Genomic DNA, 54,613 nt, shown 5'->3' on the forward strand with positions numbered 1-54,613 from the left:
TGCAGCCCGCCCGCCGGACGGGTGTTCACGTCCATCAGCACCGGCTCGTCGCCGTACATACGGAACTGGATGTTCGACAGATAGTGCAGCCCGAACGCCTCCGCGAGCAGCCGAGCGGGCTCGGTCCACGCCTCGTCGAGGGTGAATCCGCGGCGCCGCCCGTTCTTGGTGCGTCCGATCGCCATGCGGACCCGGCCGTCCGGGCCGGTGAGGCAGTCCACCGACACCTCCGGCTGTCCGAGGTGCGGCATCACCAGCCAGTCGACGGGCTCGTCGGCCGCGCGCAGTGCCTCCACGACCAGGTCCAGAGGCACATACGCGCTCGGGAACCCGTTGAGGTGCGTCAGGGAGAAGGGAGTGCGGGTGATCACCCGGAAGCCCACCCCGCCCGCTCCGGCCGCGGGCTTGAAGCAGGCCCGCTGACCCGCGGCCTCCAACTCCTCGACCGCGGCGACCAGTTCCTCCTCCGTGCGCACCCGCCACCACGGGGGTACCGGAATGCCCACGGCCTCGACGGCCTGGTACGCGGTGGCCTTGTCGTGGAAGACCGCGACCGCCTCCGCCGGGGGCGCCAGCAGCGCCGTACCGAGCGCCGCGAACTCGGCGCGCTGCGCGACGATGGCGTCCTGGTGCAGGACCGGCACGAACACGTCGATGGAACGGCGTGCGCACATGTCGAGGGCGTACTCGACGTAGGCGCGCGGCGACAGGCCCTCGGGCTCCGGCTCGGCGGTGTCGGCGGCGGCCAGTACGGGAGAGTCGGCGTCGCCGTGGGTGGCATGGATCTCGACCGCGCGGTGCTGCGGATTACTTCGCAGCTGATCCATGAAGAACACGTTCTCCGCGTACGTGCGGTTGAGCCAGACGCGTACGCGAGAGCCCATGCAAGCCACCTTTCACGGTTCGCGGGCACGGCGAAGCAGGCCGGGCCCGGCCAGGGGTAGGGGAGGTACACCGAGCCGTCGCACGCCAAGGCAGATTCGAGCGGTGGTGTTGGGGCGATCATAAGGGGCGCGGGACCCCGGTACTGCTACGGGGATGTTACGGATTCACCGACCTGCCCGCCGGGGCCTCCTTGTCCGGCGGCGGCCCGTGTGTTCTTGTGTTGACATTCGCTTTCCAGGGGGTGGCGCGTGCGGCGGACAGACGGCGGGGGCGGGAACCTGCTGGCCATCAGCGACCTGCACATCGGCTACCCCGAGAACCGCGCCCTGGTCGAGAACATGCGCCCCGAGTCGGACGACGACTGGCTTCTGGTGGCCGGTGACATCGGCGAGATCGTCGACGACATCCGGTGGACCCTGGAGACGCTCGCCGGCCGTTTCAGCAAGGTCGTCTGGGTGCCCGGCAACCACGAGCTGTGGACCCATCCCAAGGACCCCGTCCAGTTGCGCGGTGTGGCCCGCTACGAGCATCTGGTGGCCCTGTGCCGGGAGTTGGGCGTCACGACCCCCGAGGACCCCTACCCCGTCTGGGACGGCCCTGGCGGCCCCGCTGTCGTCGCGCCGCTCTTCCTGCTCTACGACTACTCGCTCCTGACCGAGGGCTGCGCCACCAAGGCCGAGGGGCTGGCGTACGCCCACGAGACCGGCATCGTCTGCACGGACGAGTACCTGCTCCACCCCGACCCCTATCCGAGCCGCGAGGCCTGGTGCCGGGCCCGGGTGGCCGAGACCGAGCGCAGACTCGCCGAACTCCCCGACGACCTGCCGATCATCCCGGTGAACCACTACCCGCTGGACCGTCACCCGATGGACGTCCTGTGGCACCCCGAGTTCGCCATGTGGTGCGGCACGCTGGCGACCGCCGACTGGCACCGCAGGTTCCGCGTCGAGACCATGGTCTACGGGCATCTGCACATCCCGCGGACCACGTGGCACGAGGGTGTCCGCTTCGAAGAGGTGTCGGTGGGCTATCCGCGAGAATGGCGTACGCGACCGGGACCGCCGGGCACGCTGCGCCGCATTCTGCCGATGGAGGTCAAAGCCGGTGATGGAGGAACTGCTTCCGGAGTCGGTCGTGGCCGTGGAGAGCCACGGTGACGACGCGGCCGAGGACGCGACCCTGTACCCCGAGGAGCTGGCGGTCCTGACGCGGGCCGTGGGGAAGCGGCGCCGCGAGTTCACCACCGTGCGTGTCTGCGCACGGCGTGCCATGGAGAAGCTGGGAGTGGCCCCGGGCCCCGTGGTGCCGGGCGAGCGTGGAGCCCCGCAGTGGCCGGCGGGGGTCATCGGCAGCATGACGCACTGCGAGGGCTACGGCGCCGCCGCACTCGCCCGCGCCACCGATCTTGCGTCCCTCGGCATCGACGCCGAACCCCACCTGGCGCTCCCCGACGACGTCCTGGACGCCGTCGCCCTCCCTGGCGAGTCGGACCGCATGGACCGCCTGGGCGCCCGAGCACCCGGTGTCCACTGGGACCGGCTGCTGTTCAGCGCGAAGGAGTCGGTCTACAAGGCGTGGTTCCCCCTCACCGGAATGTGGCTGGACTTCTTCGAAGCGGACATCGACATCTCCGTCGACCCGACGCCCGCCACCGACAGCCTCTCGGGAAGCCCCCGCCTCTCGGGCGGCTTCCGCGCCCAACTCCTGGTCCCGGGGCCGGTGGTGGACGGCGTTCGCGTCCAGGCCTTCGACGGCCGCTGGACCGTGCAGCGCGGGTTGGTCGCGACGGCGGTCACGGTGCCGAACACACGATCCGGTCCGGGGCCCGGTTCCGACGGCTGAACTGGCCGATGGGTAAGGGCCGTTGACGTTCGCGTAGCCACTTCGCGGCCGTCGTCGGCTCACCGCTCCCGTGTCGCGGGGACCGGGAGGAGAAACTGTGCCGGTTGCGTACCCTCGACACCGTGACGGACGACATCGCGGCAGACATCACGGCACCCATCACGAACGACATCGACACGCTGCTGGCCGCGTACGACGCACAGGTGCGAGGAGTGCTCCCGGTGCTGCCGGCCGGGGTCCGATGCGAACGGGACGGACCGCTCCTGCGCGTGGTCGGGTATTTCTGCGGTTTCGTCATCGCCCCGCGCGACCTCGGGCTGAGGGGTGCCGACCTGGACCGGCTGATCGTCCGGCAGCGCGACTACTTCGCCGGACGGGGTGAGGCGGTCGAGTGGAAGACCCGCAACCATGACATGCCGATGGACCTCACCGACCGCCTCCGAGCCGCCGGCTTCGTCCCCGGGAACCCGCAGACCGTGCTGATCGGACGTGCGGCCGACACGGCGACAGAGCCGGTGGTACCGGCCGGCGTCGTGCTGCGCCGTGTCGCGGAGGATGCCGACATCCGCCGGATCGCGATGATGGAGTCCACCGTGTGGGGCATGGACTGGCGCCAACTCCACGGCTTCCTGGGCGGACAGATCGCGGCGGCACCCGACGACCTCGCCGTCCTGGTCGCCGAGGCCGACGGCGAGGTCGTCTCCGCCGCGTGGCTGGTCATCAGCCCCGGAACGGCCTTCGCCGGGCTCCGGGGCGGTACGACAGTGCCGGCCTGGCGAGGCCGCGGAATCTACCGGGCGCTGATCGCGGCCCGAGCCGGACTCGCCGTGGCCCGGGGCGTCGAGTACCTGCATGTCGACGCGTCCGAGGACAGCGCCCCGACCCTCGAACGCCTCGGCTTCCAGGCCGCGACAACCGCGACGCCGTACGTCTGGACGCCCGGCGGCGCCTGATCGGGCCCGTGCCGTACGGCGGAGGCCGCAGGTGAACAAGAGGCCCATTATTGCTTCCGGAAATACTATCCGCGACCATTAATCCGGCGATCGCCGACGTCAATCCGCGGCCATTCATATATATTCTTCTTCACTAATTCGGCGCCGTCCGCAATAGCGTGTCAGGAAACGTCGGAACGGTCCTCTCCTGTTACTGTGCGGCTCTCGGAAATTGCCCAAAAGGGATCGAATACGCCAGTTGGCGGACAAGAATTTCTTTGCCGAATTCTGGCGTGGCTCGGTCGAGAGGATACGGACCATGCAGGACTTTTCTCGTCGTGGACTGCTCAAGGTGACGGCGGCTGCCGGTGCCGGGGCGGTCGTTGTCCCGGGCGTCACGGCCGCAGAGGCGCTGGGCGCGCATGCCGTCACCGACGTGGCCGAAGGCATGAAGTGCAGACCGGCGAAACTGACCGGCCGGATCGTCCGCCCGAACGACCCCGGGTACGCGGACGCGAGCCTCGGCTGGGACGAACTCTTCGTTCACTACCCGCTGGTCATCGTCTACGCCCAGGAGACCCAGGACGTGGTCAACGCCCTCACCTGGGCGCGGCAGCACGACGTCGCGCTGCGGGTGCGGAGCGGCGGCCACAGCCTCGAGGGCTGGTCGAACGTGGACAACGGCATCGTGATCGACGTCAGCGAGCTGAAGTCGGTCCACATCGACACGGCCACTCGTATCGCGACGGTGGGTGCCGGGCTCAGCCAGTCGGAAGCGGTGACCGCGCTCGCGGAAAAGGGCCTCGCGGTGACGACCGGAACGGAGGGCACCGTCGGCCTGTCCGGCGCGACGCTCGGCGGCGGCTTCGGCTTCCTCGTCCGCTACCTCGGCATGGCCTGCGACAGCCTTGTGGGTGCTGAGATCGTCATCGCAGCGGGTGCCGACTGCGCCAAGGTGATCAACGTGGATCTGAAGAACCACGAGGAACTGCTCTGGGCGCTCCGCGGAGCGGGCAACGGCAACTTCGGGATCGTCACGTCCCTCACCTACAAGGCGTCTCCACTCAAGAGTGTCGCCTATGTGACAGCGACTTGGACCGGCCTCAAGGACCTGCACAGGGTCTTCGAGGCGTGGCAGCACACGGCACTGGACGCCGATGACCGCCTCGGAACCCAGCTCGAGATCCACCGGGGCCAGATCCTGCTGTTCGGGGTTCTCGCGGAAGGGACGGAGGCGGAGGCGAAGGAGCTGCTGGACCCGATTCTGTCGGTGGGCAGTCCCGACGTCACGGCTCAAGTCGGCAACTGGGGCGATGTATTCGCCGGATTCCAGATTCCGACGGAGGACGAGCCGGCGAACTGGAAGTTCTTCTCGCAGTTCAGCTCCGAGCCGTTCCCGAGGAAGGCGATCAGCCTGATCGGCGAATTCATGCGAAAGGCTCCCACGGACGACAGCAACTTCTTCACCCAGGCCTTCGGCGGGGCGGTCAGAAGGAGCCCCCGCGGTGGCACGGCATTCCCGCACCGCGACGCACTCTTCTACTCCGAGCCCGGCGCCGGCTGGGGGACCCGTGGACAGGCGGGCAGCGGTGACGAGCTCACCGCACAGGCGCAGGCCTGGATCGCCGAGTTCAGCCAGGCACTGCGGCCCTATGTGAACGGCGCCTACGTCAACGTCCCGAACATCGGCATGCAGGACTGGGAAACCGCCTACTGGGGCGACAACTTCGACCGGCTGCGCAGGGTCAAGGCCAAGTACGACCACCGCAACGTCTTCCAGTACGAGCAGAGCATCCCGCCGGCGTCCCGCTGACGGACGGGGCGGTCCGACGAAGGAATTCCGGCGCAGACGAAGGAATTCCGACAGCGGAACGAAGAGATGTCACGTCGGCGGGTGCACCAACCGGGCACCCGCCGACGTGAGTTCTGCGCTTGGTCATTCGTACCAAGGCCCGGAGAGCGGCCCGCGCGTGGTCGTCGCCGGAACTCCGGGTATGACGCTGCCCTTTTCGAGGTCGCCCCGGATGTGCAAATAGAGAGAGGGAGTCGGCAACCCGACGGTCTGAATCCAGCCCTTGCCGCGCACGTGTCCCGCAGCCGTCAACTCCTCGGCTTGCCCGTCCGGGGCCACGCTCTTCGCGTAGCTTTGGCAGATCGTCTCGCCGCTGTCGGCGAAGGTGTAGCGGGCGGCGTAGGCATAGCCCTCGTGGAGCCAGACGTACAGCACGATCGGCTTCTCCACGACCGTGCGGAACCATTCGGCGGTGATTTCGGCGAGCAGCTCCGTGGGGCCCGTGGCATCGAGCGCCCAGGCGCTGGGACGATCCGGGAGCAGGAACAACTGGTTGTGCAGACGATCACCCCGGACGCGGTCACCGACCAGGTGCACGCCCGGATTGACGAGGTTCAGTCGAGGCCCCGCTCCGTCGGACAAGCTGACATACGCGAGCAGTTCTTCCCAGCTGTCCGGACGCCCGACCTCGCCGACGACATCCGCCGGCGCCCAGGCCCCGCAGTGCCCGCTCAGCGCGGATACGAAGGCTCTCTCGGCGTCGTCGAACTCGAAGTCGTCGTCCGGATCATCGATCTCGAACCAAGCACGCGTTGTCATGGAACGGACTTTATGGCGGCGTCCGCACCGACCGCACAAGCTTTTTCAGCGGGCGGCGAGGGGCGAGGTGCGCACTCCAAGGCACCCCGGCACGACGCGAAGCCGTGACGGTGCGCCGCGGTCATTCCGAAGCCTGTTCCGCAGAGTTCCAGGAGCCCTGGTGGAGGTCGGAGCGGCGCCCGTCGCGGGTGCGGAGCCGCTTGAACCGATGGAGCCGGCGAAGATCCGCTCCACCTCCCACCTCGTCGGGTGACGTCGAGCCGGTCGCCCCCAGCGACTCGGACAGTCGGCGGGGGCCCGGTCCTCGCTCCCTGTCTCACGTCCAGTCCGGTTCCGGGCACCAGGAATGCAGTAGATCGAAGAACGCCTCCTCGTTGCCCGCGAGGCCGGCCGCCTTCAGGGCCCGCTCCGCCTCCGCGAGTACGGCGGGCGGGACCATGGGTGGTCGGCCTCCGTCCGGCGGGCCGTCGAAAGCTGCTCGTACCGTCTGGAGGAGGCGGAGGTAGGCCTGCACGGCGGCGCGTTCGTGTTCGGTCAGTACGGCGGTCGGCATCGGACGGCTCTCCCGGGTCGGCTTGTCGTGGCACTGGTCCTGACCCCAGCTTGCCGTCCGCCACTGACAATCCGGTTTCGGTCCGCGGCGGTTCGCCCGCTTAGCGGAGGCGAAACCTCACGGAAATCCCTTGTGGAACAGGAGCCCTACGCTGGAGACGAGAGCTGGGGCCGCCTGCCGGACGGCCCCGAAGCCGCCATTCCGGCGGTTCGGGAGCCGCCTTCGCGGCGGCCTGGGAACGGGAGGTCGGCCCGTGGTCGACGTACAGTCTCGGAAGCCGCGGCCCACCCCGCGGCTGCGCTCGGTCGGTGACGGAGAACTGCGCCTGCACCACCGTGTCGTGCACGGCTACCGGCGCGCCTACCGGATGGCCGGTGAGGGCCCGGCGCTCGTCCTGATCCACGGCATTGGCGACTCCTCCGCGACATGGGCGGAGTTGATCCCCGACCTCGCCCGCACCCACACCGTGATCGCCCCCGACCTGCTCGGCCACGGCGCGTCCGACAAACCGCGCGCCGACTACTCGGTGGCCGCCTACGCCAACGGCGTGCGCGATCTGCTGGCCACGCTCGACATCGAGTCCGCCACACTGGTCGGCCACTCGCTGGGCGGGGGAGTGGCGATGCAGTTCGCCTACCAGTTCCCCGAGCGCACCGAGCGGCTGATCCTGGTCAGCGCGGGCGGCGTCGGGGGCGAGGTCAACCCCGTCCTGCGCGCCGTGTCGCTCCCGGGTGCCCATCTGATGCTCTCCATGCTGCAACTGCCCGGTATGCGCCTCCATGTGGGTCTCTTCTTACGTCTGATGCATCTGCTCGACACCGATCTTGCCCAGGACGCGCCGGAGTTGCTGAACCTCGTCGACGCGCTGCCCGACGCGACCTCCCGCAGCGCGTTCATCCGGACGCTGCGTGCCGTCGTCGACTGGCGCGGCCAGGCGGTCACGATGCTCGACCGCTGCTATCTCACCGAGGGCATGCCCACCATGCTGCTCTGGGGAGACCGGGACAGCGTGGTGCCGGTGCGGCATGCCCACGGGGCGCACGAGGCCATGCCCGGCAGCCGCCTGGAGATCTTCGAGGGGGCCGGTCACTTCCCCTTCCACAGCGATCCGGCGCGTTTCCTCGCCCTGGTCGAGGAGTTCACGACCACCACCAGTCCGGCCGACTGGAGCCGCGAGAACTGGCGGGAGCTGCTGCGCGCCGGGCGCCCGGGCACGGCGGCGGGGCAACCGGACACCGTCCAGAACCGCGCGGTGGAGAGGGACTTGCGCGAGGCGAGCGAACGCAGCGCGACCTGAGGTCCGGACGGGGGGCGCCGATGATGCAGGACCCACCCCCGGGCTGCCCCCGGGGCCCGCTCGCGGCATGGCATCCGGTGCCGGCACACCGTACCGACGCACGGTGCCCGCTCACGGTGCGGCCCCCCGGCGTGGGCTCCCCTTGCCCTATGCGCTGTCAGCACCAGGCGGGGCGGCGGCGCACAGTGTCGGCCACGCGGCGCCCGCCATGGCTAACCCGCCGGCTCGCGGGTGTCGCTCCCCGATCTGGTCGTGGCGTGTCCTCGGGCGGCCGCGACCACGGGTGACCGGCGCAGTGCGCTGGACATCCGCACGAGGTCGCGGGGGCCGTCCGTGTGCGCGAACGGCGAGCCGGCCGCGGGCGGTTCGGCCGCCGCCTCCGCCGCGCTGATGACGCGGCCCTCCGGGTCGGCGGCCCTGGCCCGCACCGCGACCGTCACCATCGCGGCGTCCGCCTCGGCATGTGCCTCGGCGGGGGAGGAGCCCGCGGCGACCGCGGCGCGGTATGCCCGGGAGCGCACCTCGGCGTCGAAGTAGGGGTAGAGGCTCAGCATGCCGTCGTGGATGTCGGACTCCCGCTGGGTGACCTGGAGTTCGGCGGGCGACCACCAGGAGATCCGCACCGCGCGGTCCTCCGGTACGGAAACCGGCCTCAGTTCGCGCCACAACGGCCCGAGTCTGCGATAGGTCGACCACGTGTTCCAACTGTCCCCGATGCGCCGCCAGGCCAGCGGAAGGCAGAAGCCGACGGCGGTGATCTGGGCGCCGGCCGAGGCCAGCAGGGGCGCCACATTGGTGCTCAGGCCGTCGAGGTCCGCGTCGTTCCAACGGGCCACCACGGCCGTGAACTTGGCGGCGGAGTAAGGGATGTTGCACAGGGAGCCGAAGGCGATGATCACCAGTCCGGCGCGCAGCCGGCCGCGCACCTGGATCGCCCAGCGCCAGCACATGACGTTCATCGCGACACCGGCGACGGTGAGCGACGCGAGATAGAGCACGATCATCTCGCGGATGAAGGGAGTGTTGGCGTAGTAGGTGTCGAGGTCCCGCAGCCGTTCGACGGGAGCGTCTCCGAGGGTGAACAGGGCGATCAGTGCCACGGCGACGACGGTGTACCCAAGGATCCAGCGGCGTGACAGCCGGCGGGTCACCTCGGGCGGTCCGCCGCGCCAGTTGATGATCAGTACCAGACAGGAAGCGCTGTACGCACTCAACAGGCAGTAGACCAGGGGGGCCGAGACGTTGGGTATCCCGGTGATGTCGTTGACCGCGGCGATGGTCGGCGGGGCCGCGAAGAGGAACACCAGGCCCGCGAGGGCGAGCAGCACGCCCACGGAGCGCAGCAGCGGGTCGCGCCAGCCGCGCAGCAGCGCGGGCCCTTTGAAGGCGATCGCGGCGCCCATGGCGACGGCCGGGGTGTAGTAACTGGATCCGTCCATGGCGCCAGGACCTTCAGCCCCGCGGCCCGCGACAGCCCAGGGACGCTTCGATGCGGCCGGCCAGACCGTGCCGCTGCACCGGGCCGCGCAGCGAGGAACCGGCCAGCCAGGTGCGGCACTTGCTGGCGAGCAGCAGACCGAAGCTCTCGGCCTCCTGCTCGTCGGCGAGGTCGAAGCGGGTCCGCGCGGCCACTTTCAGGACGGTGGCCTGAAGGTCCGCGCTGTCGCTGAGTAAGCGTGCCGCGACGGCCGCGCCGTCGACGTGATGGCTGCAGTGCCCTGCCTTCATGTGCCACAACTCGTGGCCGAGAATGACCAACTGGTGGTCGGGCGCGGTGCGTTCCTCGATGACGACGAGGTCCTGTTCGGCCATGTCGAGCCACAGGCCGCTGGCGGTGCCGGGCGGGAAGGCGGCCGTCCGGAACTGGACGGGACGGCCACGGCGTCTGCTCATCGCGCAGCACAGCGCGGTGTAGAGGTCGGCGGGTGCCGCCGGCGCCGGGAGCGAGAGCTCCGAGACCAACTCGCCGCACAGGCGGCGCATTTCCCTTCCGATGCCCACTGATCTCCCCCGGCTCACGACTCTGGCCGTTTGACGCTCTCCAGGAGCATGTCCAGCCATTCCGCGACCTTGTCCCGGTGCTGGTCGGTGGGCAACTGTGCGGCCCGCCAGGCGATTCCGCGGACGCCGTGGTCGAGGAGCAGTCGCTCCAGCGGATCGCGGGCGACGGAGACCGCCGCGCGTTCGCGGTCGGCGAGTCGTTGCAGGAGTTCCTGTTCCGAGCGCTGGAGGGCGCCTATGAGCGCTTCGGAGTCCTCGGCCGTGAGGAATCCGGCGTGCACCCGGAAGAAGCGCTGGATGGCGTCGCAGTGCTCCATGGTGGGGCGCCGGTCGCCGTTGATGAGGGCGCCCGCCTGCTGGCGCGACATGCCGGCGCCGTCCGCGATCTCCTGCTGGGTGTAGCGGCGGCCGTTGGGCTTGAGCCGGGTGCGGCGCAGCAGGTCCAGGCGCTGCAGGAACCGTGCCTGCAGGTCGGGTTCCCCTGCGGGGCGGCCGTTGAGCAGGGCCCTCGCCACGGGTTCGGGGACGCCGGACTCGGCCGACAGCCGCCGGACGTCGAAGACTTCGGCGTGCAGCACACCGAGCCGGTCGGCGAGTGCGGTGACCCTGGCCACGACGGCCTGCAGCAGAACCGTCGCCGTGGCGCACGGAACCTCGAAGCCATCCGTCACCGACAGATCTCCTACGTCTCTCTCAGGTGGCTCTCACGAAGCTCGGGAACCATTGTGGACACGAAGGTCAGAAACCATCCCGGCGGGAAGACCGGGGACCTACCGGAGCGTAGCCCCTCGCTCGAACTCACATCCAGGTCTCGCCACAACTGTGGCGAGATTCAGCCGTCAACAGGCGCCAAATGCCACGATAGTTGACACGCCTGTCCCCTGGGCAGCAGGATCGGGGCGCCGCGTGAAGGCCGCAGAGGCAAGAGGGGTGACCTCCCGATGGCGTACCAGGCAGGAAGGCAGCGGTCCCAGCCGCGACCTGTCCCCGAGAGTCTCGAAGCGCAGGCGTACCTCCAGGACTACGCCACGCTGCTCGAGGCTGTCCCCTTCCCCTCCGTCGTCTTCGACCACCGCTGGGACGTCGTTCTGGCCAACGCCGCGTTCGAGACACTTTTTGACGGCGTCGGCCCCCATCCGACCGCCATGCCGGGCGACAATTTCCTGCGCTTCGTCCTGTTTCATCCGGACGCGGGGTCGATCCTCGGTGACCACGAGTCGAGTTGGTGCCTGCCGATGCTCGCGCATTTCGCGGCGGCGGTGGAGCGGAACGGCCAGGACCGCGGACTCCAGTCGATCCGCCGGGACATCGCCCAGGACCCGATCATGGACGCCGCCTACCGGCACGGCCTTCCGCACTGGATCGAGGCGGTCGGCCCGCGCGCGGTCGAGCACGACGGCGCGGTGCGCCCACTGGTCCACCCCGACCCGCGCTGGGGCAGCACGGACTGCCGGATCGTCGACGACACGCCCAAGTCCCTTCAGGGCATGGGCTATACGCGGATGACCCTGGTGCTGCGCGAGTCGGTCCGGCCGGTCGCGGGCGGACCGCGCAAGGCCCGCAAGACACGCAACGGCGCGGCGGAGCTGCGGGCGGTGTGACCTGGAGGGACTCGGGGCGGCCCGTGCCGGTCTCTTCGAGCAGGGTTCTTCGCCGGTCCCGTGCCCCGCGCGCGCCGGGTCCGTTCAGTCGGCCGGCATCACGAGGACGAGGGGCACCCCGTCGCAGGGGACGAGCCGCAGGTCCTCGTGGCGCGTGCTCCGGGCCGCCGCCAGCACGGCCGCGAAGTCCGGTCCCTTGGTGAGTGATCCGGCCAGATGGGCCGGGTCGGCGGACGCGGCCACGCGGCCCCGGGCGTTCACCAAGTAGGCGGCTCCGGGCAGCCGTTGGAGGAGCGGGACGACCGCGCCCTCGAAGTGCCGCAGATAGACGTCGGCCGCGGCGACCCCCACGAAACGGCCCTCCACGTGGACCGGTGCGGACAGGGTCAGGCTGTACTCGTCGGAGCAGAGGTAGTCGACATAGGGCCCGGCGACCGCGCGCTGCCCCGTGTCGCGGGGGAGGGCGAACCAGTCCCAGTGCGTGTAGTCCGAGTACGCGGAGTGCGCCGGATCCAGGTCGAGCAGCAGCGGTCGTACGCCTCCGTCGGAGCCCTGCTGCCACCATTCCAGCCACGCCGGTACGTCACTGAGCAGGCCCGGTGCCGCCACGAAGCCGACGCCCGACACCAGCTCCTGCCGGGTGAGCCGCAGATGCAGCCCCGGGCGCAGTGCCGCCAGATCCACCGTCGCGGGGCGGCGCCCCTGCGCGGCGACGCGGGTGAGCAGCGTGGTCGTATCGGCCCGGGTGTCGGCGACCGCGCCGAAGACGGCCTCCAGGGTGCCGCGGACCCGCGCGGCGACGGCCTCCTCGGCGGTGGCGTCAAGCGTTGCCGTCGCGCCGACCGGGCCGGGCCTCCTGCTCATGGGTGCCCTCCAGTGGACGCCTGCCTGAAGCGGCGCGCGGCATCGCGAGGCGGAGGGTGATGAGCCGCGCCGTCGAGTCCTGTACGCACCGCTCGGCCAGTGCTCTGGCCGAATCGTGGGCCCCATCTTGCACGGCCGAGATTACGGAGCGGTGACGGTCTGCGACTTCTTCACGATATTGGTCGTCCCCGAGCACGAGGCACATCAGGGCGCCCACCTCCGTCTGGAGCACGACCTGCTCACGGGTCAGCCGGGCGGACTGCGCCGCCGCGGCGAGCTCGACATGGAAGCGGCCGTAGACCCGGCTGCGGGCGGCGGCGTCCTCGGCGGCCCCCAGGTCGTCCAGAGTGCGCCGCAGCGCCTTGAGGTCGTCCGGTTCCGTCCGCTGCGCCGCGAGCCGGGCGGCCGCTCCGGACAGCGCGGCCCAGTGGTCGCCCAGGTCGCGCAGTTCCTCGGTGCTCCAGCCGGCCAGCCGGGCCAACAGCCGCTCCTCGCCCGGCACTTCGGGCAGTGACACGAAGCTGCCGCCGCCGCGCCCGCGCCGCGTGGTGACCAGTCCCTGCTGGCGCAGGGCCATGAGGGCCTCGCGCAGGGTGACCGTGGACACGCCGAGCTGCCCGGCCAGCTCCATCTCTCCGGGCAGCTGCTCGCCGTCGGCGAGCAGCCCGAGCTCGATGGCGTCGCCGATCCGGTGTACGACCGTCTCGACGCGCGCGCGGTTGTCCACGGGAGTGAAGACGGCTCTGCGGACGCCGTCGCCCCTGTGTTGCTTCACGGTCACCACCTTGTGCGTTGACTCAACCTTTACTCTAAGGGGGTCTTGAAGTTTGAACTATGGCTTCATATCTTTCCGGTCAGTGTTGCAAACGTACCTCTGCACCAGAAAGGTTCCCCGCCCATGGAGGCAAAGGCGATCCGGCTCCAGGGCCTGCGAAAGGCGTTCGGTGAGACGACCGCCGTGTCCGGAGTCGATCTGGAGATAGCCGACGGCGAGTTCTTCTCGATGCTCGGCCCGTCCGGCTCGGGCAAGACGACCGTGCTGCGGATGATCGCCGGATTCGAGAGCCCGACCACGGGCCGGATCGAACTGGCCGGCCAGGAGGTCACCGGTCTCGCCCCCTTCGAACGGGACGTCCACACCGTCTTCCAGGACTACGCCCTGTTCCCGCACATGACCGTCGAGGAGAACGTCGCCTACGGCCTCAAGGTCCGCAAGGTGCCCAAGGCGGAGCGCCTGGTCCGGGCCCGCAAGGCGCTCGCCGACGTACGCCTGGAAGGGTTCGGCCGACGCCGTCCGAGCCGGCTCTCCGGAGGCCAGCGCCAGCGCGTCGCCCTCGCCAGGGCCCTGGTCGGACGCCCCCGCGTCCTGCTGCTCGACGAGCCGCTCGGCGCCCTCGACCTCAAGCTGCGCGAACAGATGCAGGTCGAACTCAAGGCGATCCAGCGCGAGGTCGGCATCACCTTCGTGTTCGTCACCCACGACCAGGAGGAGGCCCTGACGATGAGCGACCGCATCGCCGTCTTCCACCAGGGCCGCATCGAGCAGGTCGGCACCCCCGCCGAGATCTACGAACGCCCCGCCACCCCGTTCGTCGCGGGCTTCGTCGGCACCTCCAATCTGCTGGACGGCCAGTCTGCGCAGCAGATCGTCGGCGCCCCGGGCACGTACAGCATCCGGCCCGAGAAGATCCGGGTCCTCAAGGAGTCCGCCGAGGCCGACACGGCCGACGAGCCGGCGTTCTCCACCGCCACCGGCACGGTCGCCGAGGTCGTCTATCTGGGCGACGCCACCCGCTTCCTGGTGGACCTCGACGCGGGCGGCCGTCTCACCGCGCTTCAGCAGAACCTGGAGACCTCCTCCGAGGACGTCGCCGCCCTCCGCGGCACCCGGGTCCGGCTCCAGTGGCACCGCCGCCACGCCTTCCAGGTCCCCGACCCCCGCTGACTTCCACGCTCAGTCCACCGTCACGTATGGAGTACGCCGTGCGCCTCACCCCAACCCTCAAGGCCGCCGCCGCCGTCGCGGTGCTCCTCGCGGCCACCGCCTGCGGATCGTCCGGCAGCGGATCCTCCGCCGCCACCGGCTTCAACCCGCCGGACCTCAAGGCGCAGTCGAAGCTCGGCAAGACCGAGGGGCAGGTCAACCTGATCGCCTGGGCCGGCTACGTCGAGGACGGATCCAACGACCCCAAGGTCGACTGGGTCAGCGACTTCGAGAAGCAGACCGGCTGCCAGGTCAACTCCAAGGTGGCCGCCAGCTCCGACGAGATGGTCAAGCTGATGAAGACCGGCCAGTACGACGCGGTCTCCGCCTCCGGAGACGCCTCGCTGCGCCTCATCGCCTCGGGCGACGCGGCCCCGGTCAACACCGGCCTCGTACCGAACTACAAGGACGTCTTCAGCGGCCTGAAGAAGGGCGCCTGGAACTCCGTCCACGGCCAGATGTACGGCATCCCGCACGGCCGGGGCGCCAACCTCCTGATGTACAACACCCAGAAGGTCACCCCCGCCCCCACGTCCTGGTCCGCGGTCTTCGACGACGCCTCGGCGAACAAGGGCCATGTCACCGCGTACGACTCGCCGATCTACATCGCCGACGCGGCGCTCTATCTGAAGTCGGCCAGGCCCGAGCTGAAGATCAAGGACCCCTACGCGCTCGACCAGAAGCAGTTCGACGCGGCCGTCGCGCTGCTGAAGAAGCAGAACACGAACGTGGGGGAGTACTGGAGCGACTACCTCAAGGAGATCTCCGCCTTCAAGAGCGGCGACTCCGTGGTCGGCACCACCTGGCAGGTCATCGCCAACCTGACGGCCGGCGAGGGCGCCAAGATCAAGGCCTTCGTGCCCAAGGAGGGTTCCACGGGCTGGTCCGACACCTGGATGATCTCCGCCAAGGCCAAGCACCCCAACTGCGCCTACAAGTGGATGGACTGGATCATCTCGCCGAAGGTGAACGCCCAAGTCGCCGAGTACTTCGGTGAGGCGCCCGCCAACGCCCAGGCGTGCCAGTACACCAGCGACAAGTCCTTCTGCGACACCTTCCACGCCACCGACGAGGCCTACTGGAAGAACATCGCGTTCTGGAACACGCCCATCGAGCAGTGCCTCGACGGCCGCACCGACGTCAAGTGCGTCCCGTACGCGAAGTGGGTCCAGGCCTGGACCGAGATCAAGGGCTGATCGAACGATGACCACCACCGCGCAGGCCGCCGGACGCTCCCCCGTCCGGCGGCTCGCCGGGACCCTGCACCGGCGTCCCCGGCTGCGGCTGTCCCTGCTGCTGACCGCCCCCCTGCTCTGGCTGGCGGTGCTCTATCTCGGCTCGCTGGCCGTGCTGTTCGTCTCGGCGTTCTGGACGACGAACTCCTTCACCTCCGAGGTCGTGAAGGTCTGGTCGACCGACAACTTCAACCAGCTGCTCACCCTGCCCGTGTACCGGCAGGTGATCCTGCGCAGCATCGGTGTCGCCCTCGCGGTGACCGTCCTGTGCGCGGTGATCGCCTTCCCGATCGCCTTCTACACGGCCCGGATCGCCCGGCCCGAGCGGCGCCCGCTGCTCGTCGTCGCCATCCTCACGCCGCTGTGGGCGAGTTACCTCGTCAAGGTGTACGCCTGGCGGCTGATCCTCTCCCAAGGCGGCCTAGCCGACTGGGTGTTGAAACCCCTCGGGCTGAGCGGACCCGGGTACGGGCTGGTCGCGGCGGTCATCGCGCTGACCTATCTCTGGCTGCCGTACATGATCCTGCCGATCCACGCGGCGCTGGAGCAACTGCCCGCCAACCTGCTCGACGCGTCGGCGGACTTGGGAGCCGGGGCGGCCCGCACCTTCCGATCGGTCGTGCTGCCGATGGTCCTGCCGTCCGTGGCCGCCGGTTCGGTCTTCACCTTCTCGCTCAGCCTCGGCGACTACATCACCGTGCAGATCGTCGGCGGCAAGACCCAGCTCATCGGCAACGTCGTCTACTCCAACATCGAACTGAACCTGCCCATGGCCGCCGCGCTCGGCACGGTCCCCGTCGTGGTCATCGTGGTGTACCTCCTCGCGATGCGCCGCACGGGCGCCCTGAGCAGTCTCTGAGGAGCCCGCAGTGCAACTCTCCCGTTCCGCGCGCATCGCGCTGCGCGCCGCCGCCGGGCTCGGCTTCGCGTTCATCTACGTGCCGCTCGCGCTCGTCCTGGTCAACTCCTTCAACCGGGACCGCAGCGCCAGTTGGCCGCCGTCCGGGCTCACCTTCCACTGGTGGTCGGTCGCCTGGGAGAACGAGGGTGCCCGTGCGGCGCTGTGGGTCTCGGTCAAGGCCGGTCTCGGCGCCACGGCGATCGCGCTGGTTCTGGGCACGCTGATCGCCTTCGCGGTCGCCCGCCACCGCTTCTTCGGCCGGGACGCCATCTCCTTCGTGGTCGTCGTGCCGATCGCGCTGCCCGGCATCGTCACGGGCATCGCGCTCAACTCGGCGTTCAGCACGGTGCTCGAACCGCTCGGCGTCGGACTCGGTATGTTCACCGTGATCGTGGGCCACGCGACCTTCTGCATCGTCGTCGTCTTCAACAACGTGGTCGCGCGACTGCGCCGTACGTCCGGCACGTACGAGGAAGCCGCGATGGATCTGGGCGCCGACACCTTCCGGGCCTTCGTCGACGTCACCTTCCCGCTGGTGCGCTCGGCGCTGCTGGCCGGCGGACTGCTCGCCTTCGCGCTGTCCTTCGACGAGATCGTCGTGACGACGTTCACGGCCGGGCCCGGCATCGAGACCCTGCCGATCTGGATCTTCAACAACATGACCCGACCCCAGCAGGCACCGGTCGTGAACGTGGTGGCCGCCGTGCTCGTCCTGCTCTCGGTGATCCCGATCTACGCGGCGCAGCGGCTGTCCGCGGACACGGCCACCGAGAGCCGGATCTGACGAGGCCGATGAACTGCAGTTGTCAGAAGACCGGTTGACGCCGGTGCGGGCGACCGGGGTCCGCCGCACACGGACCCCGGCCGCCCTTCGTCGGCAGGTTGAAGGGCCGACTGTCAGCGCTTCGTGGTGCTGTTGAACAGCGAGCGCGACCAGACATAGCCGACCAGACTGATACCGGCGCACCAGGCGAGCGAGATCCAGCCGTTGTCGCCGATCGCCGAGCCGGAGAGCAGGCCGCGCAGCGTCTCGGTCATGGGCGTGAAGGGCTGGTTCTCGGCGAACCAGCGCAGGCCCGGAGACATCGAGCCGGCCGGCACGAACGCGGAGCCGAGGAACGGCAGGAACTGGACCAGCAGCGGCTTGTTGCTCGCGGACTCGACGGTCTTGGAGATCAGGCCGAGCGCCGCCGACAGCCAGGTCACCGCGAACGCGATGGCCGCGAGGAGGCCCGCGGCGGCAAGCCACTCGAGCGGGCTCGCGTCCGAGCGGAAACCGACGGCGAGTGCGAACCCCGCGACCAGGACGATGCTCGCCATGGTCTGGATGACGCTGCCGACGACATGGCCCGTCATGAACGACGAACGGGTGATGTTCATGGTGCGGAAGCGGTTGATGATGCCCTCGGTCATGTCGGAGCAGACCGCGATCGAGGTCGACATCGCCCCGGCCGCCACCCCCATGATGATGATGCCGGGCGTCAGATACTCCAGGTAGGCGTCCCGGCCGCCGCCCATTCCGGCGCCGATCGAGTCCCCGAAGGCGTACACGAACAGCAGCAGCATCAGGATCGGCATCATGGCGGCGCCGAGCGACACGCTCGGATAGCGGAGCGCGTGCTTGAGATTGCGCCGCAGCATCGTCATCGAGTCGTGCACGGCGTAGGTGAGGGTGCTCATCGCAGGGTCTCCTTGACATGAAGCGGGGTGCCGGTGTCGGTCCTGGTGGCGCCGTCGCCGGTCAGGGCGAGGAAAACGTCGTCGAGGTCGGGGGTGTGCACGGAGAAGTCGGCTGCCCTGACGTCGGCGGCGTCGAGCCGGTCGAGCAGGGCGCGCAGCGCGTCGAGACCGCCGTCGCCCGCCACGCGCAGCGCGAGGTCCTCGTCGTCGCGGGCCGCGCCGGGGAAGGCGTCGGCCGCGCGCTCGTACTCGGCGGGCTCGGTGAACCGCAGCCGTACATGACTGCCGGGGATCTGCGCCTTGAGCTCGTCGGCGGTGCCCTCGGCCACGATCCGGCCGCCGTCGAGCACGGCGATCCGGTCGGCCAACTGGTCCGCCTCTTCCAGGTATTGCGTGGTGAGGAAGACGGTGGTGCCGCCCGCGACCAGCGAGCGCACCGTGTCCCACATGGTGCGGCGGCTGCGTGGGTCGAGCCCGGTGGTCGGCTCGTCGAGGAAGATCACCTGGGGGTCGCCGACCAGCGTCATGGCGAGGTCGAGGCGGCGCCGCATACCGCCGGAGAAGGTCGCGGCCCGCTTGTCGGCGACATCCGCGATGTCGAAGCGCTGAAGCAACTCCTTGGTACGGGAGCGTCCTTCGCGCTTGCCGAGGCGCAGCAGGTCGGCCATGAGGAGCAGGTTCTCCTCGGCGGTGAGCAGGTCGTCGAGTGCGGAGAACTGCCCGGTGACGCCGATCGCGGCGCGTACCCCGTCCGGTGAGGTGGCGACGTCGTGGCCCGCGACCTGGGCCTGCCCGCCGTCGGCGGCGATGAGCGTGGACAGGATCTGCACGGTGGTGGTCTTGCCGGCGCCGTTGGGCCCGAGCAGCGCGAACACGGAACCGGCCGGGATACGCAGATCGATGCCGTCGAGCACGGCCTTGTCGCCGTACGACTTGCGCAGACCGATGGCGGAGACGGCGGCGGGCGGGTGCGGATCGTCGCCCAACCTGGGCATGGGCATGACAGAAGAAGGCATGGAGCTCTCCCGTTCGGAGGCTGAGTGAATGAGGGGCCGGAAGAGAAAGGAAAGGGGGCCGGGAGGGAGAAGGCGGGAGCGGGCACGGTGACGGCGCGGGGAAGAGGGAAGGCGGGGGCGGGAACGGTGACGCCGTGGGGACGAGAGGGTTCAGGACTTGGCACGGAGGACGTCGATGTTCCCCCAATTGCTCCGTGCGCGGACCGTGACCGTCCCCTCGGCCCGCTCCGGGGCCTCGGACGCGGCGAGCATGTTGCGTACCTGCCCGCGGTTGGAACTGACGTCGAGCCAGGCGGCGGTGCCCGCACGGATGCCGATCTCGATGGAGCCGTTGGAGGTCTCCAACTGGATCTCGCCGCCGCTGACTTCGGCGACACGAAGATGCCCGTTGGTCGTGGTGCCGGTGACCGATGCCTCGGCGCGTGTGATGTCGATGCCACCGTTGGCGCCGCTGACCCGCAGCTCGCCGGTCACGGTGCCGACGGTCGTGGTGCCGTGCGAGTTCTTCAGGACGGCGGGCCCGTCGACCGTGCCGACGCGCACGTTGCCGGTGCTGCTGGTGATCTCGGCCATGCCCTCGATCCGGTCCACGGTGATCAGGCCGTGCGACGCGGTCAGCTTCAGCGGGCCGGTGGTGTCGAGGCGGACGTCGCCCGCCGAGGTCTTCAGCCGGACCTCGCCGAGCCGGCCCTCGGCGAGGACCTGGGTCCAGGAGCAGGCAATGTCGACCTGCGAGCCCGTGGGCAGGTCGACCGTCACATCGACGGCGCCGCTGGAACCGACCAGGTGGCGTTGCTTCGTCCTGACCGTCAGGACGCCGCTCGCGTACACGACCTCGGTCTGCTCGGCAGCTCGTACGTCCCTGTCCTTCTTCGGGTCGAGGGGCCGCACCTCGACGACCGTGTCGGGGCGGTCGCCCGCGGTGAACCGGATGGAACCCGCGGTCACGTTGCCGGTGACCGAGATCGGTTCGGGAGTGTCGAAAGAAGGCATGGCTGTACCGTCCTCGTGAGTCCTTGAGCCGTCCCCGCAGGTGGGGCTCGGTGTGGGTGAAGTGGTGCGGGTGCGGGCGCGGCTACCGCACCCAGCCCGTGAAGCTCTGTCCGATCGTGCGGGCCTTCTCCGTCGTGCGCGGCCGCGTGCCGCCGTCGACCGCCGCCGACACGGCCCGCACCAGCCACGCGTTGACCGACAGGCCTTCATGGTTCGCGGCCTCCTCGGCGCGCGCCTTGAGGTGGGCCGGCAGGCGCAGATTGACGCGAGCGGTGCCGCCCGCGTCGCCCTCTGCGGGCGCCTGCGTCCTGAAGGGTTCGACGGGCGCCTCGGCCGCATCCGCGGGGCTGCCGTAAGAGGGCGGCAGCGTCACCACGAAGTCGGGGTCCAGCCCGCGCAGCCGTACGTCGACCGAGCCGGGGGCGAGTTCGCGGGTGATCTCGTCCATCGCGGCGGAGAGCACATTGAGCATGGTCAGACGCGTCGCCGACTCCAGGGGAGCGGTGAGCCGCTCGGCCAGCTCACGGGCTTCTTCTCCGCCGGCTTCGGCGGCCACCGCGAGTTCGCGGCGCAAGGTGTCGACATACGGAGTGAGGTCCATGACGGCATGGTGGCACCACTGTGGCGCCATCCGCAAGCCCGCATGGCGCTTTGCGTGAGGCGGTTTCGAGGAAAGTGGCTCTGACCTGCTGGGATATCGGTGACTCGGCGTGAGTCACGATGGCGCCACGGGTGTCCGTACGCCATCTGGGGGCACGGAATGGCGCCGGGTGGCACCGGATGGCACCAGGGGGCGTCATTCGGTGCCACCCGGTGTCACGTGGCGCCACGTCCTGCCCTGTGTGTCGCAAGGGGGCGCTCAGTGCCCGCCTCGCGGGCCGCCGCAGCGCCTGCGTCGCCACTCCTTGGCAGTCTTCGTGGTCTTAGGGTCCCAGAAGGGTGATGTGTGACATAGTACTGACGTGAGCCAGCTCTTTACCTGCGATGTCGTGGTCGTCGGAGCCGGAATGGTGGGCGCCGCCTGCGCCTTGTACGCGGCTCGCGCGGGCCTCGACGTCGCCGTGGTGGACCGCGGCCCGGTGGCCGGCGGCACGACGGGCGCGGGCGAGGGCAATCTGCTCGTCTCCGACAAGGAACCCGGACCCGAACTCGACCTCGCCCTGCTCTCCGGGCGTCTGTGGGCCGACCTCGCCGAGGAACACGCGGGCGCGATCGAGTACGAGGCCAAGGGCGGTGTCGTCGTGGCCTCCACACCCGAGGGCCTGGCCGCGCTGGAGACCTTCGCGGCGGGCCAGCGGGCGGCCGGTGTCCTGGCCGAACCGGTCGCCGCCGATCAACTGCACGATCTGGAACCGTACTTGGCTCCGGGGCTGGCGGGGGCCGTCCGCTATCCGCAGGACACCCAAGTGATGCCCGCCCTGGCCGCCGCGCATCTTCTACGGGCCTCGGGGGCGCGGCTGCTGACCGGGCGCACCGTGACCGAGGTGCTGCGCGGGAGGGACGGCTCGGTCCGCGGTGTGCGCACCGACCAGGGCGATCTGCGCGCACCCGCCGTCGTCAACGCGGCCGGCACCTGGGGGGCCGAGGTGGCGTCTCTGGCGGGTGTCACCCTCCCCGTCCTGCCCCGTCGCGGATTCGTCCTCGTCACCGAGCCGCTGCCGCGCCGGGTGCGCCACAAGGTCTACGCCGCGGACTACGTCGCCGACGTCGCCAGTGATTCGGCCGCCCTCCAGACGTCACCGGTGGTCGAGGGGACCGCGGCCGGCCCGATCCTGATCGGTGCGAGCAGGGAACGGGTCGGCTTCGACCGGTCGTTCTCGCTGCCCGTCGTACGGGAACTGGCGTCTGGCGCCACGCGGCTCTTTCCCTTCCTGTCGCAGGTGCGCGCCCTGCGGACCTACCTCGGGTTCCGGCCCTACCTGCCCGACCATCTGCCAGCCATCGGCCCCGACCCCCGGGCGCCCGGTCTCTTCCACGCCTGCGGGCACGAGGGGGCGGGCATCGGACTGTCCACCGGGACCGGACAGCTCATCGCGCAGGTCCTGGCGGGCCGGACACCCGGCCTCGACCTCGCGCCGTTCCGGCCCGACCGTTTCTCCGAGGAGGCCGCGTGAATCCCCTGGACCTCGTACGGGCCGAGCCCGGCCCCGCGTTCACCGTCACCCTCGACGGCCGGGACATCGAAGTGCTGCCCGGGCGGACCGTCGCCGCCGCGCTGTGGGCCGAAGGTGTCACCTCCTGGCGCACGACCCGTGACGCGGGCCGGCCTCGCGGTGTCTTCTGCGGCATCGGCGTCTGCTTCGACTGTCTCGTCACCGTCAACGACCGTCCCAACCAGCGGGCCTGTCTGGTTCCGCTGGCGCCGGGCGACGCGATCCGCACCCAGGAAGGCACCGGCCACGATGACTGACGGACGCCACCTCGCGGTGATCGGCGCGGGCCCGGCCGGTCTCGCCGCCTCCCTCGCCGCGGCGGCCCGCGGCATCCACGTGACACTGATCGACTCGGCAGCGGCGGCGGGCGGGCAGTTCTACCGTCGGCCCGCGAGCGGTCTTGGTGCCCGGCGGCCCCGGGCACTGCACCACCAGTGGCACACCTGGGAACGGCTGGAGCAGGGGCTCGCCGGGCACCTGGAAGCGGGCACCGTCGAACACTTGACGGACCATCATGTGTGGCTGGTCGAACGGACCGAAGCGACGTTCGCCGGTGCCGGTGCCGGTGCCGGCACGGGTGCTGGTGCTGGTGCTGGCTGCGGTGCTGGGTCCGGGGCCGGGGCCGCCCGTCACGGCACGTCCGCCGAGCACGCGCACACCGTCCCCGTCGCACGGCCCGGATTCACCGTCCACGCCCTCCTCGGACCCCTCCAGGAGCGCTCCGTCGCCGTGCGCGCGGACGCCGTGCTCCTCGCCACCGGTGGGTACGAGAAGGTGCTGCCCTTCCCCGGCTGGACCCTGCCCGGAGTCGTGACCGCGGGCGGAGCCCAGGCCATGCTCAAGGGCGGACTCGTCGTGCCGGGTCGGACGGCCGTCGTCGCGGGAACCGGACCGCTCCTGCTGCCCGTGGCGACCGGACTGGCCGCCGCCGGGGTCGAGGTCGCCGCGCTGGTGGAGTCCGCCGATACGAAGGGGTTCATCCGCGGGGCGGGGGCGCTGGCGGCTCAGCCCGGCAAGCTTGTCGAGGGAGCCCGGTACGCGGCACAACTCCTGCGCCACCGCGTGCCGTTCATGACTCTGCACACCGTCGTCGAAGCCCATGGCGAAGAGCGGCTCGAAGCCGTCACCGTCGCGGCGCTCGACCCCGACGGTCGGGTACGGCCCGGATCCGGGCGCCGCATCCCCTGCGACACGCTCGCCGTCGGCCACGGGATGATCCCGCACACCGATCTCGCCGAAGCGCTCGGCTGCCGTATCGACGGGTCGAGGGTCGCCGTGGACGACGAGCAGCGAACCGACGTGCCCGGTATCTGGGCCGCGGGTGAGACCACCGGCATCGGCGGCGCCGCGCTCTCCCTGGCCGAGGGACACCTCGCGGGCCGGTCGGCCGCCGCCCGGCTCTCGGGCGCCGAACCCGACCAGCGCGCGGCCGCCCGAGCCGTCAGATCCCGTACGAGAATGCGGTCGTTCTCCGCCGCGCTGGACGCGGTGTACACGCCACCCGCGCACTGGACGGACCAGGTGACCGACGACACCGTCGTGTGCCGCTGCGAGGAGGTCACGGGCGGCCGCATCCGCGAGGCCGTCGCCGACCTCGGGGCGGGCGACGTGCGGACGGTCAAACTGCTCACCCGCGCCGGGATGGGGTGGTGCCAGGGCCGGATGTGCGAACCCGCGGTCGCCGGACTCGCCGGCTGCGAACAGGCGTCCGCGCGACGGTTGTTGGCGCGCCCGGTACCGCTCGGTGTGCTCGCCCGCGCCGGTACGGACGACGACCGGCCGCCTTGCCCGGGCCCTCCTCCCACCCGGAGGTGACCCGCGTCCACCCGCCCCGACGCGGGTGCCACAGTAAAATGTCACACCCTATTGAGAGGGGATGTACCTCATGACCGTCACCCCCGACAGCCGCCCCTGGCGCGGAGTCCTCGTCGCCACCGCGCTCCCGCTGAACGACGACCTCTCCGTGGACTACGACCGGTACGCCGAGCACTGTGCCTGGCTCGTCGAGAACGGCTGCGACGGCGTCGTACCGAACGGTTCACTCGGCGAGTACCAGGTGCTCACGCCCCAGGAGCGCGCCAAGGTCGTGGACACCGCCGTCGCCGCGATCGGCGGGTCCCGGGTGATGCCCGGCGTCGCCGCGTACGGCTCCGCCGAGGCCCGCCGCTGGGCCGAACAGGCGAGGGACGCGGGCTGCGGCGCCGTGATGCTGCTGCCGCCCAACGCCTACCGCGCGGACGAGCGTTCCGTCCTCGCCCACTACGAAGAGGTCTCCCGGGCGGGCGTCCCGGTCGTCGCGTACAACAACCCGATCGACACCAAGGTCGACCTGGTGCCCGAACTCCTGGCGAAGCTGCACGCCGCCGGATTCATCCAGGGTGTCAAGGAGTTCTCCGGCGATGTGCGCCGCGCCTACCGCATCGCCGAACTCGCCCCGGAACTCGACTTGTTGATCGGCGCCGACGACGTCCTGCTCGAACTCGCCGTCGCGGGGGCCAAGGGCTGGGTGGCCGGCTACCCGAACGCGCTGCCCCGTGCGAGCGTCGAGCTCTACCGCGCGGCAGTCGCCGGTGACCTCGACACCGCGGGCACGCTCTACCGCCGACTGCACCCGCTGCTGCGCTGGGACTCCCAGGTCGAGTTCGTCCAGGCCATCAAGCTGTCCATGGACATCGTCGGCCGCCACGGCGGTCCGGTCCGGCCGCCGCGCGTCCCGCTGCTGCCCGAGCAGGAGGCCGCCGTACGCCTGGCCACGGACCGGGCCGTGGCCGCCGGTCTCGCCTGAGCCGGCACCGGCCTCCACGCCGCCCGCCGACACCGCTCAGCCGCCCGCCGACAGCACCAAGGAGTCCCATGCGCAGCAAACTCGTCCTGCACGCCGTCGACTCGCACACCGAGGGCATGCCCACCCGGGTGATCACCGGCGGGATCGGCACGGTCCCGGGCGCGACCATGAACGAGCGGCGGCTGTACTTCCGCGAGCACCGCGACGACATCAAGCAGCTCCTGATGAACGAGCCGCGCGGCCACGCGGCCATGAGCGGTGCCATCCTCCAGCCGCCCACCCGCCCGGACTGCGACTACGGCGTGATCTACATCGAGGTGTCGGGCTATCTCCCGATGTGCGGCCACGGCACCATCGGCGTCGCGACGGTGCTGGTGGAGACCGGCATGGTCGAGGTCGTCGAGCCCGTGACCACGATCCGGCTCGACACCCCGGCGGGTCTCGTGGTCGCCGAGGTCGCCGTCGAGGACGGCGCGGCCAAGGCGGTCACGCTCAAGAACGTGCCGTCCTTCGCCGTCGGCCTCGACCGCTCGGCCACGCTCGCCGACGGGCGCACGGTGACGTACGACCTGGCCTACGGCGGGAACTTCTACGCGATCCTGCCGCTGGAGCAGTTCGGCCTGCCCTTCGACCGCTCCCGCAAGGACGAGATCCTCGCGGCGGGACTGGCGCTGATGGACGCGGTCAACGCCGAGGGCGAGCCCGTGCACCCCGAGGACCCGTCCATCCGCGGCTGCCACCACGTCCACCTGTACGCGCCCGGGGCGACGGCCCGCTTCTCGCGGCACGCGATGGCGATCCACCCCGGCTGGTTCGACCGCTCACCCTGCGGTACGGGCACCAGCGCGCGCATGGCCCAGCTGCACGCCCGTGGTGAACTCCCGCTGGACACCGAGTTCGTGAACGAGTCCTTCATCGGGACCCGGTTCACCGGACGGCTGCTCGGCACCACCGAGGTCGCCGGAATGCCCGCCGTGCTGCCCAGCTTCACGGGACGCGCCTGGATCACGGGGACGGCCCAGTACCTGCTCGACCCTTCGGACCCGTTCCCGGCCGGGTTCGTCCTGTGAGCGGCCCGGCTCCGCGACGTAGATACTGGTGGTCCGAGTAACACGTGATATGGCACAAGGCCGGTGCGGCAGGACGACGACGCACCGGTCCGTACGACCCGTACGAGGAGACCCCGATGGCCGACCGGCGCAGCAGCTCACCCTCCGCCGCTCCCGACCTGCCCACGCTGGGCGGCAGGCGGAGCAGCTATCGCGAGCGTGTGGCCGACGCACTGCGCGCCGCGCTGATCGCGGGCGAGCTGCGGCCCGGCGAGGTCTACTCGGCGCCCACGCTGGCGGCCCGTTTCGGTGTCTCGGCGACTCCGGTCCGCGAGGCCATGCTCGACCTGGCCAAGGAGGGGCTGGTCGACACGGTCCCCAACAAGGGGTTCCGCGTCACGGCGGTCTCCGAGAAGCAGCTCGACGAATACACCCACATCCGCTCGCTCATCGAGATCCCCACCGTCGTGCGGCTGGCCACCACGGCGGACCCCGTCTCGCTGGAGGCGCTGCGGCCCGCCGCCCGGGAGATCGTGACCGCGGCGGCCGCCGGTGACCTCATCGCCTACGTGGAGGCGGACATCCGCTTCCACCTCGGCCTGCTGGCCCTCGCCGGCAACGCCCATCTGGTCGAGGTCGTCGGCGACCTGCGCAAGCGCTCGCGCCTGTACGGGCTCGACGCCCTGGCCGAGGCGGGCCGTCTGGAGGCCTCGGCCAGGGAGCACCTGGAACTCCTCGACGCCCTTGTCGAGCGCGACGAGCGCGCCGTGCACGCGGTGATGACGCGTCATCTGGGCCATGTCCGCGGTCTGTGGGCGGCCCCCTGAGGCGTCGGCCGGGGTGAGCGTGAAGCGGCTGAATTTTTACGCAAGCGACTTGCATTTCTTGCGCTATTCTTGCGCTCATGACGCGACGACTTGCTCAGGTGGCGAAGAAGGTCGGGGTCAGCGAGGCCACGGTCAGCCGGGTACTCAACGGCAAGCCCGGAGTCTCCGACTCCACCAGGCAGGCGGTCCTCTCCGCCCTCGACGTCCTCGGCTACGAGCGGCCGACCCAGCTGCGCGGCGAACGCGCGCGGCTCGTCGGGCTCGTCCTGCCCGAGCTGCAGAACCCGATCTTCCCGGCCTTCGCCGAAGTGATCGGCGGGGCGCTCGCCCAGCTCGGCCTCACTCCCGTGCTGTGCACCCAGACCAAGGGCGGCGTCTCCGAGGCCGACTACGTCGAGCTGCTGCTCCAGCAGCAGGTCTCCGGCGTGGTGTTCGCCGGCGGTCTGTACGCACAGGCCGACGCGCCGCACGACCACTACCGCCAGCTCGCGGACCGCAAAATTCCGGTGGTGCTGGTCAACGCGGCCATCGAGCACCTCGGCTTCCCCTGCGTCTCCTGCGACGACGCCGTCGCCGTCGAACAGGCCTGGCGTCATCTCGACTCGCTCGGCCACGAGCGGATCGGGCTCGTCCTCGGCCCCGGCGACCACATGCCCTCGGGCCGCAAGCTCGCGGCGGCCCGCGCCCTCTCGCCGGGGCTCCCCGACGAGCACGTGGCGCGGGCGATGTTCTCGCTGGAGGGCGGTCAGGCCGCGGCCACCCGGCTGCTCGACCAGGGGGTCACCGGCATCATCTGCGCCAGCGACCCGCTCGCGCTCGGTGCCGTACGGGCCGCTCGCCGCAAGGGGCTCAGCGTCCCCGGCGAGATCTCCGTCGTCGGGTACGACGACTCGGCGTTCATGAACTGCACCGAACCCCCGCTGACCACGGTCCGCCAGCCGATCGAGGCCATGGGGCGTGCCGCGGTGGAACTGCTGAGCGCGCAGATCGGCGGCAGCAGTGTGACCGCCGAAGAGCTGTTGTTCGAACCGGAGTTGGTGGTGCGCGGGTCGACCGCGCAGGCGCCCCGCGGCTGAGTGGCTCGGCCGCGGTGTGCGGCCGAGTGCCCGGCTGAGGTGTGCGGCTGAGACGCGCGGCCGAGGTGCGCGGTTGAGACACCCGCGACCGAGGCCGGTGGTCGAGGCCGGTTGCCGAGGTCGGCGGTCGTGGTCTGCAACCACCTGCCACGCCACCCTCAATCGCTGTCAAATAATTACAGATTCTGCGCGACATCTTGCGGACAGATGTCGGCGGTGCTTGAGTGTGCGGCGCCAGAACACGGCGGCACGCCCGCCGTGGGCCTTCCCCGCTCCAGCCCGAAGGGGTCCACCAATGAGAAGTACCGGGTTCCGCCGTACCTTCGTCATGCTCATGGCGTCCTCCGTCGCGCTCACCGCCGCCGCCTGCGGTTCGAGCGGCGACGACGCGGCCAACGGAAAGACCCGCATCACGGTCAACTGTGAGCCGCCGAAGAGCGCCAAGGTCGACCGTTCGTTCTTCGACGCCGACATCAAGGCGTTCGAGAAGGCCAACCCGGGCATCGACGTCGTCGCACACGACGCGTTCCCGTGTCAGGACCCCAAGACCTTCGACGCCAAACTGGCCGGCGGTCAGATGGAGGACGTGTTCTACACGTACTTCACCGACGCCAAGCACGTCGTCGACGTCAACCAGGCCGCTGACATCACGAGTTACGTCAAGGACCTCAAGAGCTACAGCACCATCCAGCAGCAGCTGCGCGACATCTACACCGTGGACGGCAAGATCTACGGCGTCCCTCGCACCGGCTACTCGATGGGCCTCATCTACAACAAGAAGCTCTTCCAGCAGGCCGGCCTCGACCCGAACAGGCCCCCGGCCACCTGGGAGGAACTGCGCGCGGACGCAAAGAAGATAGCCGCGCTGGGCAAGGGCACGGTCGGTTACGCCGACTACAGCGCCCAGAACCAGGGCGGTTGGCACTTCACCGCCGAGCTCTACTCACAGGGCGGGAACGTCGTCGCCGAGGACGGCAAGACGGCGACCGTCGACACCCCCGAGGGCAAGGCGGTCCTGCAGAACCTGAAGGACATGCGCTGGGGCGACAACTCCATGGGCAGCAAGCAGCTGTTGGTCATCAACGACGTCCAGCAGATGATGGGCTCCGGCAAGCTCGGCATGTACCTCTCCGCGCCCGACAACATCCCGATCCTCGTCAAGGAGAAGGGCGGCAACTACAACGACCTCGCCCTCGCGCCCATGCCCGGCGGCAAGGGCACGCTCATCGGCGGCGACGGCTACATGTTCAACAAGAAGGACACCCCGGAGCAGATCAAGGCCGGCCTCAAGTGGCTCGACCACATGTTCCTGACGCCCGGATCCGGCTTCCTCGGCGACTACGCCCGCGCCAAGCAGAACAACGCCCCGGTCGGCCTGCCCGAGCCGCGTCTGTTCACCGGTGCCGCGGACGCCAAGGACCAGCAGGTCAAGAAGGCCAACGCCAATGTGCCCGTGGACAATTACCAGGCCTTCCTCGACGGCAACCAGAGCCTGCAGATGAAGATCGAGCCCCCGCAGGCCCAGCAGATCTACTCCGTCCTCGACGCCGCGGTGTCCGCCGTCCTCACCAAGAAGGACGCCGACATCGACCAGCTCCTCAAGGACGCCTCCGGCAAGATCGACTCCATCCTGGCCCGAGGCTGACACCGTTCTTGACTTCCTCCCCCGCCTAAAGGCGGGGGGTTCCAGCGGTCGCCCGCTGGGGTTCCTGCTTCATCGACGAATGCCCCGTCCGGGAGGACTCCCGTTGAGGTCTTACACCGTCTCCACAGGCAGACACGGCCAGCCCGGCCGCGAGAATGTTCTTCGCCGCGTTCACGTCGCGGTCGTGCACCGTGCCGCACTCGCACGTCCATGCTCGGACGTTCAGCGGCAGTGTCGCCCGGATCGTGCCGCAGGCCCCGCACAGCTTGCTGGACGGGGACCAGCGGTCGACCACGACGAGGTCGCGCCCGTACCAGGCGCACTTGTACTCCAGCATCGTTCGCAGCTCACGCCAGGCCGCGTCCGAGACGGCTCGGGAGAGCCCGCGGTTCTTGACCATGTTGCGGACGGCCAGGTCCTCGATCACGACCGTTTGATTCTCACGGACGAGACGAGTGGTCAGCTTGTGCAGGAAGTCGCGGCGCCGGTCGGCGATCCGGGCGTGGATTCTGGCGACCTTCCGCCGTGCCTTGGCCCGGTTCGCGCCGTCGCCCCCGGCCTTGCGGGACAGCTCCCGCTGGGCCTTCGCCAGACGGACGCGGTCACGGCGCTCGTGCCGGGGGTTGGTGACCTTCTCCCCGGTGGACAGGGTCACCAGCGAGGTGATCCCCGCGTCGATGCCGACAGCGGCCGTGGTGGCCGGTGCCGGGGTGATCGCGTCGTCGCACAGCAGCGACACGAACCAGCGTCCGGCCGCGTCCTGGGACACGGTCACCGTGGACGGCTGTACGCCTTCGGGGAGCGGCCTGGACCACACGATGTCCAGGGGCTCGCGCATCCTGGCGAGGGTGAGCTTGCCGTCGCGGTAGCGGAACGCCGAGCTGGTGTACTCGGCACAGCGGCGGGACTTCTTGCGCGACTTGAATCGCGGGTACTTCGCCCGTCCCTCGAAAAAGCTGGTGAACGCGCCTTGCAGGTGCCGCAGGCACTGCTGCAGCGGCACCGAGGACACCTCGGTGAGGTAGGCGAGGTCCTCGGTCTTCTTCCACGCGGTGAGCATCGCCGAGGTCGCGTTGTAGTTGACCCTCTCCCGCCGCTGGTACCACGCGGTGGTACGGGCCTGGAGGGCCAGGTTGTAGACCTTGCGCACGCATCCGAAGGTGCGCGACAGCTCCGCCGCCTGCGCATCCGTCGGATGGAAGCGGTACCTGAACGCCCGCTTCACGTGAGTGGCCATGACTCACAAACTATCACAACAGATTGTGACCATTTGCGGGCTGTCGGTGATGAGCGGCGATCCGCCCCGGCGGCGAATCGTCTTCCCCTGCCCTGCTCCGCAGGCAATCCGATTCCTCTCCGGCCTGAAGGCCGGGGTTTCCCCGAAGGTCTTCGATGAAGACCGCATCGAAGCCCCCCGCAGCGCTCCCTCCGGCCGCCCTCGGCGTGCCGGAGGTGCCGCGGTCGGCCGGGCGCCGGGCCGGGGGATCGTGGCGCCGGCGCCTGGCCGACCAATCACGTGCGTACGCCTTTCTGATCGGCGGTCTGCTCTGCTTCGCCTTGTTCTCCTGGTACCCGGCGATCCGCGCGATCGTGATCGCCTTCCAGAAGTACACGCCGGGCAGCGGCGGGGAGTGGGTCGGCACCGCCAACTTCACCCGGGTCTTCCACGACCCGGAGTTCACCGCCGCCTGGCGCAACACCCTCACCTTCACGCTGCTCGCCCTGCTCATCGGCTTCGCCGTTCCCTTCGTGATGGCGCTGGTGCTCAATGAACTGCGGCACGCGAAGGCCTTCTTCAGAGTCGTGGTCTATCTGCCGGTGATGATCCCGCCGGTGGTCAGCGCCCTGCTGTGGAAGTGGTTCTACGACCCCGGAGCGGGCCTCGCCAACGAGACGCTGCGCGCTCTGCACCTGCCGACCTCGAACTGGTCCAACGGCGCCGACACCGCCCTCGTCTCGCTGGTCATCGTCGCCACCTGGGCCAACCTCGGCGGCACCGTCCTCATCTACCTCGCCGCGCTCCAGAGCATTCCCGGCGAGCTGTACGAGGCGGCCGAGCTGGACGGTGCGAACATCCTGCAGCGGATCCGGCATGTGACGATCCCTCAGACCCGCTTCATCATCCTCATGCTGATGCTGCTTCAGATCATCGCCACCATGCAGGTCTTCACCGAGCCGTTCGTCATCACCGGCGGCGGCCCCGAGGACAAGACCGTCACGGTGCTCTACCTGATCTACAAGTACGCCTTCCTCTACAACGACTTCGGAGGGGCCTGCGCGTTGAGCGTCGTGCTGCTCGTCCTGCTCGGCGTCTTCTCCGCGCTGTACCTGCGGCTGACCCGCTCGGAAGGGGAGGACGCATGAGCACCCGCACCCTGGTCTCCCCGCTCGCCCTGGCCCGCCCGCGCGGCAGAGCCGTCTACTGGACCGTCTTCGGCGGTGTCGTCCTGCTCTTCGCGCTGGCCTTCCTCTTCCCCGTCTACTGGATGGTGACCGGCGCCATGAAGTCGCCGGACGAGGTGACGCGCACCCCGCCGACCCTCGTACCGGACCACTGGCACCTCGGCGGCTACACCGACGCGTGGGACCTGATGGACCTGCCCACCCACCTGTGGAACACCGTTGTCCAGGCGACGGGTGCCTGGCTGCTCCAGCTCGTCTTCTGCACGGCCGCCGCCTACGCCCTGTCCAAACTGAAGCCGGCCTTCGGCAAGGTGATCCTCGGCGGCATCCTCGCCACCCTGATGGTCCCCGCGCAGGCCCTGGTGGTCCCCAAGTACCTGACCGTCGCCGACCTGCCCGTCCTCCACACCAGCCTGCTCAACTCCCCGCTCGGGATCTGGCTGCCCGCCGTCGCCAACGCCTTCAACCTCTATCTCCTCAAGCGCTTCTTCGACCAGATCCCGCGCGATGTCCTGGAGGCCGCCGAGATCGACGGCGCCGGACGGCTGCGCACCCTGTGGTCGATCGTGCTGCCGATGTCCCGGCCCGTCCTCGGAGTCGTGTCGATCTTCGCCCTGGTCGCCGTCTGGCAGGACTTCCTCTGGCCGCTGATGGTCTTCTCGGACACCGACAAGCAGCCCATCAGCGTGGCCCTCGTCCAGCTGTCGCAGAACATCCAACTGACCGTGCTCATCGCCGCGATGGTGATCGCCAGCATCCCCATGGTCGTGATGTTCCTGGTGTTCCAGCGGCACATCATCGCCGGGATCAGCGCGGGCAGCACCAAGGGCTGACGCCTGTACGTGACCTCCTCGAACGAAAGGCTACGCACCGTGGGACAGCCCCGCCCTGCCCGAAATCAGTCCGAGTGGTGGCGCTCCGCCGTCATCTACCAGGTGTACGTCCGCAGCTTCGCGGACGGCGACGGCGACGGCACCGGCGACCTCGCGGGCGTCCGCGCCAGACTCCCGTACCTCGCCGAACTCGGCGTGGACGCCCTGTGGTTCAACCCCTGGTATCTCTCACCCCTGGCCGACGGCGGCTACGACGTCGCCGACTACCGCGCCATCGATCCGGCCTTCGGGACCCTCGCCGAGGCGGAGAAACTCATCGGCGAGGCCCGCGAACTGGGCATCCGCACCCTGGTCGACATCGTGCCGAACCACGTCTCCGACCAGCACCCCTGGTTCCGGGCGGCCCTGGCCGGCGGCCCGGAGCGCGACCTCTTCCACTTCCGCCCCGGACGCGGCGAATATGGTGAACTCCCGCCCAACGACTGGCCGTCCCAGTTCGCCGGCTCCGCCGAACCGGTGTGGACCCGGCTGCCCGACGGCGACTGGTACCTCCACCTCTTCACCCCCGAGCAGCCCGACCTCAACTGGGCGCACCCGGCCGTCCGCCAGGAGCACGAGGACATCCTGCGCTTCTGGTTCGAGCGCGGAGTGGCGGGCGTGCGCATCGACTCGGCGGCCCTGCTCGCCAAGGACCCCGACCTGCCCGACTTCGTCGAGGGCCGCGACCCGAACCCGTACGTCGACCGTGACGAGCTCCATGACATCTACCGCTCCTGGCGGGCGGTCGCCGACGCCTACGACGGCATCTTCGTCGGCGAGGTCTGGCTCCCCGACTCCGAGCGCTTCGCCCGCTATCTGCGCCCCGACGAACTGCACACCGCCTTCAACTTCTCCTTCCTGTCCTGCCCCTGGGACGCCGGACGGCTGCGCACCTCCATCGACGAGACCCTCGCCGAGCACGCCCCCGTCGGGGCCCCCGCCACCTGGGTGCTGTGCAACCACGACGTGACCCGCACGGTCACCCGCTACGGCCGCACGGACACCGGCTTCGACTTCACCGCCAAGGCCTTCGGCACCCCCACCGACCTGGCGCTCGGCACCCGCCGGGCCCGCGCCGCAGCCCTGCTCTCGCTCGCCCTGCCCGGCTCGGTGTACGTCTACCAGGGCGAAGAACTCGGTCTGCCCGAGGTGGAGTTGCCGCTCGACAGCATCCAGGACCCGATGCACTTCCGCTCCGGGGGCGCGGACCCGGGCCGCGACGGCTGCCGGGTCCCGCTGCCCTGGGCCGCCGAGGCCCCGTACGCCGGATTCGGCGGTGACCCCTGGCTGCCGCAGCCCGCCGGCTGGCCCGCGTACGCCGCCGACCGCCAGGTGGAGGACCCCACCTCGATGCTGAGCCTCTACCGTGCCGCGCTCCGCATCCGCCGGACCGAACCGGGCTTCGGTGACGGCCCGCTCAGCTGGCTGTCCGCACCGGAGGGCGTCCTCGCCTTCGCCCGCACGGACGGTCTGCTCTGTGTCGTCAATCTGGCCGACGGCTCGGTCGAGCTCCCGGAGCACTCCCGACTCCTGTGTGGCAGCGGCCCGTTGGACGCCGACGGGTTCCTTCCGCCGGACACGGCGGTCTGGCTGCGCGCCTGAGGCCGCCGGACCGCACAGCGCTGTCCCCAGACCCCCACCATGAAGGGATCAGCACATGCACAGCACCAGAACTGTCAGGCGCATGCCATTGGCGTGCGCCGCGGCCGTCGCCCTCGCCGCTGGCATGCTCAGCGCCTCCACCGCCCACGCCGCGGTGGCGGCCGCGGGGGCGACCCTGCCCTTCACCTCGGTCGAGGCCGAGTCCGCCACCACCACGGGCACCAGGATCGGCCCGGACTACACGCAGGGCACCCTCGCCTCGGAAGCCTCCGGACGACAGGCCGTACGCCTCTCGGCGGGCCGGCGTGTCGAGTTCACGGCGCCCCGCGCGGCCAACGCGGTGAATGTCTCCTACAGCGTCGCCGACGGCCAGTCGGGCACCCTCGACGTGTACGTCAACGGCACGAAGATCTCCAAGACGCTCGCCGTCACCTCCAAGTACTCCTACGTGGACACGTCCTGGATCGCCGGCGCCAAGCAGCACCACTTCTTCGACAACGCACGTCTGTTGCTCGGCCAGAACGTACAGGCGGGCGACAAGATCGCCTTGCAGGCCACCTCCACCCAGGCGACCCTCGACGTCGCCGACTTCGAGCAGGTCGGCGCTGCCGCGGCCCGCCCCGCCGGCTCGGTGTCCGTCACCGACAAGGGAGCGGACCCCAGCGGCCAGGGCGACTCCACCCAGGCCTTCCGGGACGCGATCTCCGCCGCCCAGGGCGGCGTGGTGTGGATTCCGCCGGGCGACTACCGCGTGACGTCCTCGCTGAACGGCGTCCAGAACGTGACGCTGCAGGGCGCCGGCAGCTGGTACTCCGTCGTCCACACCTCGCGTTTCATCGACCAGAGCAGCTCCTCGGGCGGTGTCCACCTCAAGGACTTCGCCGTCATCGGCGAGGTCACCGAACGCGTCGACTCCAACCCCGACAACTTCGTCAACGGCGCGCTGGGACCCGGCAGTTCGGTCTCCGGGATGTGGCTCCAGCACCTCAAGGTCGGCCTGTGGCTGACCGGCAACAACGACAACCTCGTGGTCGAGAACAACCGCATCCTCGACACCACCGCCGACGGCCTCAACCTCCACGGCAACGCGCACGGCGTCCGCGTGAGCAACAACTTCCTGCGCAACCAGGGCGACGACTCGCTCGCCATGTGGTCGCTGAACGCCCCTGACACCAACTCCAGCTTCGAGAACAACACCATCTCGCAGCCGAACCTCGCCAACGGCATCGCGGTCTACGGCGGCACGGACATCAGCGTCAGGAACAACCTGATCTCCGACACCAACGCCCTCGGCAGCGGCCTGGCCATCTCCAACCAGAAGTTCCTCGACCCCTTCTCCCCGCTGGCCGGCACGATCACCGTCGACGGCAACACCCTGGTCCGCACCGGAGCGATCAACCCGAACTGGAACCACCCGATGGGTGCCCTGCGGGTCGACTCCTACGACAGCTCGATCAACGCCACCGTCAACATCACCAACACCACGATCACCGACAGCCCGTACAGCGCCTTCGAGTTCGTCTCCGGCGGCGGCCACGGGTACCCCACGGGCAACATCAACGTGACCGGTGCGACCGTCAAGAACACCGGCACGGTCGTCGTCCAGGCCGAGACACAGGGCTCGGCGAGGTTCAGCAACGTCCAGGCCATCGGCGTGGGCTCGGCGGGTATTTACAACTGTCCCTACCCGGCCGGTTCGGGCACCTTCACCGTCAACGACGGCGGCGGCAACTCCGGCTGGAGCAGCACCTGGTCGGACTGCTCGGCCTGGCCGCAGCCCGGCCAGGGCAACCCGCCCCCGGACCCGAACGCCAACCTCGCGAAGGGCCGCCCGGCCACCGCCACCGGCTCCCAGGACGTCTACACCCCGGGCAAGGCCGTCGACGGCGACGCGAACAGCTACTGGGAGTCCACCAACAACGCCTTCCCGCAGGCCATCACGGTGGACCTCGGCTCCTCGCAGGCGGTCCGCCGGCTCGTCCTGAAGCTCCCGCCGTCGTCGGCCTGGGGCGCGCGCACCCAGACCCTGTCGGTGCTGGGCAGCACCGACGGCTCGTCCTATGCGACGGTGGTCGGCTCGCAGGGCTACCGATTCGACCCGGCGACCGGCAACACGGTGACGATCGCGCTGCTGGCCGGCACGGGCCTGCGCTACCTCCGGCTGAACGTCACCGCCAACACCGGCTGGCCGGCCGGTCAGTTCAGCGAGGTGGAGGCGTATCTGTCCTCGTGACCGACTCCCCGCGGTTCGCCGCCTGGATCTGCTCGTACACATGGGTCCGCAACTCGGCGAAGCGCGGGGCGACCCGGGTGTGCAACTGGTCCCGCTCCTCGGGAAGATCGACCTTCAGCTGCTCCTGTACGACAGTGGGGGAGGCCGAGAGGATCAGAACCCGCTCGCCCAGATAGACGGCCTCGTCGATGTCGTGGGTCACGAACAGGATGGTGATCCCGCGCTGCCGCCACAGCCGACGCACCAGATCCTCCAGATCGGCGCGGGTCTGCGCGTCGACCGCCGCGAACGGCTCGTCCATGAGCAGGACTTCGGGTTCGTACGCCAGGGCCCGCGCGATGGCGACCCGCTGCTGCATCCCGCCGGACAGCTGCCACGGATAGGCTCCCGCGGCATCGGCCAGGCCGACCGAATCGAGTGCGTCGACGACCAGCTCCCGCCGTCGGGCCCTGCTCAGATTCTTCTGCTTCAGAGGGAGTTCGACGTTCGCGCCGACCCGAATCCAGGGGAACAGACTGCGCCCGTACTCCTGGAACACGAAGGCCATGCCGGGCGGCGGGCCGCTCACCCGCCGGCCCCCGAGCAGCACCTCACCCGCCGTCGGGGTCAGCAGGCCACCCACGCATTTCAGCAGCGTGGCCTTGCCGCAGCCCGACGGGCCGACCAGACAGACGAGTTCACCCGCGTCCACCGTGAAGGTGAGATCGCGGACCGCCTCCACCCGGCGCCCTGACCCCTCGTAGACCTTCCGCAGGCCGGATACGACCAAAGACGCGTGCATGGACCGCCCTTTCGCGAGCGTCACGGGGACCGCCAGGTCCTTCGCCGACGTGATGGCGCTGCCCTTCTTGACCGTGATGGCGCCGAAGTCCTTGCCCGCCAGGCCCGTTGAGGCGACACCGTTCGCGATGGCCTTCACCGGAACACCGTTGGACTGGGCGATCATCAACGACGTCACGTTGGAGAACCCGAACTGGAACTGGCCCGAGACGACACCCGGCACGATCGCGGCGCCGCCCTGCGCGAGCGTCATCGACAGTTTCAGACCGTGCTTGCCGTAGAAGCCCTTCTTCTGGCCCAGATAGACCGGGGCGACATCGACGATGGGGATGACCCCCAGCTTGACCGTGGTGGTACCGCCGGACGAGGAGTTCTTGTCCGAGGCGCCACCGCCGTCGGACGAACCGCAGGCCGACGCGGCGACCAGGAAGGCTCCGACCGCGATACCGGCGAGCAGACGACGCATGGCTCCTCCTGTGCAGACGAAAGGGTTCCGACAGGTTGTGCGCACACCGCACAATGGTGCTCAGCGCGAAGGTAGAACCCCGTCCGTGCCGGGCCAATGGCCTTGGCTGACAATATTGTTGACAGTTATCGAAGTGCGCTCTCGACTCGCGCCAAGAGCGCTCCGTGAGTCCCTCTGGAGGCGACGATGCCTGCAGCAGACCGAGCGCCCCACTTCGTCCGATCCTTCGAACGCGGACTCGCCGTCATCCGCGTCTTCGGCGCCGACCGACCGGAACTGACACTCAGTGAGGTCGCGCGCGGCTGCGACCTGACCCGTGCGGCGGCCCGCCGTTTCCTGCTGACCCTGGTCGATCTCGGCTACGTCCACACGGACGGCCGGGTCTTCCGGCTCACCCCGCGCGTGCTGGAACTCGGCTACGCCTATCTCTCCGGCTTCACCCTCCCGGAGATCGCCCTGCCGCATCTGAAGCAACTCGCCGAACAGGTGGGGGAGTCGAGCTCGCTCTGTGTCCTCGACGGCGACGACGTCGTGTACGTGGCGCGGGTACCGACCCGGCGCATCATGGCGGCGACGATCACCGTCGGCACCCGCTTCCCGGCCCATGTCACCTCCGTGGGCCGGGTGATCCTCGCGCACCTCACGGACGAGGAGATCGACGCCCGGCTCGAGCGAGCCGATCTGCGCCCCCTGACCACGCGCACGATCGTCTCGCCGGACCTCCTGAAAACGGAACTCGGACGGGCCCGGCGCCAGGGATACGCCATCGTCGACCAGGAGTTGGAAGAGGGCCTGCGCTCGGTCGCCGCCCCGGTGCGGGACCGGGACGGCGCCGTCGTGGCGGCCGCGAACATCCCCGTGCACGCCAGCCGCAACAGCCTCGAATCCGTCCGCCGCGACCTCCTTCCCCACCTGCTGGAGACGGTCGCGCGGATCGAGCGGGACCTCGCGGTCAAAGATCCAGTACGAGCCGTTTCCCGCGACAGCGGGACACGCAGATGAGCATCGTCCCGCCCGCCTCCCGCTCCTCATCGGTGAGCACCGAGTCCCGGTGGTCCGGGGTCCCTTCGAGCACCTCCGTCTCGCAGGTCCCGCAGGTGCCCTCGGTGCAGGAGAAGAGCACCTCGACACCGGCGGCGCGCACGGTGTCGAGGACGGAGACGCCAGGGGCGACGGTCACCGTGCGCCCGAACCGCTCCAGGACGACCTCGAACTCCGCCTCCCCGCCCGCCTCCTGGACCTTGGGCCGGAACCGCTCGACGTGCAGCAGCCCGGCCGGGCAGCGCTCCTCCACCGCGTCGAGCAACGGCCCGGGGCCGCAGCAGTAGACGAGGGTTCCCTCGGGAACCCCGTCCGACACGGGGGCGAGGTCCAGCAGCCCGGACTCGTCCTCGGGAGCGAGGGTGACCCGGTCCCCGTACCGTCCCAACTCCTCGGTGAACGCCATGGAACCGCGGGTCCGTCCGCCGTACAGCAGCGTCCACTCGGCGCCCGCCGCCTCGGCCGCGGCGAGCATCGGCAGGATCGGGGTGATGCCGATGCCGCCCGCGACGAACCGGTAGCGCGGGGCGGGAGCGAGCGCGAAGTGATTGCGCGGACCCCGGACACGGACCTTGTCCCCCTCGCCCAACTGGGCGTGCACGTAGGCCGATCCACCTCGCCCGTCCGGCTCGCACAACACCGCGATCCGCCACGCCCCGCGGTTCGCCGGGTCACCGCACAGGGAGTACTGCCGCTCCAGCTCCGGCCCGAGCACGACATCGATGTGGGCACCCGGCTCCCAGGAAGGGAGTTGGGCGCCGAGCGGATGCCGCAGGGTCAGGGCGAGCACGCCGTCGGCGACGAAGTCCCGCCGTTCGACGACGAGTTCGGCTTCGTACAAGGTCATGAGCCCTTTCCCCGCGATCCAAGGCCGCCACCGTTTCCGTTCCCGTACTCGTACCCGCTCCCGCTCCCTCTTCCGTGCGGCGCCTGGCCGGCGGACCGTGGCTCGTGTCCCTCGGGATGGGCGAGCATCCACTCCCACATCGCGACCGGGTCCTGTGCGGTGTGCTCGGCGCCGCAGTGGCAGGTGCCGTGCAGCACATCGGTGCCCGGGAGCCAGTCGACGCGGTAGATCTCGCCGGTCGGACCGGTCACCGCACCTTCTCCATCGGCTTGTCGCCCTCCTCGACCAGGCGGGCCAGGATGCGCCGGGCCGCGAGACCGCCCGTGTCGATGTTGATGCTCAGCTCCTGGTAGCCGTCGCGTTCGGTGGCGAGGGTCTTCTGGAGGAGGTTGAGCGCGTCGACGTCCTGCATCACGACGGTGTGATTGAAGTCCCGCAGGAAGACGGTGACTTCGTCGTCCGAGCGGGCGAAGTCGCGGGACACCGCCCAGAAGTCGTACACCTTGCCGTCGCCGGACGGCGTGATGGCGTACGTGATCTCGGTGTGGAAGGCGTTCGGGTCACTGCCGTCCGGCTCCGGCAGGACGCCGACCGGCGCGATCCTGCTGTGCAGCAGATAGAGGCACGGCGCGTGGTACTCGATATCCTGCCAGCGCGTGATGCGGCCCTCGATGCCGGTCGAGCGGGCGTAGAAGGGCGGACATTCGGCGTCGTCCATGTGCCGGGAGACGCGCACGATACCGGCGCCCTCGTCGACCTCGGTGGCGATCGGCGTCTCGGCGACCTCGGGCGTGCCGATGTAGCCGCCGTGCAGATACGTCTCGTGCGACAGGTCGAGGAGATTGTCGACGAGGAGTCCGTAGTCCGCGTCGATGGGTTCCATGCCGCTGACCGTCGTCCAGTCCCGCGAGTCCATGTGCGGGGCGCGCGGAACGGCCGCCGGGTCGGCGAGCGCCGGGTCGCCGATCCAGACCCAGACGAACAAGTCCTGCTCGACGACCGGATAGGAGGCGACCCGGGCGGTGCGCGGTATCCGTTTCTGCCCCGGCACGTACACGCAGGTGCCCGTCGTGTCGTACGTGAACCCGTGGTACCCGCAGACGATCCGGTCACCGTCGAGCCGACTCTCCGAGAGCGGGAAACGCCGGTGCACACAGCGGTCGGACAGAGCGACGGCCGTCCCGTCCTCCTCGGTCCGATAGAGAACGAGCGATTCACCGAGAACCGTCCGCCCGAGCAACTCCCGCCCCACTTCGTACGTGTAGGCGGCGACGTACCACTGGTTTTTGGCGAAAGCGGTGGTGTGCGGCATCTTTGCGGCTCCCGTCTGTCTGTGGTGGCGACATCGTCCGGAAGGCCGTCACCGGGGCGCAACAGCGCTTCCGTCTCGCGGAAGGCTGGTTGGAAAGTGCCTGCTCAGAGGTGTGATGCGAGGTGGGACGTCGATGTCCGTTCGCAGTGAGGGTGGCAGCCATGCTCTGTGTGTTCGCTGAGGGCTGGCGTCGATCTATGGTCTCCAACTTACGAGACATTGAACCGTTCCGGGTTTGATCGAGACGTCATGACGCCCGGGCGCGTGGGTGGCTGCCGAACTCGACTGCCGAGGGGTGGTCACCGGATGCGGGCGAACTGAGGTTTGGCTTGGATGGGCCGCTTCGTCGTCGGAGCCCAAGAGCGAAACTCGTACCGACGGCGGCAGGCGCCCGCGGGCATGGACGACGTCAAGGGCCACGGCCTGGCTGGCCCAGGGCCCGAAGGGCAGGACGGCCACGGTGTCCCTGACCGGCCTGAAGCCGGGCGACGCCTACCTCGCCCACCTGCACGCCAAACACTGCTCCGATGACAACGGCGGAGACCACTTCCAGTTCAAGATGGGCGGCCCTGCGATGCCGCCGAACGAGGTGCACCTGGCGTTCACCGCCGACAAGTCGGGCTGGGGATGACGACGACTCCCGCAAGACGGGCAAGGGTGCGGTCGCGGTCGTGCTCCACACCCGCGACGAACAGGACAACTGGCTGGCACGCGCCGACTTCGGCTTCTGAGGGCATGGGCAGCCCTGCTGGGGTGCGTGGGTGTGCTGCTGTTCCTCGGCGGCACACCCACGCACCCCACACCAGACTCAAGGACGCGACACCGGCACCCGGCGCCAAGGTCGGTACCAGCGTCATCGCGCTGACCTTCGGCACCCTGCTGCCCGGCTCCATACCGAAGGTCAGCGTGACCGGACCCGACAACACCCAAGTGTCCGTCGTGATTGACGGCTCCGTCACCTGCGCCGCCGTGGCTTCGCGGCCCACCGGCGTCAACACCCTCACCTATACGGTCGTCGCGCGCGACGGCGACGCGCAGACCAACCACTTCGAGTTCCGGGTCGTCGACGGTGCCGCGGCCGCCGCTAGTCCGCCCGCCTGCCGGGGCCGGAGCCTGCCGCCGGTACCGGAGGCGAGCGGGCACAACACGATCCTGCGACTCGGCCGCACCACGGCGCTGGGCGTGCTGGCGGCCGCTGTCGCGGTCGTAAGCGGGTGCGTTCGCGCCGTGCGCAGGCGGCGAGGGGCGGGGCCGACGGTCAGGAGCGCCAGGACGGCACACGCGGCCGTCGACCGGCAACACCGGACAGCGCCCCCGCCGCCCCGCATGCGGGCGCGTCGCGGCGCGTACCCGGGGGTATGCCGCAGCAACCCGTGCAGTGGCGTGCAGTCGCGCTGCGGTCGACGTGTTTCCTATGGCGCACCGTGTGGAGTGCATTGCGATGCTCGAACCGGCCGCGAAGGGCTCCTGCGTGCTGACGGGTGGCCACGTGAATGTCGTCTCGTCAGCCATCCGCATCGCGTAGGCGGTCTTCGGCGCGGTGGTCGGGGTGGCGGTCAACGTGCTGATCCGGCCGTCGGTGGACCTGTGCGACGCCCGCTCCGCGCTGAAGGATGCGACTCGTGAGGCGGAGGGAAATCTGGGCGCGGTGGCCGACGGCGAGTGGGATGGGCTGGCGGCCGGGAGCTGGCACGGCCGGGCACTGCGGCTGGGCCGGCTGGCCGACCAGGCACGTTCGGCGATCGGCTGGGGCCGGGAGGCCATGCGCGGCAATCCGCGGGGACGCCGCAGGCGGCTCCTTTCCTCGCACGGCAAGGCGCACGACGATGCGCTTGTCGTGCTCGACCACGTCGCCGTCCCACCGTGGGGGTGGCACGGACCATGTGGGAAATCGCGGAGAGCGGGAGGGGGCCCGGCCGCCCGCGAACATCGCCCACGTCTACGCGGACTTCCTGCGCCCCACGGCGCGCGGCCCGGTTGTACGGTCGGACCCGGTTCGCCCCGGGCGGCTCTGACGACCGTACGGTGGAGCAACTCCGCGAGGCGGTCCCGGAGCTCCAGGCGCCCCAAGCGGCCCGCCGGCAGCTGTCGGGAGCCGTGCCCGACGGCCCGCGCGCTGGTGACGTACAGAACTTGCTGGCGCAGGCATACCGCCTGGCCGACCACCTCGTCCGGGACTAACGCTCCCGGCCTCGCCGTCTGCGAAGACCGCCGGGGATCGCGCGGCTGGGTGGGTGACGGGCCGGGCCGGCTCGTCGTCGGCAGCGACCGGCTACGGAGGTCAACGGCTCATCAGGGAGAAGGCGGTCGATGTCCTGCACGGCTGGGCCCGGGCGCGTGCTCCGGGTCGGTGTGCAGGCGGGCGAAGTCGATGTCCTTCGCCACGGTGATGCGGGCGCCCATGTTGCGCTCCATCATTTCCAGGGCGGCCTCCTCCAGATGGGGGTGGATGGAGGCGGCAGCGTCCCTGGGTACGGTGACCCCCAGAAGGCGGATGTGTGCGTCCAGCGCAGAGTAGAGGATGCACTGCTCGGTGACCTGACCGGTCAGCACCACATGGCCGACACCGAGCCGCCCCAGGAGGTAGGCGAGCGGCGTTTCGTAGAAGACGGAGTGGCGGGCCTTCACGACGAAGAGCGACTCGTCGTCGGGCCTGATCGGCTCGATCAGGTCGGCATGCGGCCGTGCCAGTGCGGTGTCCACGAGTTCTCCGTGGTGTGAGCGCCACAGCCCGAAGTTGTCGTTCGCGTAGACGACCGGCACGTCCGCCTCGCGGGCCCGGCCGATCAGCTCCGCCAGGACGGGCACGACCCGGCGGACGGACGGAACGAGCAGCTCGGCGTCCTCGTGGTCGTATGTATTGATCATGTCGATCACGACGAGAGCGCGCCCCGCCGTGTCTGTGTCCGCGGCCTGCTCCACGGTCTTCGCCGTCCGTCCGGTGTTGGGTGTTTCGGCGCTGTCAGCCGCGCCGTTCCGGCAGGACCTTCGTGCGGTAGAAGTGGAAGAAGCCCTGCTGGTCCTTGCCGATCTGGTTGACGTAGACGGTGTCGAATCCCGCCTCGACGAACGCGGACAGTGCCTCGGCGTGCGTGTCGGGGTCGTCGCCGCACGGTACGGAGTCCGACACCTGGCCCTCGGTGATCAATCCGGACGCCTGTTCGAAGTGGCGTGGGGTGGGCAGAATCTGCGGGAGTTCCCCGGGCAGTTGCTCGTTGGCCCACAGGTGGTGCGCCGTGCGGAGCGCCTCCTGGCGGTCCGTGCCCCAGCACACCTTCAGTCCGCCGTAGACCGGCTTGTTGCCTCCGCCGCCGCGACGGAAGCGCTCGACCAGGGCGGGGTCGGGCATCACGGTGATCAGGCCGTCGCCGATGCGTGCCGCGACCTCGGCGGCCTGCGGGCCGAAGGCGGAGACGTCGATGGGCACCGGTTCGTCGGGCAAGGTGTACAGGCGGGCGTTCTCCACCGTGTAGTGCTTGCCGTAGTGGCTCGTCTGCTCGCCGGTGAACAGCTGACGGATGATCTGGAGCGCCTCCTCCAGCATCTCCAGGCGTACCGACGCCTCCGGCCAGGGCGTGCCCAGGATGTGCTCGTTGAGTGCCTCGCCGGTGCCGACCCCCAGTCGGAAGCGGCCGCCCAGCTGGGCCGCGCTGGTGGCGGCCGCCTGGGCGATCACGGCAGGATGCGTGCGGACGAGGGGGCAGGTCACCGCCGTCTCGACCGGCAGTGAAACGGCCTGTGACAGGGCGCCGATCACCGTCCAGACGAACGGACTCGAGCCCTGACGGTCGTTCCACGGGTGGTAGTGGTCCGAGATCCAGAGGGAGTCGAATCCGGCCTGCTCGGCCATCCGGGCCTGATCGACGAGTTCTGCCGGGCTGTGCTCCTCGCACGACAGAAAGTATCCGAAGTCGGGCATCGTCTCTCCCTGTGAAGCACGTGGTCGCGGCCGCCGGGAACGCGCTGCCGAGTACCCGGCGGGCCGGGGGCCTAACGAGGCCGCCAGCCGACTGGTCCCAGGCGATCCCGTGGGGGCACACGGCGTGAGCCGCGCACCGGCCGTCGCGCACCGGCCGTCGCGCACCGGCCGTCGGAAAGTGAGTCTGCGCCGCAGGGGGCGGGACGAGATCCTGGGCACTGCATGCAGCGACCTCGACCTCACCGTCTTCCTTGAAGCCGCCAGCATCGCCGACCCCGACGCTGTCCTGGATGACCCTCAGTGAGTCGAGGGGACGACGGCCGCGTGCATCGGCTCAACGCGGCCTGAGGTTCGAAGCGTTGGCGCCACGACACGATGGCTGCTCCGTACGGGCTTCCCTCAGCGGCTTCCGTCCCCGGCAGGTGAGTCGTCGGGATTGACGCCGGTGTAGGCGGAAGCATCTCTTTTGCCGCTGGGGCGGCGGGACGCTCCGTGGCGCCCGGTGTCGTGCGTGCCTTCGGACTTTCCTCGGTCTTCGGCGCGAGCGGTCAGGCTGTCTGAGGGCGTGCCCGCTGCTGATGCTTCTTTCTCCTTCTTCGTAGGTGCCTTGCGGGGCTCGTCGGGCTCCGGGGCGTATTTGTCGGGGTGGAAGGAGCGGTGGGCGCTGGGGTTGGGCTGCTGTGGCTCGTCGTTCACGGACGGACCCCAGCGCAACTGACGCTCTCCCTCGGATTTGCGCGGCCCTGGCCCCTGCGGGGGCTGCTTCGCTGTCTTCGCCATTGCGGCGCCTCTCGTTCGTCGCGGGTTGCGGGGTGGCTCCCCGCGCCGGACATGACGCCGCGCGAGTGCCCCGTCTAGTGCGCAGAAAACATGACATAGCAGCCCAGTCTGGCTTCCGTGTTGTGCTGGGCTGTGGGAGCGGGGCGTACCGCTGGTGTAGCAGGTTCAGAGTCCGGCAAATGTCGGAAAGGATCATCGGTCCGGGGGCCCCGCACCCGGACCGGCCCTGGTGATGGTCCGCCGGGCTTACTGCCGGACGGTAAGGCGGCGTCTGTCTCGGCTACTCATAGGCGGATTTCCGGCTCACTCGCAGCCGCCCCGCGACCTCCGGCGGCTTGATCCTCTGCTCGAACAGCTCGGCTGCCTGCATCCGTTCTCCCGGCGCTGACGCCCCGCGGACGCCCGGGATGGTCGGCGAGCTACTGGGCGGCCGCCGACGTCGCGCGGTCCGGCAACAGGTCGACGGGCTGGTGGGATTCGATGTCGACCAGGATCGTGCCGTAGGTGTTTGGGGCCCTTGCACAGTGCGAAGTCGTCCACCCCGAGCACCCGCGGTGTCAAGGTCCATGGCCGACCCGTGTGCTTGGTCAGACCGGTGCCCACCCTTCGGATCCCGCCCATTCCAGAGCCAGGAAGATCTCAGGTTTAGGAGCGGACCGCGGGGTGACCCAACGAGTGGACGGTTTTCTGTAGCAGGACAGGGGCGTGAGCGGTTGTGGCTACGGACAAGAAGGCTCAAGCCAAGGTCGAGCAGGCCAAGGGCAAGACCAAGAAGGTCGCCGGGAACGCGGTGGGCAACGAGTCCCTGAAAGCAGAGGGACAGGCCGAGGAGTCCAGGGGCGACCTGCGCGCGGCCAAGGGGAAGACCAAGGACGCGATCAAACCCAAGTGACCTATCACGCCCGATCCCGGCAGCCGCCTCCCCGTTGGCTGCCGGGACCGTGCTGTCCGGCATGGCGCCGGGGGCGCCTTCATCCGCCCCGGCATGGTGAAGGCCGAACCTCGCCAAGGGCGGTGACCACTCGTCGGCCTCCACCGTCGCGACCAGCACCGAAGCCGGACGAGGAAGCAGGACCGTCAACTCGACATCACACGTCGCCAGCCTGCCACGACGGGCCACCCGCCGAGGCCGAGGGCCAACGTCGTCCCTCGGCAGCTGTCTCCCCCCTGAGCATCAAGAGCCTGGGAGGGACCCCCCGCCCCGACGACGACGGGAGAGCCGATGCGTACGCCGCGCCAGCCGTCCCAGCATTCCGTGAACGACCAGAAGTGGTCCGCAAGGTCGATCACCGCTACGGAAATCTTGGCAGAGCCTGATTCATGACACTTCCTGAACTGACACACCCGAGGTCTGATGTGCGGTTCATGAGCGGGCTTGGGGCTTGGGGCGCGGCCGTGGGCAGGTTGGCGCAGGGCTCCGGCGGGCCTGCCTTCGGCGCGTGGGGGCGCGAGATCCGTATTCAAATCAGGGGACGGGGTACTCGTCGCCCATGAACCCGACCTACTTCGAAACGGCCATGTCGAACGCGGCGGTCGGCGCTCTCGGTGCGTTCATCGGAGGCCTTGTCGTCGTGGCGGCCCTGGTGTGGGCCGTCCGGCTCGGTATCGCGGTGCGCCGACGGGAGTCCGATCCCCCCAAGCCGCACGAGCATCCCCGGATGCCGGAGAGCGGACCCACCTACGAAACATCGGAGGTGCGGGAGCCGGATGAGGTGGCCACGGACGGGCGCGAGCGTCTGACGCAGCACGAGCTCCACGGTTCCGGCAGCAGGCGCAGCGAGGACCAGGCCCGCCCGCGCTGGAGTTCGGAATCGCGTGACTCCTTCGGCAGCGGTGGCCCGGGAAACACATGAGCCCGGCATCGGCTGAATCTCAGGAATTCAAGGCCGGCGGTCACCCCGACAGCCTGACGACCGAGGTCCGCAAAGAGGCCCGCGAGAAGAGGCTCCATCTGGACATTCAGCGCAACGCCTACGCCCGGACCGCGGTCGCTGCCTTCGCGGTCCGCGCGCATCCCGGGGCTCCGGTCGCCGCCCCGGTGAGTTGGACGGAGGTCGAGGACGGCGCCGTCGGAGCGCGCGGCTTCACCCTGCGGGACATCTCTGCGCGCCTCGAAGTCAACCCGTGGCAGGACGCGTTCCGGCGGGGCCGTTCGCTCGGCGGCGCACGGCGCCGGCTCGACCGGCTGCGCTGACCGGACGACGCGTCCGGCGTCCTGCGTCGGTCATTCGTCCGCGCCGAGCGTTGCTCAGCCGTCCGGGCCGAGTGGAATCCGCAGCGCACTGCGTTGCTGCCGCCACGCGGCCAACAGGTGGGCCGCCAGCCGGTCTTCGAGGAAGCCGGTGACCCGGACGCCGAAGGCGACGTCGGGTTCGAGTTCGGGTTCGCTCGCCAGCAGACCGCCGACGACGTCCCGGCGCACCACTTGCTCGTGGACGGCGTCGGCCTCGACGTGCTCGTCGTAGAAGCGCTGCGCCGCCTTGCCGGCGCCGACTCTGCGCAGGGCGGCGGCCAGGCGTCTGGACCCCGGTGAGGAGGTGACTTCCACCGCGGCGAAGTGTCCGACCAGAGCGCCCCGAAGGGCTCGGTGCAGGCCCAGCAGGGACATGAGATTGACCGTGGTGACCGCCTCGGTGGGGGCCGCGTCGACGTAGTGGCCGTAGGCCGTGCGCAGGCCGAGGTCGGCCATGAGGTCCGCGAAGAGCCGGGCCTGGGCGTCCTCCTCGCGGCCGGCGCCGAACTCGTCGAACTCGATCGCCACCATGGCCGCCTTGGCCCGGCCGTACAGGCGTGGGACGACCCAGGCGTGCGGATCGGCCTCCTTGAGGTGGTACAGCGAGCGCAGGGCGGCGTACTCCCGCAGCTGCCACAGTTCGCCGTCGTGTTCGAGGAAGTGACCGACACTTGGCTTCGTCGTGGCCGACCGGTTCGAGCAGCAGGGCTTCGAGGGCGTCATCGGCGTTCGGATCGGCGGTCACATCGTCGCGCAGGGCCTTCAGGAAGCGCAGTTCCAGAGACCGGCGCAGGGCCAGCAGTCCGGGGTCCCACTCTCGTTCGTCGCTCACCTCGGCGAAGCCACGGTAGTGGAGTTCGTACAGCGTGTAGAGAGCGAGCTGTACGTCGTCACCGTACGGATCGGTGTCCTCCAGGCCGTGCGGGAGCGCGGGCAGCGGGGTGCCGTAGCGCAGGGTCGAGGCGAGAGAGCGCGATATCTCGCCCCGCGGTGCCGGAAGGAGGGGGCCTCTCACGTCGTTTCCCGCCTGGCCCGGCGTCGGTGACTGGTGTCGCACCAGGGGTAGGTCCGGCTGCGTCGGCAGGTGCAGATCGCCGCCCGGAAACGGCGGGAAGCCACGACCGTTCGGTCCTCCAGCACCACTTCGACCGGACCCTCTACGAGAAGAGGGCCCTCGCGGTCCACGGTGACGCGGCGCGGTCGCTCAGGCTTGCCAGGCACGGATGACCACCAGCTCTTCCCGGTTGTCGTTCTCATCGGTGACCAGGCTTTGGTGCCGCAGCCAGGTCCGGCGTGAGTTCAGCACGGGGCCGAAGGGGACGAGGGCGCGGTCGGTGACCGCCGCCTCGAACCCCGCGCGGGCGAGCCGCCGCAGCGTCGGCCGCGTCCCGCACAGGGCGGAGTGGACGAGCAGCAGTACGCCACCCGGGCGCAGAGCGGCGGGCGCCTCGTCACAGACGCGGTTCACGAAGACACGCCCGTCCGGACCGGCGTCCCAAGCGCGCTCCGGGGGCCGGGACGGCAGCCGGAGCGCGGGGGACGGAACGTAGGGCGGATTGCTCACCACCAGGTCGTACGTCCGTCCGTGCACGGCCGCTGTGAGATCGCCGTGGCGAACGATGACGCGACGCCGTGCGAGGAGCGCGTTGAGGCGCGTGGTGAGAACGGCGCGCCAGTCGATGTCGACGGCCGTCACCCGCGCCCCCAGTCTCGCGGCCCTCAGGGCAAGGGCCCCGCTGCCGGTTCCCAGGTCGAGCACGTCGGTGCAGGGGCCCACGCGCTCCCGCGACAAGGCGTGCATCAGGAGCTCGGTGTCCTGTTGAGGCGCGTACACGCCGGGCGGCGTGATGAGCGGGACCTCGCCGGGCATATTCATCCGGCACCTCCCAATTGCGATTGGTCCGATTGATGCCCATATATGCAACTCTGTTCTCTGGGTTCCCCTCGGTTGGAGACATACGCGCGATCTTCGTGGCCGTGTGCGCGGGCGACCGGGCTCGTGTCGTCGGTCCGGTGTCCGCTGAGGCAGGTGGGAGCAGAGGGATGGGTAGAGCCGCGCTCGTTGTCATCGACATGATCAATACCTACGAGCATGCGGACGCGGATCTCTTGATTCCGTCCGTGAAAGCCGTGCTTCCCCAGGTCGTCACGTTGATTCGGTCCGCGCGCCACGGCGTTCCGGTGATCTATGTGAACGACAACTTCGGTGAATGACGATCGCATCACGGAGAGATGCTGGAGAAGGCGTTGTCGGGCCTGCACGCGGATTTGGTCCGTCCCATCGCCCCGGACGAGGACTCGCTCTTCGTGGTGAGGGCACGGCACTCGATCTTCTATGAGACGCCGCTTAATTATCTGCTGCTCCAGCAGAGCATCGACCACCTCGTTCTGTGCGGCCAGGTCGCCGAGCAGCGTGTGCTGCACTCGGCGCTCGACGCGCACATCCGGCATCTGCGGGACCGTTCCCCACGACGCGGTCGCCCATATCCACGAGGATCTCGCCGACGCGGCACTACTGATGATGAAGCGGAACATGGATACCGACAACCCCGCAGCGCGCGACGTCAGATCAGGGTGAAGGCGGCATCGTCATTTATCGACTGACCGCTGAGGGAGTCGGGCTCCGGACTCGTGCCGCGGCAGTCGGGTCAGGGATGGAGCAGGGTCTTGACCATGGCGTCCTCCCTGGCCTGGAACATCGCATAGGCCTTGGGGGCGTTCTCCAGCGGCATGGGGCTGGCCGCCCCGCCGTCCACGCCCGACACGGAGACCGTGCCGCCGCGGCGTACCAGTGTGCAGGGCGGTGAGCCGGTCCACGCCGGCCCGCTCCATCAGCGGCTGGGCGACACTGTCGGGCAGCAGGCCCGTGACCCATTGGGCGGCCTTGGCGATCGGGGTTCCGTGCGCCTTCATGCCGACGGCGTCGATGACCGCGTCGGTACCCCGCCCGTCGGTCAGTTCTTGGACGGCCTCGACCAGCTCGGCGCCTTAGCGACGTACGTCGAAGCACGTGACTCCGTGCGCGGAGGCCCGGTCAGCGACGGGACCGATCCCGATGACCAGGCGAGCTCCGCGATACCGTGCGATCTGTGTGGCCATGTCTCCGATGGGGCCGAGACCGAGGTCCTCAAGAAAGGCTTCGCCCTCGTCCGGGGTCGGCACGTCTCCCCTCCACGGGCCCGCCACAGCACCTGCAGTCAAACACTGGTCGAGCCGGTACGCACGCCGGGTGGCGTCATCGGACGCGGGTCAGCCGCTGGTCGGGGGACCCGGCAGGTGCTGGTTGTAGCGGCGGGCGGCCCGGTCGTTGAGCACGCTGCCCCAACCGCGCACCTTTTCCGTCACCGTATGGGCGGGACGGTCGATGCCGTGGCCCTGCACCATGCCGCCTCCAGCCGCGCCTTCGCCATTGCCGTCAGGCGGGTTCGGGAGCAGCCGGGCGGCGAGCCCGCTCAGACGGGTGACCGTCGTGGGCGCGACACCGTGTGCCACCGACGCGGCACGCGCCGCGGGAGTGAGGACCAGGCGGGTCCGTCGCCGCTCCAGAGCCCGCAGAATGCGCTCGGCCGCGCGCTCGGCGTCCATCGAGACGACGGGGGCGCCGGCGAGCGCGGAGAACCAGGCGAACTCCTTGGAGGCACGACCGCCGAATTCGGCCTGGAGGTGTGATCCGGTACGCATCAGCCCGGGATGGACCGTGGTCACGCTGACGTTCTTCCCGGCCGTCTCGGCCCGAAGCCCCTCACCCAGCGTTCCTACGGCGGCCTTGGCGCACGAGTAGGGCAGCAGATGCGGAACGGCCAGCAGACCGCCGACCGAGCCGATGAGGCACAGGCGGCCACCGGCGTCGCTGCCGTGCAGACGGGGCAGCGCGGCCATCGCCGTGTTCACGGTCCCGCCGAAGACGGCCGACATGGCGTCCTCGAAGGCTCCGCTGTCGATCGACGCCACCGGAGCGACCTGGATCACCCCCGCGTTGGCGATGACGACGTCCAGGCCGCCCTGCCGGCTGTCCGCCTGCTGGACCATGGCGTCGACCGCGGCCCGGTCGCGTACGTCGCACACGGCGGTGGACACCGTCGCGCCGGTCCGTTCCTCGACCCACGCGGCACCACGCCGCAGCTCGTCCGCGTCCCGTGCCGCCATGGTCACCCGGCAGCCGCGCCGGGCCAGCGGCGCGCACAGCAACAGCCCCAGTCCCCGCGACCCACCTGTGACCAGTGCGGACAGCCCGTCGAGATCCGACCGATGTGCGGTCGTTGCCATTTTCGTCACCTCGCTCGTGGAAGGCGTTCCGAGTACCCGCGACGGGCGCGGGCAGACAGCGCCGAACGCGTCGCCCACGGAGGCGGCGAGCCCCGGAGCCAGACCGGCCGCGAGGGCTCCGGCGAGCAGGGCGGTGGGGACCGCCGTCATCGTCGTGGGCACCCTGCGGATCGGCTCCTTGGTCTCCGGCTGCTCCTGCCCACCCTTCGTCTCGTACGCTGGTTCGTCCCCGGGCCGCTCCCCGGCGCCGAGGAACACCCGTGCGGCGACGCGGAGCGCCGCTCCCGCGGTGACGGCTGACACGGTGACGTACACGACGGCGAGGAGCCCACCGGCGGCTTCCTCCGTGACCGCTTTGCCGAGGCCTGTCGCAAACGGAGGCAGTCCGGAGAGCGCCAGCGCACCCGCCACGAACAGCCCGCCGACCCATCTCAACTCCGTTGCCCGACCGTACAGTTCGTGTTCGTCGACGCTGCCGTAGCGATCGCGGAGGATGCCCGTACAGGCGAAGAGGGCGGCCTTGGCCCCCGCGTGTCCCACGATGTAGAGCGCGATGCCCGCCGTCGCCTCGGGGCTCAGCAGCCCGATTCCGATGAGGAAGAGCCCCGTGTGGGCAACGGTCGAATAGGCGAGAAGGCGCTTCACGTGCCGTTGCTGCCAGCACATCACGGCGCCGATCATCGCGGTCAGCACGCCGATCGTCACCAGGACGCGCTCGGCGTCGGGTGCGGGGATGCCACCCGGCCCGGCGAAGACCGTGTGGTAGACCCGCCACACCCCGTACGAGCCGAGTTCCACCATGACCCCGGACAGCAGCATGCAGACGGGAGTCGGTGCTACGGCGTGCGCGTCGGGCAGCCAGAAGTGGAACGGGACAGCGGCGGCCTTCACCAGGAGGCCGGTCAGCACCAGGACGAACGCGCACAGGGTCAGGGCGTCGGGCCCGCCGAGCTCGTCGAGCCGCACTCCGATCCGCCGCATCCCGAGCTCACCGGTGCGGGCGTACAGCAGCACGATCCCGGTCAACGTGACATACGCGCCCAAGGAGTTGACCACCCCGAAGGTGAGAGCGCCCTGGACGGCCTTCGCCTCCTCGACGTGATAGCCGGTCAGGGCGTACGCCACTACGCTCATCAGCTCGAAGAAGACGAAGGCGTCGAAGAGGTCGCCCGTGAGCACGAAACCGCACATGCCCGCCTGGAACAGCAGGACGAGCGCCGGAAAGGAGCCCGCGTGCCGGGACGGTGGTTCGTCGAAGTAGCGCCAGGAGTAGACGAGTACGGCCACGACCAGGGCGGAGACCAACGCCGCCAGACCCGTCCCGGGGGCGTCTCCGACCAGGGCGATTCCCACCCCTTCGCCGCCGTGCGGGTGCCAGCCGCCCACCCACTCGACCGTGTCCGGAGCCGAGTTGAAAAGGAGTGCCAGGGCCAGGCCCGCGGTGGCCGCCGCCACCGTGCACCCGGTCGACTCGGCGGCGACGCGCGGCAGACGGCGTCCCGCGCCCACCAGCACGGCGGCGCCCAGCAGTGGCAGCGCGACGACCAGGGACAGCAGCTGGCTCATCCGCGCAGCTCGGACAGCTCGTCGGGATTCACCGTGCCGTGCCGTTTGGCGACCTGCATCACCAGGGCCAGCAGCAGAGCGGTGACGGTGGCTCCGACGACCACATCGGTCAGGGCCAGCGCCTGCACGACAGGATCCACGAGTGGCCTCGCCCCCGGCCTCAGATCGGAGAAGACGGGGGCGGTGCCGCCGTGGCGATAGCCCACGGCGAGCAGCAGCACATAGGTGGAGGACTGGCAGACCGCCAGACAGCCCACCGCGTGGACGAGATGCCGGCTGGTGGCGAGGCCGTAACACCCGGCCATGAAGATCCAGCCGGCGACCAGGTACGGCAGAACCGACATCATGACGTGTTCCCTTCCC

The 54,613-nt window shown here is 69.9% G+C and carries 52 protein-coding genes and 4 pseudogenes (1 of these 56 only partly in view); 30 read left to right on the plus strand and 26 right to left on the minus strand.

Annotated elements, in window-relative coordinates:
- Nucleotides 1-884, minus strand: partial view of an ATP-grasp domain-containing protein gene (locus ACZ4N5_RS07980; protein ID WP_467756234.1) — the 5' portion only. It extends 307 nt beyond the left edge of the window; only the first 884 of its 1,191 coding nucleotides appear in the window; it begins with the start codon at nt 882-884; its stop codon lies off the left edge, out of view.
- A gap of 249 nt (nt 885-1,133) precedes the next feature.
- Here ACZ4N5_RS07980 and ACZ4N5_RS07985 point away from each other — a divergent pair, with 249 nt between their 5' ends.
- The 4 genes from ACZ4N5_RS07985 to ACZ4N5_RS08000 all read left to right on the plus strand — a co-directional run bounded on the left by ACZ4N5_RS07985 (nt 1,134) and on the right by ACZ4N5_RS08000 (nt 5,472).
- Complete coding sequence (locus tag ACZ4N5_RS07985) at nt 1,134-2,042, plus strand: metallophosphoesterase family protein (protein ID WP_467756235.1); 909 nt, start codon at nt 1,134-1,136, stop codon at nt 2,040-2,042.
- On the plus strand, nt 1,990-2,727 hold the full coding sequence (locus ACZ4N5_RS07990; protein WP_467756236.1) for a 4'-phosphopantetheinyl transferase family protein: 738 nt from the start codon (nt 1,990-1,992) through the stop codon (nt 2,725-2,727). The genes ACZ4N5_RS07985 and ACZ4N5_RS07990 overlap by 53 nt, the downstream gene beginning before the upstream one ends.
- 122 nt (nt 2,728-2,849) lie before the next feature.
- Nucleotides 2,850-3,680, plus strand: coding sequence for a GNAT family N-acetyltransferase (locus ACZ4N5_RS07995; protein ID WP_467756237.1), 831 nt, complete (start codon nt 2,850-2,852; stop codon nt 3,678-3,680).
- A 298-nt stretch (nt 3,681-3,978) separates the two neighbouring features.
- Complete coding sequence (locus tag ACZ4N5_RS08000; RefSeq protein ID WP_467756238.1) at nt 3,979-5,472, plus strand: FAD-binding oxidoreductase; 1,494 nt, start codon at nt 3,979-3,981, stop codon at nt 5,470-5,472.
- Nucleotides 5,473-5,595: 123 nt separating this feature from the next.
- On the opposite strand, the gene ACZ4N5_RS08005 is transcribed toward ACZ4N5_RS08000, so the two are convergent.
- Nucleotides 5,596-6,270, minus strand: a complete 675-nt coding sequence (locus tag ACZ4N5_RS08005; RefSeq protein WP_467756239.1) for a hypothetical protein — start codon at nt 6,268-6,270, stop codon at nt 5,596-5,598.
- A 316-nt stretch (nt 6,271-6,586) separates the two neighbouring features.
- Nucleotides 6,587-6,823, minus strand: a complete 237-nt coding sequence (locus tag ACZ4N5_RS08010) for a hypothetical protein (RefSeq protein WP_355854623.1) — start codon at nt 6,821-6,823, stop codon at nt 6,587-6,589.
- Nucleotides 6,824-7,076: 253 nt separating this feature from the next.
- Between ACZ4N5_RS08010 and ACZ4N5_RS08015 the strand changes: the two genes are divergently transcribed.
- A complete protein-coding gene (locus ACZ4N5_RS08015; RefSeq protein WP_467756240.1) occupies nt 7,077-8,120 on the plus strand; it encodes an alpha/beta fold hydrolase in 1,044 nt (347 codons plus the stop codon).
- 212 nt (nt 8,121-8,332) lie between these two features.
- On the opposite strand, the gene ACZ4N5_RS08020 is transcribed toward ACZ4N5_RS08015, so the two are convergent.
- Genes ACZ4N5_RS08020 through ACZ4N5_RS08030 form a run of 3 tightly spaced genes read right to left on the minus strand, consistent with a single transcriptional unit; the run spans nt 8,333 to nt 10,792 of the window.
- On the minus strand, nt 8,333-9,559 hold the full coding sequence (locus tag ACZ4N5_RS08020) for an MAB_1171c family putative transporter (protein WP_467756241.1): 1,227 nt from the start codon (nt 9,557-9,559) through the stop codon (nt 8,333-8,335).
- A gap of 13 nt (nt 9,560-9,572) precedes the next feature.
- Complete coding sequence (locus ACZ4N5_RS08025; protein WP_467756322.1) at nt 9,573-10,103, minus strand: toxin-antitoxin system, toxin component; 531 nt, start codon at nt 10,101-10,103, stop codon at nt 9,573-9,575.
- Nucleotides 10,104-10,135: 32 nt separating this feature from the next.
- Nucleotides 10,136-10,792 (minus strand): helix-turn-helix domain-containing protein, encoded by a 657-nt coding sequence (locus tag ACZ4N5_RS08030; protein ID WP_467756242.1) that lies wholly within the window; start codon nt 10,790-10,792, stop codon nt 10,136-10,138.
- A 270-nt stretch (nt 10,793-11,062) separates the two neighbouring features.
- Between ACZ4N5_RS08030 and ACZ4N5_RS08035 the strand changes: the two genes are divergently transcribed.
- Nucleotides 11,063-11,722, plus strand: coding sequence for an MmyB family transcriptional regulator (locus ACZ4N5_RS08035; protein WP_467756243.1), 660 nt, complete (start codon nt 11,063-11,065; stop codon nt 11,720-11,722).
- An 84-nt stretch (nt 11,723-11,806) separates the two neighbouring features.
- On the opposite strand, the gene ACZ4N5_RS08040 is transcribed toward ACZ4N5_RS08035, so the two are convergent.
- Both ACZ4N5_RS08040 and ACZ4N5_RS08045 read right to left on the minus strand, forming a co-directional pair.
- A complete protein-coding gene (locus tag ACZ4N5_RS08040; protein WP_467756244.1) occupies nt 11,807-12,586 on the minus strand; it encodes a PDC sensor domain-containing protein in 780 nt (259 codons plus the stop codon).
- Nucleotides 12,543-13,361 carry a FadR/GntR family transcriptional regulator gene (locus tag ACZ4N5_RS08045; protein WP_467756245.1) on the minus strand — a complete coding sequence of 273 codons (819 nt, stop codon included), beginning with the start codon at nt 13,359-13,361 and terminating at the stop codon, nt 12,543-12,545. Before ACZ4N5_RS08045 ends, ACZ4N5_RS08040 begins: the two co-directional genes overlap by 44 nt.
- A 123-nt stretch (nt 13,362-13,484) precedes the next feature.
- On the opposite strand from ACZ4N5_RS08045, the gene ACZ4N5_RS08050 reads away from it, so the two are divergent.
- Genes ACZ4N5_RS08050 through ACZ4N5_RS08065 form a run of 4 tightly spaced genes read left to right on the plus strand, consistent with a single transcriptional unit; the run spans nt 13,485 to nt 17,490 of the window.
- Nucleotides 13,485-14,531 (plus strand): ABC transporter ATP-binding protein, encoded by a 1,047-nt coding sequence (locus ACZ4N5_RS08050; protein WP_467756246.1) that lies wholly within the window; start codon nt 13,485-13,487, stop codon nt 14,529-14,531.
- A gap of 26 nt (nt 14,532-14,557) precedes the next feature.
- Nucleotides 14,558-15,766 (plus strand): ABC transporter substrate-binding protein, encoded by a 1,209-nt coding sequence (locus tag ACZ4N5_RS08055; protein WP_467756247.1) that lies wholly within the window; start codon nt 14,558-14,560, stop codon nt 15,764-15,766.
- Between the two features lie 7 nt (nt 15,767-15,773).
- On the plus strand, nt 15,774-16,664 hold the full coding sequence (locus tag ACZ4N5_RS08060) for an ABC transporter permease (RefSeq protein WP_467756248.1): 891 nt from the start codon (nt 15,774-15,776) through the stop codon (nt 16,662-16,664).
- 10 nt (nt 16,665-16,674) lie between these two features.
- The gene (locus tag ACZ4N5_RS08065; protein WP_467756249.1) at nt 16,675-17,490 is read left to right on the plus strand and encodes an ABC transporter permease; all 816 of its coding nucleotides are present in this window, start codon (nt 16,675-16,677) and stop codon (nt 17,488-17,490) included.
- A gap of 113 nt (nt 17,491-17,603) precedes the next feature.
- Here ACZ4N5_RS08065 and ACZ4N5_RS08070 read toward each other — a convergent pair whose 3' ends face one another.
- The 4 genes from ACZ4N5_RS08070 to ACZ4N5_RS08085 form a co-directional block, all read right to left on the minus strand.
- The gene (locus ACZ4N5_RS08070; protein ID WP_467756250.1) at nt 17,604-18,386 is read right to left on the minus strand and encodes an ABC transporter permease; all 783 of its coding nucleotides are present in this window, start codon (nt 18,384-18,386) and stop codon (nt 17,604-17,606) included.
- Nucleotides 18,383-19,402, minus strand: a complete 1,020-nt coding sequence (locus ACZ4N5_RS08075) for an ATP-binding cassette domain-containing protein (protein ID WP_467756251.1) — start codon at nt 19,400-19,402, stop codon at nt 18,383-18,385. The genes ACZ4N5_RS08070 and ACZ4N5_RS08075 overlap by 4 nt, the downstream gene beginning before the upstream one ends.
- Before the next feature lie 150 nt (nt 19,403-19,552).
- Nucleotides 19,553-20,395 (minus strand): DUF4097 family beta strand repeat-containing protein, encoded by an 843-nt coding sequence (locus tag ACZ4N5_RS08080; protein ID WP_467756252.1) that lies wholly within the window; start codon nt 20,393-20,395, stop codon nt 19,553-19,555.
- Nucleotides 20,396-20,477: 82 nt separating this feature from the next.
- Nucleotides 20,478-20,996: a toxin-antitoxin system HicB family antitoxin gene (locus tag ACZ4N5_RS08085; protein ID WP_467756253.1), complete on the minus strand. Its 519-nt coding sequence runs from the start codon at nt 20,994-20,996 to the stop codon at nt 20,478-20,480.
- A 361-nt stretch (nt 20,997-21,357) separates the two neighbouring features.
- Between ACZ4N5_RS08085 and ACZ4N5_RS08090 the strand changes: the two genes are divergently transcribed.
- The 8 genes from ACZ4N5_RS08090 to ACZ4N5_RS08125 all read left to right on the plus strand — a co-directional run bounded on the left by ACZ4N5_RS08090 (nt 21,358) and on the right by ACZ4N5_RS08125 (nt 29,930).
- Complete coding sequence (locus ACZ4N5_RS08090; protein ID WP_467756254.1) at nt 21,358-22,509, plus strand: NAD(P)/FAD-dependent oxidoreductase; 1,152 nt, start codon at nt 21,358-21,360, stop codon at nt 22,507-22,509.
- Entirely contained in the window at nt 22,506-22,805 is a 300-nt protein-coding gene (locus ACZ4N5_RS08095) for a (2Fe-2S)-binding protein (RefSeq protein WP_467756255.1), read from the plus strand. The genes ACZ4N5_RS08090 and ACZ4N5_RS08095 overlap by 4 nt, the downstream gene beginning before the upstream one ends.
- Nucleotides 22,798-24,363: an FAD-dependent oxidoreductase gene (locus ACZ4N5_RS08100; protein ID WP_467756256.1), complete on the plus strand. Its 1,566-nt coding sequence runs from the start codon at nt 22,798-22,800 to the stop codon at nt 24,361-24,363. The genes ACZ4N5_RS08095 and ACZ4N5_RS08100 overlap by 8 nt, the downstream gene beginning before the upstream one ends.
- Before the next feature lie 70 nt (nt 24,364-24,433).
- Entirely contained in the window at nt 24,434-25,333 is a 900-nt protein-coding gene (locus ACZ4N5_RS08105; RefSeq protein ID WP_467756257.1) for a dihydrodipicolinate synthase family protein, read from the plus strand.
- 68 nt (nt 25,334-25,401) lie between these two features.
- Nucleotides 25,402-26,403, plus strand: coding sequence for a proline racemase family protein (locus tag ACZ4N5_RS08110; RefSeq protein WP_467756258.1), 1,002 nt, complete (start codon nt 25,402-25,404; stop codon nt 26,401-26,403).
- A gap of 116 nt (nt 26,404-26,519) precedes the next feature.
- The gene (locus ACZ4N5_RS08115) at nt 26,520-27,209 is read left to right on the plus strand and encodes a GntR family transcriptional regulator (protein WP_467756323.1); all 690 of its coding nucleotides are present in this window, start codon (nt 26,520-26,522) and stop codon (nt 27,207-27,209) included.
- 77 nt (nt 27,210-27,286) lie between these two features.
- Nucleotides 27,287-28,285 (plus strand): LacI family DNA-binding transcriptional regulator, encoded by a 999-nt coding sequence (locus ACZ4N5_RS08120; protein WP_467756259.1) that lies wholly within the window; start codon nt 27,287-27,289, stop codon nt 28,283-28,285.
- A 295-nt stretch (nt 28,286-28,580) separates the two neighbouring features.
- A complete protein-coding gene (locus ACZ4N5_RS08125) occupies nt 28,581-29,930 on the plus strand; it encodes an ABC transporter substrate-binding protein (protein WP_467756260.1) in 1,350 nt (449 codons plus the stop codon).
- A gap of 25 nt (nt 29,931-29,955) precedes the next feature.
- Here ACZ4N5_RS08125 and ACZ4N5_RS08130 read toward each other — a convergent pair whose 3' ends face one another.
- Nucleotides 29,956-31,167, minus strand: a complete 1,212-nt coding sequence (locus tag ACZ4N5_RS08130) for an RNA-guided endonuclease InsQ/TnpB family protein (RefSeq protein WP_467756261.1) — start codon at nt 31,165-31,167, stop codon at nt 29,956-29,958.
- A gap of 155 nt (nt 31,168-31,322) precedes the next feature.
- Between ACZ4N5_RS08130 and ACZ4N5_RS08135 the strand changes: the two genes are divergently transcribed.
- Genes ACZ4N5_RS08135 through ACZ4N5_RS08150 form a run of 4 tightly spaced genes read left to right on the plus strand, consistent with a single transcriptional unit; the run spans nt 31,323 to nt 37,040 of the window.
- On the plus strand, nt 31,323-32,294 hold the full coding sequence (locus ACZ4N5_RS08135; RefSeq protein ID WP_467756262.1) for a carbohydrate ABC transporter permease: 972 nt from the start codon (nt 31,323-31,325) through the stop codon (nt 32,292-32,294).
- A complete protein-coding gene (locus tag ACZ4N5_RS08140; RefSeq protein WP_467756263.1) occupies nt 32,291-33,166 on the plus strand; it encodes a carbohydrate ABC transporter permease in 876 nt (291 codons plus the stop codon). The genes ACZ4N5_RS08135 and ACZ4N5_RS08140 overlap by 4 nt, the downstream gene beginning before the upstream one ends.
- A 39-nt stretch (nt 33,167-33,205) precedes the next feature.
- On the plus strand, nt 33,206-34,807 hold the full coding sequence (locus ACZ4N5_RS08145; RefSeq protein WP_467756264.1) for a glycoside hydrolase family 13 protein: 1,602 nt from the start codon (nt 33,206-33,208) through the stop codon (nt 34,805-34,807).
- A 55-nt stretch (nt 34,808-34,862) separates the two neighbouring features.
- On the plus strand, nt 34,863-37,040 hold the full coding sequence (locus ACZ4N5_RS08150) for a discoidin domain-containing protein (RefSeq protein WP_467756265.1): 2,178 nt from the start codon (nt 34,863-34,865) through the stop codon (nt 37,038-37,040).
- Here the strand turns inward: ACZ4N5_RS08150 and ACZ4N5_RS08155 are convergent.
- Together ACZ4N5_RS08155 and ACZ4N5_RS08160 are read right to left on the minus strand one after the other, a co-directional pair.
- A complete protein-coding gene (locus tag ACZ4N5_RS08155) occupies nt 37,009-37,821 on the minus strand; it encodes an ABC transporter ATP-binding protein (RefSeq protein WP_467756324.1) in 813 nt (270 codons plus the stop codon). The genes ACZ4N5_RS08150 and ACZ4N5_RS08155 overlap by 32 nt on opposite strands.
- Nucleotides 37,822-37,911: 90 nt before the next feature.
- Nucleotides 37,912-38,286: pseudogene (locus tag ACZ4N5_RS08160) on the minus strand (ABC transporter substrate-binding protein); the annotation flags it as partial.
- Nucleotides 38,287-38,472: 186 nt separating this feature from the next.
- Here ACZ4N5_RS08160 and ACZ4N5_RS08165 point away from each other — a divergent pair.
- Entirely contained in the window at nt 38,473-39,288 is an 816-nt protein-coding gene (locus ACZ4N5_RS08165; protein WP_467756266.1) for an IclR family transcriptional regulator domain-containing protein, read from the plus strand.
- Here the strand turns inward: ACZ4N5_RS08165 and ACZ4N5_RS08170 are convergent.
- The 3 genes from ACZ4N5_RS08170 to ACZ4N5_RS08180 are packed head-to-tail and all read right to left on the minus strand — an operon-like array spanning nt 39,239 to nt 41,486.
- A complete protein-coding gene (locus tag ACZ4N5_RS08170; RefSeq protein WP_467756267.1) occupies nt 39,239-40,174 on the minus strand; it encodes a PDR/VanB family oxidoreductase in 936 nt (311 codons plus the stop codon). The two genes, ACZ4N5_RS08165 and ACZ4N5_RS08170, sit on opposite strands and share 50 nt — an antisense overlap.
- On the minus strand, nt 40,171-40,425 hold the full coding sequence (locus ACZ4N5_RS08175) for a hypothetical protein (protein ID WP_467756268.1): 255 nt from the start codon (nt 40,423-40,425) through the stop codon (nt 40,171-40,173). Before ACZ4N5_RS08175 ends, ACZ4N5_RS08170 begins: the two co-directional genes overlap by 4 nt.
- Entirely contained in the window at nt 40,422-41,486 is a 1,065-nt protein-coding gene (locus ACZ4N5_RS08180; RefSeq protein WP_467756269.1) for an aromatic ring-hydroxylating dioxygenase subunit alpha, read from the minus strand. Before ACZ4N5_RS08180 ends, ACZ4N5_RS08175 begins: the two co-directional genes overlap by 4 nt.
- 460 nt (nt 41,487-41,946) lie before the next feature.
- Here ACZ4N5_RS08180 and ACZ4N5_RS08185 point away from each other — a divergent pair, with 460 nt between their 5' ends.
- The 3 genes from ACZ4N5_RS08185 to ACZ4N5_RS08195 all read left to right on the plus strand — a co-directional run bounded on the left by ACZ4N5_RS08185 (nt 41,947) and on the right by ACZ4N5_RS08195 (nt 43,667).
- Nucleotides 41,947-42,117 carry a hypothetical protein gene (locus tag ACZ4N5_RS08185; protein ID WP_467756270.1) on the plus strand — a complete coding sequence of 57 codons (171 nt, stop codon included), beginning with the start codon at nt 41,947-41,949 and terminating at the stop codon, nt 42,115-42,117.
- A 104-nt stretch (nt 42,118-42,221) separates the two neighbouring features.
- Nucleotides 42,222-43,112, plus strand: a complete 891-nt coding sequence (locus ACZ4N5_RS08190) for a copper resistance protein CopC (RefSeq protein WP_467756271.1) — start codon at nt 42,222-42,224, stop codon at nt 43,110-43,112.
- 399 nt (nt 43,113-43,511) lie between these two features.
- Complete coding sequence (locus ACZ4N5_RS08195) at nt 43,512-43,667, plus strand: hypothetical protein (RefSeq protein WP_467756272.1); 156 nt, start codon at nt 43,512-43,514, stop codon at nt 43,665-43,667.
- Between the two features lie 111 nt (nt 43,668-43,778).
- On the opposite strand, the gene ACZ4N5_RS08200 is transcribed toward ACZ4N5_RS08195, so the two are convergent.
- Together ACZ4N5_RS08200 and ACZ4N5_RS08205 are read right to left on the minus strand one after the other, a co-directional pair.
- The gene (locus ACZ4N5_RS08200) at nt 43,779-44,408 is read right to left on the minus strand and encodes a cysteine hydrolase family protein (protein ID WP_467756273.1); all 630 of its coding nucleotides are present in this window, start codon (nt 44,406-44,408) and stop codon (nt 43,779-43,781) included.
- A gap of 40 nt (nt 44,409-44,448) precedes the next feature.
- Complete coding sequence (locus ACZ4N5_RS08205; RefSeq protein WP_467756274.1) at nt 44,449-45,405, minus strand: TIGR03557 family F420-dependent LLM class oxidoreductase; 957 nt, start codon at nt 45,403-45,405, stop codon at nt 44,449-44,451.
- 1,495 nt (nt 45,406-46,900) lie between these two features.
- Here ACZ4N5_RS08205 and ACZ4N5_RS08210 point away from each other — a divergent pair.
- The 3 genes from ACZ4N5_RS08210 (at nt 46,901) to ligD (ending at nt 48,379) form a co-directional block, all read left to right on the plus strand.
- On the plus strand, nt 46,901-47,077 hold the full coding sequence (locus ACZ4N5_RS08210; protein WP_467756275.1) for a CsbD family protein: 177 nt from the start codon (nt 46,901-46,903) through the stop codon (nt 47,075-47,077).
- 598 nt (nt 47,078-47,675) lie between these two features.
- On the plus strand, nt 47,676-48,038 hold the full coding sequence (locus ACZ4N5_RS08215; RefSeq protein WP_467756276.1) for a DUF6479 family protein: 363 nt from the start codon (nt 47,676-47,678) through the stop codon (nt 48,036-48,038).
- Nucleotides 48,035-48,379, plus strand: a complete 345-nt coding sequence (ligD, locus tag ACZ4N5_RS08220; RefSeq protein WP_467756277.1) for a non-homologous end-joining DNA ligase LigD — start codon at nt 48,035-48,037, stop codon at nt 48,377-48,379. The genes ACZ4N5_RS08215 and ligD overlap by 4 nt, the downstream gene beginning before the upstream one ends.
- Nucleotides 48,380-48,433: 54 nt before the next feature.
- On the opposite strand, the pseudogene ACZ4N5_RS08225 reads toward ligD, so the two are convergent.
- From ACZ4N5_RS08225 to ACZ4N5_RS08235, 3 genes and pseudogenes are all read right to left on the minus strand, one after another.
- Nucleotides 48,434-49,433 (minus strand): annotated as a pseudogene (locus ACZ4N5_RS08225) (iron-containing redox enzyme family protein).
- A complete protein-coding gene (locus ACZ4N5_RS08230; RefSeq protein ID WP_467756278.1) occupies nt 49,430-49,675 on the minus strand; it encodes a CDGSH iron-sulfur domain-containing protein in 246 nt (81 codons plus the stop codon). The pseudogene ACZ4N5_RS08225 and the gene ACZ4N5_RS08230 overlap by 4 nt, the downstream one beginning before the upstream one ends.
- Nucleotides 49,623-50,288: a HemK2/MTQ2 family protein methyltransferase gene (locus tag ACZ4N5_RS08235; protein ID WP_467756279.1), complete on the minus strand. Its 666-nt coding sequence runs from the start codon at nt 50,286-50,288 to the stop codon at nt 49,623-49,625. The genes ACZ4N5_RS08230 and ACZ4N5_RS08235 overlap by 53 nt, the downstream gene beginning before the upstream one ends.
- Nucleotides 50,289-50,461: 173 nt before the next feature.
- Here ACZ4N5_RS08235 and ACZ4N5_RS08240 point away from each other — a divergent pair.
- Nucleotides 50,462-50,996: pseudogene (locus ACZ4N5_RS08240) on the plus strand (cysteine hydrolase family protein).
- Nucleotides 50,997-51,066: 70 nt separating this feature from the next.
- On the opposite strand, the pseudogene ACZ4N5_RS08245 reads toward ACZ4N5_RS08240, so the two are convergent.
- From ACZ4N5_RS08245 to ACZ4N5_RS08255, 3 genes and pseudogenes are all read right to left on the minus strand, one after another.
- Nucleotides 51,067-51,541: pseudogene (locus tag ACZ4N5_RS08245) on the minus strand (zinc-binding dehydrogenase); the annotation flags it as partial.
- A gap of 126 nt (nt 51,542-51,667) precedes the next feature.
- Complete coding sequence (locus ACZ4N5_RS08250; RefSeq protein ID WP_467756280.1) at nt 51,668-54,250, minus strand: SDR family NAD(P)-dependent oxidoreductase; 2,583 nt, start codon at nt 54,248-54,250, stop codon at nt 51,668-51,670.
- A complete protein-coding gene (locus ACZ4N5_RS08255) occupies nt 54,247-54,597 on the minus strand; it encodes a sodium:proton antiporter (protein WP_467756281.1) in 351 nt (116 codons plus the stop codon). The genes ACZ4N5_RS08250 and ACZ4N5_RS08255 overlap by 4 nt, the downstream gene beginning before the upstream one ends.
- Between the last annotated feature and the right edge of the window lie 16 nt (nt 54,598-54,613).

It is taken from the genome of Streptomyces sp. NPDC026500 (genome assembly GCF_055567635.1).

What these genes read in the sequence shown, in the direction of transcription:
- ACZ4N5_RS08125 (WP_467756260.1), top strand. Translation starts at nt 28,581, where the DNA reads ATGAGAAGTACCGGGTTCCGCCGTACCTTCGTCATGCTCATGGCGTCC.
- ligD (WP_467756277.1), top strand. Translation starts at nt 48,035, where the DNA reads ATGAGCCCGGCATCGGCTGAATCTCAGGAATTCAAGGCCGGCGGTCAC.
- ACZ4N5_RS08120 (WP_467756259.1), top strand. Translation starts at nt 27,287, where the DNA reads ATGACGCGACGACTTGCTCAGGTGGCGAAGAAGGTCGGGGTCAGCGAG.
- ACZ4N5_RS08250 (WP_467756280.1), bottom strand. Translation starts at nt 54,250, where the DNA reads ATGAGCCAGCTGCTGTCCCTGGTCGTCGCGCTGCCACTGCTGGGCGCC.
- ACZ4N5_RS08205 (WP_467756274.1), bottom strand. Translation starts at nt 45,405, where the DNA reads ATGCCCGACTTCGGATACTTTCTGTCGTGCGAGGAGCACAGCCCGGCA.
- ACZ4N5_RS08105 (WP_467756257.1), top strand. Translation starts at nt 24,434, where the DNA reads ATGACCGTCACCCCCGACAGCCGCCCCTGGCGCGGAGTCCTCGTCGCC.
- ACZ4N5_RS08085 (WP_467756253.1), bottom strand. Translation starts at nt 20,996, where the DNA reads ATGGACCTCACTCCGTATGTCGACACCTTGCGCCGCGAACTCGCGGTG.
- ACZ4N5_RS08005 (WP_467756239.1), bottom strand. Translation starts at nt 6,270, where the DNA reads ATGACAACGCGTGCTTGGTTCGAGATCGATGATCCGGACGACGACTTC.
- ACZ4N5_RS08110 (WP_467756258.1), top strand. Translation starts at nt 25,402, where the DNA reads ATGCGCAGCAAACTCGTCCTGCACGCCGTCGACTCGCACACCGAGGGC.
- ACZ4N5_RS08080 (WP_467756252.1), bottom strand. Translation starts at nt 20,395, where the DNA reads ATGCCTTCTTTCGACACTCCCGAACCGATCTCGGTCACCGGCAACGTG.
- ACZ4N5_RS08060 (WP_467756248.1), top strand. Translation starts at nt 15,774, where the DNA reads ATGACCACCACCGCGCAGGCCGCCGGACGCTCCCCCGTCCGGCGGCTC.
- ACZ4N5_RS08235 (WP_467756279.1), bottom strand. Translation starts at nt 50,288, where the DNA reads ATGCCCGGCGAGGTCCCGCTCATCACGCCGCCCGGCGTGTACGCGCCT.
- ACZ4N5_RS08040 (WP_467756244.1), bottom strand. Translation starts at nt 12,586, where the DNA reads ATGAGCAGGAGGCCCGGCCCGGTCGGCGCGACGGCAACGCTTGACGCC.
- ACZ4N5_RS08025 (WP_467756322.1), bottom strand. Translation starts at nt 10,103, where the DNA reads ATGCGCCGCCTGTGCGGCGAGTTGGTCTCGGAGCTCTCGCTCCCGGCG.
- ACZ4N5_RS08135 (WP_467756262.1), top strand. Translation starts at nt 31,323, where the DNA reads ATGAAGACCGCATCGAAGCCCCCCGCAGCGCTCCCTCCGGCCGCCCTC.
- ACZ4N5_RS08020 (WP_467756241.1), bottom strand. Translation starts at nt 9,559, where the DNA reads ATGGACGGATCCAGTTACTACACCCCGGCCGTCGCCATGGGCGCCGCG.
- ACZ4N5_RS08010 (WP_355854623.1), bottom strand. Translation starts at nt 6,823, where the DNA reads ATGCCGACCGCCGTACTGACCGAACACGAACGCGCCGCCGTGCAGGCC.
- ACZ4N5_RS08150 (WP_467756265.1), top strand. Translation starts at nt 34,863, where the DNA reads ATGCACAGCACCAGAACTGTCAGGCGCATGCCATTGGCGTGCGCCGCG.
- ACZ4N5_RS08215 (WP_467756276.1), top strand. Translation starts at nt 47,676, where the DNA reads ATGAACCCGACCTACTTCGAAACGGCCATGTCGAACGCGGCGGTCGGC.
- ACZ4N5_RS08035 (WP_467756243.1), top strand. Translation starts at nt 11,063, where the DNA reads ATGGCGTACCAGGCAGGAAGGCAGCGGTCCCAGCCGCGACCTGTCCCC.
- ACZ4N5_RS08115 (WP_467756323.1), top strand. Translation starts at nt 26,520, where the DNA reads ATGGCCGACCGGCGCAGCAGCTCACCCTCCGCCGCTCCCGACCTGCCC.
- ACZ4N5_RS08100 (WP_467756256.1), top strand. Translation starts at nt 22,798, where the DNA reads ATGACTGACGGACGCCACCTCGCGGTGATCGGCGCGGGCCCGGCCGGT.
- ACZ4N5_RS08255 (WP_467756281.1), bottom strand. Translation starts at nt 54,597, where the DNA reads ATGATGTCGGTTCTGCCGTACCTGGTCGCCGGCTGGATCTTCATGGCC.
- ACZ4N5_RS08000 (WP_467756238.1), top strand. Translation starts at nt 3,979, where the DNA reads ATGCAGGACTTTTCTCGTCGTGGACTGCTCAAGGTGACGGCGGCTGCC.
- ACZ4N5_RS08165 (WP_467756266.1), top strand. Translation starts at nt 38,473, where the DNA reads ATGCCTGCAGCAGACCGAGCGCCCCACTTCGTCCGATCCTTCGAACGC.
- ACZ4N5_RS08190 (WP_467756271.1), top strand. Translation starts at nt 42,222, where the DNA reads ATGGGCAGCCCTGCTGGGGTGCGTGGGTGTGCTGCTGTTCCTCGGCGG.
- ACZ4N5_RS08050 (WP_467756246.1), top strand. Translation starts at nt 13,485, where the DNA reads ATGGAGGCAAAGGCGATCCGGCTCCAGGGCCTGCGAAAGGCGTTCGGT.
- ACZ4N5_RS08180 (WP_467756269.1), bottom strand. Translation starts at nt 41,486, where the DNA reads ATGCCGCACACCACCGCTTTCGCCAAAAACCAGTGGTACGTCGCCGCC.
- ACZ4N5_RS08055 (WP_467756247.1), top strand. Translation starts at nt 14,558, where the DNA reads ATGGAGTACGCCGTGCGCCTCACCCCAACCCTCAAGGCCGCCGCCGCC.
- ACZ4N5_RS08170 (WP_467756267.1), bottom strand. Translation starts at nt 40,174, where the DNA reads ATGACCTTGTACGAAGCCGAACTCGTCGTCGAACGGCGGGACTTCGTC.
- ACZ4N5_RS08130 (WP_467756261.1), bottom strand. Translation starts at nt 31,167, where the DNA reads ATGGCCACTCACGTGAAGCGGGCGTTCAGGTACCGCTTCCATCCGACG.
- ACZ4N5_RS08140 (WP_467756263.1), top strand. Translation starts at nt 32,291, where the DNA reads ATGAGCACCCGCACCCTGGTCTCCCCGCTCGCCCTGGCCCGCCCGCGC.
- ACZ4N5_RS08155 (WP_467756324.1), bottom strand. Translation starts at nt 37,821, where the DNA reads ATGCACGCGTCTTTGGTCGTATCCGGCCTGCGGAAGGTCTACGAGGGG.
- ACZ4N5_RS08070 (WP_467756250.1), bottom strand. Translation starts at nt 18,386, where the DNA reads ATGAGCACCCTCACCTACGCCGTGCACGACTCGATGACGATGCTGCGG.
- ACZ4N5_RS08230 (WP_467756278.1), bottom strand. Translation starts at nt 49,675, where the DNA reads ATGAGAACGACAACCGGGAAGAGCTGGTGGTCATCCGTGCCTGGCAAG.
- ACZ4N5_RS08075 (WP_467756251.1), bottom strand. Translation starts at nt 19,402, where the DNA reads ATGCCTTCTTCTGTCATGCCCATGCCCAGGTTGGGCGACGATCCGCAC.